The following is a 57,671-nucleotide window of genomic DNA, read 5'->3' on the forward strand; positions in this document are numbered from 1 at the left end:
TCACTTGGTTATTCCAAGCTATATTTTTAATCTTCTTTTGGCTATCGAAATAGAAGTCTATTCTTCCTAGTAATAAACCTGCCCACCCCACCTGATTTACTAAAACTTTGACTCCTTTTCTATTGATAAAAGACTGTGGTTCTAGTAAAAAAGTATGCGTATGTCCTCCCAAAATCAAATCTATATTATCTGTTTTTTGAGCCAATTCTACATCACATATTTTATTGGTATGCTCCCCTTTGTAAGAATAACCAATATGGGACAAGCAAATTACTAAATCACATTTCTTTTCATTTCTAAGCATATCGGCGTATTGCTGAGCAATCTCTACAGGGTGATGCCAAACAGTTTCTTTATACTGTTTTTTACCTACAAGTCCTTCTAACTCTATGCCTACTCCGAAAATCCCAATTCTGATTCCGTCTTTATTAAAAATTTTATACGGTTGCGTTTTTCCGTCTAATATGGTATTTTTAAAATCATAATTGGAGCATATAAATGGAAATTTAGCATTTGGTAAAGCCTTTAAAAATCCTTCTAAGCCATTATCAAAATCGTGATTCCCCATTGTAGCCGCATCATACCCCATCATAGACATCAGTTTAAACTCCAATTCTCCACCAAACATATTAAAGTAAGGTGTCCCTTGGAAAATATCGCCACTATCCAATAGCAATACATTTCGTTCCTGTTGTCTAATTTCTTTTACCAAATGAGCTCGTCTTGCAAAACCTCCCTGATTAGGATTTCTTGTATAATTAGCATCAAAAGGTTCTATTCTACTATGTTGGTCGTTAGTATGAAGAATTGTAATTTTCTTATCTGAACTATTGAGTAGTGTGGTATTAGCCAAGAAAGTATTAGGCACTAATGATAATGCTAAAGTCCCACCTCCTATTGTTTTTATAAAATCTTTGCGATTCATATTTTTTTAATTATTAAAAATTAACCTCACATCATTTGGAGCATTCACTTCGGGATTCTGTTTAAATTTTTCAATGAATAAATCTCTAAGCTTAATACCTGTTGAAATCATTTCTCCTTTGCTGAAAAACCACATATTATCTCCTCCTAACGCCAGATAATCTGATGTAGCGATATAATAATCTTTCCCTAAATCCAACTCCTTACCGTTTACAAGACCTTTGGTGATTTTCTTATTATTGGTTTCTAAAAACAAATGTGACACTGGGTTGTTCTTTTGAGTTTCAGCATAATAATCAAACATACCTAGTAAATCTTTTCCTTGCATTTTAACAATTACAACCTCGTTTTCAAAAGGCATTACCTCAAAAATATGTTTTAGTAAAATATCGCCCTTACCTATGGTAGACCTAATACCTCCTATATTGATGACCGCAGCATCTACATTTTGTTTCAAATTTTGCTTTGCCCAAACATCGGCTCCTTCATAAGTGTAATCTGCCAACAATCCTCCCAAATTACTATTATCCCCAGTTTTTGTAAGCTCCACAGAGGTATAAGATATTTTGGTATTCATCTGTCGCTCCATTTCCGTTTTGTAAGGCTGGATTAACTTATCCATCTCTCCATCAGAAGGAATAGATGAGGCTATACTGATATTTTCGTAGGGTTTAACCTCCGAAACAGGCATTGCTGTTTTACAACTTGTTAACCACAACAGAGGGATTAAAACTAAGTGCGAGTATTTTATTCTTTTCATTAAATTGAACTCTTAATTTAAAGTGAATTGCAAATATAAAAAAAGTACTATCAAGTTCTCCAGAATTATGACAGAAACTTACGTATAGTTAATAGTCATTCTTTAAAATAGTATCAATACAATATTCAGACAAAGCCGTTATTGTAACATAAGGATTTACACCTAAACTTCCTGGTACTAGAGAGCCATCTGTAACATATAGATTGTCATACCCATACACTCTACCGTGTAAATCCGTTGCTTTACCTAGAACACACCCTCCCAACGGATGATAACATATTGTTTCATCTACACCATTCTTTGGCAACAATACTGTGTTATTAACATATTTATTATTAAACCAACCTGTAGAACCGTTTTGATTCATTTTAGATAAAAAATATTCTGCATTTTTTCTCATATGAGTATTATGAGTAGCCCCCCAATCCAAAACTATTTTTTGTTTATCCAAATCGTAAGTCATAGAACCAAACTTATTGACTTTACTTACTACTAAATACAACGCCGTATAAGTACCAAATACAGGCATTGGTGCTATTTCTGCAAAAAAAGGATAATTGACATCATTAAAATTATCCAGTCCTCTCACAGGCATCGTTGACTGATGATTTCCTCTAGAATGATGCCCCAAAACAAAAGCCGTATATCTACTCGCCATAGTATTACCATTATTCCCCCAATATTTACCAACCTCATCGTTGATATTTGGAAGTTTGTTGAGTGCTTTAGATTTCAAAAGTAGTTCTGTAGTTCCTAGACTTCCTGCACCAAGATATAATTTATCACAAGTAAACTTTTTGCCCCCAACCTCTCTATTAAGCGTATCTATTTGTTTTACTACTAGGGAGTATCCACTATTTGGTAAAGCCTCTATATAATCTACCTTATGCTGTGGTATAATAGTAACATTACCCGTATCTAAAGCCCTTTTAAGATAGGTTTTTGTAAGATCTCTTTTGCCATAATTGTTACCATAAATAACTTCAACATTAGTAGCTGATCTTGGTACTTTACCTGCTATTTCGTCCCTCATATAGTTAAAATCGTACAAATTAGGAACATTTACTGGTGTGAAACCTGAGTTAACCCCTTCCTCTATCCCCATTCTAGAAAAAGTATACCATTCTGAATTATAAACATCATCTGGAACTAAATTTTTCCCCAATGAATGGTTAGCCAAAGGAAAATACGTATTATAAAGCTCATCTACTGGTAATGAAACTCCCACCTTGTCGTAGACTTCTTTTAGATATTCTTTTTTGGGTGTAACCGTCATTCCTCCATTAACTAGTGAACCTCCTCCAACACCCTTTCCTAAATAAATTTTAATATTAGCAAAGTCTTTCCTCTCCAAAATTCCCGTGAACTTATTAAAACTATTCATATTTCCGAGTCCAATAGGCGCTTGAGTAGAAGTATTCATCCAAGTAGATTCTTTACCTGGTGAGGTCATTTTATAAAATTTAAAATGTGGATTTTTAAGTTTATAACCCTCCCAGTCTAGCCCCATTTCAATCATCAAAACTTGATGCCCAGCCTTAGCCAATCTCTCTGCTACAACCGCATTACCATAGCCTGTACCTACGAGTATATTTGCAAAATGTCCTCCATTTGTATAGGTAGACAACAATAGTTGTTTGCCTATCATAGACCTCCCTATAAGCAACCCAAAAGAGGTTAATCCTAGTTTTGTTAAAAATTCTTTTCTATTCATCAGACTTATTTTGCTTATGTAAAGGTAAGTAAAACTGATTTAAAGTCTACTAAATCTTTATACCAATAATGGTGATGACAGAATTTTCCATTCAATTTATTATGTTAAAATTTTGATATAAATATAAAAATCATCAACTTTGGTAAAAGTTTAATCAAAAAATGCTCTATTCAAAAACTATAAATACTCCTCTCGGAGAAATGATTGCCGTTGCAAATAATCACGGAATATATCTGCTAGAGTTTGTGGATAAAAAACATTTAGACACAGAACTAAAAAAACTATGTTCTACTCTAAATAGTAATATCAAAGAGGCTTCAAATTCACATCTAAAAAACCTAGAGAAAGAATTAAATCTCTACTTTAATCAAAGTTTAAAAAAATTTTCTGTTCCTATACAACTATTGGGAACACCTTTCCAAAAACAAGTGTGGCACACTCTACTCAAAATACCTTATGGAACTACCGAAAGCTACCTACAACAAGCTATAATGATGGGTAATCCAAAAGCGGTGAGAGCTGTAGCTAACGCCAACAGCCTCAATAAGATTGCTATTATAGTGCCTTGCCACCGCGTTATCGGGAGTAATGGCTCACTAACAGGCTATGCTGGTGGACTTTGGCGTAAGGAAAAATTATTACTTTTGGAAAAAATTTAATAATCTCACCACCAAGTTATGCCAGATTTTAGACTGAAAGTTTTTGCAACTGTTACAAAACACCTTAGTTTTACCAAAGCCTCAGAGGAGTTGTTTATATCTCAACCCGCTGTTACAAAAAACATCAAAGAACTAGAAAAGCACTTAGGTAGTACCCTTTTCTTAAGAAAGGGAACAAAAATAAAACTCACTCCAGCAGGAGAAATATACCATAGTTATGTTTTGGATATCTTGAAAAAACATCAAGAGGCACAGTTTAAAATCAATGAATTGAAAGGGAAATTTACAGGAGATTTAAAATTGGGAGCCAGCACCACTTTTGGGCAATACATCTTCCCAAAGATATTAGCACAGTTCTTAGATAAGTATCCCGAGATAAATATTTCTATGCTTAATGAAAATACAGAAGACATAGAAAAAAAACTGATTGCAGGAACTTTGGATTTGGGCGTTATTGAAGGAAGGTCTAAACGCCCTCAGCTCAAATATATCCCTATAATGAATGATGAAATTGTAGCTGTGGTAGCAACTCACCATAACCTCTCTAAAAAGATTGAAATTACTAAAAAAGAGATTGAAAAATATCCTCTGGCATTAAGAGAATCAGGATCGGGAAGTTTGGAAGTACTTCTAGAATACCTTTCTAAAAATGGGGTCGATATTAAAAACTTAAATGTAGAAATAAAACTTGGCAGTACTGAAAGTATCAAAAATTATCTTATACATTCTAACTGTATCGCTTTTCTTTCAGTATCATCTATAAGAGAGGAGGTTTTGAAAGGTCATTTTAAAATATTGGATATTAAAGGGCTTTCCTTAGAGAGAAAATTCTACGCTATCCACCCTCACGGCTCACTATCAGAAATAACCGAAAAGTTTTTAGAATTTCTAGTTCATAACCATAAGTTATAGCGGATAACTTTTATTCATTTGATTTTTTGAGGGCAAAATATCACCTTTGCTTAGTCCAAAAAGGTATGAAAGTATGTTAAAAGTTGCCCCCATTGTTACCAAATCACTTTTCATTATTCTAGCTCTACTTTGCTTTTCACCTTTAATAGATCCTCCTAAAGCTCTATTTATAGGGATACTTTTTAGTATTCTATTGGGGCATCCTTTTCTAAAATACAATTCTAAAATTACCAAAAAACTACTCCAATATTCCGTTGTGGGTTTAGGTTTCGGTCTAAATGCTACAGAAGCCTTGGAGGCAGGTCAAAAGGGCTTTGTGTTTACCCTATTTTCCATTGTATTAACTCTTGTTTTAGGTTGGCTAATTGGTAAATGGTTCAATATTTCTAAAAACACTAGCACTCTTATCTCCTCTGGAACAGCTATTTGTGGCGGTAGTGCTATTGCTGCTGTTTCTCCCATTATTAAAGCCAAAGAAAATGAAATCTCGGTAGCACTTGCAAGTGTGTTTATACTGAACTCTTTAGCATTATTTATATTTCCCGTAATAGGGCATTGGTTTCATATGAGCCAAGCCGATTTTGGACTATGGGCTGCCATTGCCATACACGATACTAGTTCGGTAGTAGGAGCAACCCAAAAATACGGAAACGAAGCTCTAAAAATAGCAACCATAATAAAACTCCAAAGAGCCTTATGGATTATACCGTTATCCCTATTTTTTGTATTGATGAACAGAAAAGAAAAGGTTAAAATACATATCCCTTATTTTATCTTTTTCTTCATTTTAGCTATGCTCATTAATACCTTTGTGCCTCAACTAGGAAGCCTCAATCATCACATTGTATTTTTAGCAAAAAAAGGACTCACACTTACCCTATTTCTCATAGGAGCAGGACTTAGCTTAAAAACTCTTAAATCCGTAGGTATAAAACCCTTATTACAAGCCGTTTTACTTTGGGTTTTTATCTCTATACTATCGCTGTGGGTAATATTAGAAGTTTAAACATTATAGCATACCGCCGCCACCTTCAAAGTCTTCTGAATAGTTGCCCTCTCTTTTTCGTTTAGGCTGTTCTACCTTTTCTCCTTGTTTGAAACGATAGGTTAAAGATAAATTGATTTGTCTCGGTTGCCATTGCATATAAGACTCTCTAGTGGTATTTTCGGTGAAAGTATGTACCGTTCTATTTCTGGTATTGAATATATCCTGAACATTAAATGCCAAAGTCCCACTACCATTCCAAATGGTTTTAGAAGCTCCGAAATTAAGAGCATACATTGCTTTTCTGTCTTGAAACTCGGTTTTAGTACCACCTCTGTAAAATCCTTGCAACTGAATGCTTAATGTTTTATCTATCCTAAATGTAGAGTTAAGTCTCATAATACTAGAAAAACCTTTCCCTACAAACGAGGCATTTCTCACCGCTGATGCTCCATTTTTATCCGTTACATTATATGAAGTTTGTCCGTCTAATTTATAAGCAAATAGATTAACACTCGCCATAATCTTCCACCAAGGATAAAGGTCTGCCGTACCGTTAAGGTCTAACCCATATCTGGTATCCGTACCTAAATTGATAGGCGTTACAAAAAAGATATTGGTTCTTTCGTCTTCCCTATAGACCAACATTTTATTGTCATCTGTCGTGCGTCTTAGATAAAGAGTTGGGTTAATGGTAAATTTTTTCTTCTGTATGCTATAACCTAGTTCGTATGAGTCCACATAAGACGGATTCAAATCCATATTTCCTCTAAAGACATTTTGGTCGTCTGTTAATGAAAAATATGGAACTAAGAAAAAGGCTCTAGGGCGGTCTATCCTCCTAGAATAATTAACCAACAACTGATTATTTTTAGCAATATCATAACTCAAATATACACTAGGGAAAAGATTGTTGTAATTTTTGATTTTGTTATCAATGATTTTACCTTCCGCTAAGTTTTGGTAATCTATTTTAATATTAGAAAGTTCGTCTCTCAATCCTACTTGGTAGCCTAATTTCCCTATTTTACTCTTAAACTGAACATACACCGCATTGAACAACTCATTATAAACCGTATTATTAGTAAATATACCCAATGGCGAAAACGCTCCACTAGCACCTAGCCTTCTATTTGCGGTATTATCATACTGATTATTATTACTATCCAAACGATAGCCCAATTCTAGTTTAGAATTTTCACCAATGTTAAGCTCATAATCTGCCTTAGCAATAATGGTTTTATTTTTTGAAGATTGAGAATTATCATTAGTTTGAAAACTAAGATGTGGATTAGCTAAGTCTGCCAAAAACAAGGCATCAAAAATATTATTAGACTCTTGACTGATGATAGTATAAGCATCGTTTTTACTTTTCTGGTAACTCAACGATAAGGAAAGGTTGTCTTTATCACTAAATTTATGGTCTAAACCTAAATCTCCTTGAAACGCCAAATTATCACTAGTCCCTTTACTATTTCTTACCGTGTAAGGTGTTGGCAAAGTAGTATTGTCGTAAAGATAGCGGAAATTGGTAAAGGCGTCTTCCGTACCTTTAAAAGTTCTTATCGCCCCCGAAGCATTTATAGAGGTATTTTTACCCAAATCATAAACCATACCTACAGTAGCATTGTAGGTATCCATTGCGGTATTTCGCTCTCCGTTTTGTCTAGACTCTAACAACTGATTAGCTTGGGCATCATTTTTCTTATAAAAGTTGTTGTTTCTGGTAGTTCCTTTAGATTCTCTATAACCTCCGCCACCATTGATAAACCAAGTAAAATTACCTTTTCTCCAGCTCAAATTAGCATTAAGGTTAGTCTGTGGCAGATAACCAATAGACCCAATAACACTACCATTAAATCCTGTTTTTTTATTTTTTTTCAGAATAATATTGAGAATCCCAGAAGTTCCCGAAGCTTCAAATTTAGAAGACGGATTGGTGATAACTTCAATTTTTTCTATTTGTTCCGCAGGGATTGATTGCAATGCATTAGCACCATCATCTATACCCAACATAGACGACGGCTTACCATTGATTAAAAACCTCACATTAGAACTTCCTCTCATAGAAACAGTTCCATCTGTATCCACATCTACCGAAGGTACATTTTGCAATACATCTTGTAAACTCCCTCCCTTACTTACCAAATCGGAAGAAACATCATAAGTTTTCTTATCCAATTCTACTTTATAAGGCTTTGGTGCATTTACAGTAATGGTAACCCCTTCTATACTTTTGGTTTTAGAATGTGTGATAGTTGCCTCTTTTTCTATTTTAAAATTGCCTATACTTCCACCTGAAAGAATTTCTTTGGTGATGATTTTTTGTTTAAAATCTATAGCTTCGATAGTAATTTTATAAACTCCCGCGTTAAGTGGCAATTTGTAATTGCCCTTTTCATCTGTTAAAGTCGCATCGCTGTAAAGTTTGTTAGTCTGATGTTCAAAACTTACAGAAGCATAAGGTATTGGCTGATTATAGGCATCTACTACCCTACCCAAAACCATATTTTTCTGTTGAGCAAAAGCGAAACTCGCCACACCTGCTGTAAAGGTAAGAGCCAAAGTTTTCTTTCTAATTATACTAACGACTTCTATATTATGAGTATTCATTTTCTAAAATTTAATTATGATTAAAACTTAACTTACTTTATCTGTTTTTCGTTAAGCCAATTCTGATACGCTTTTGCATTTTGAGCGTGTTCTGCATCACTACTTGTAAACTTATGAAAACCTATTCTTTGTGGGTCTGCACACATATAAATATACTCATGTTTTTCAGCATTTAGCACTGCATCTACCGAGTTTTTATCTGTTACACAAATAGGTCCAGGAGGAATACCAACATTAGCATAAGTATTGTATGGCGAAGGCGTTTTTAAATCTTTGTAATACACCCTTTTAATAACTTGATTAAAACCACTTGATTGGTTAATAGCATAAATCACTGTAGGGTCAGATTGTAGTTTCATACCCTTTCTATAACGGTTGAGGTATAGCCCTGCAATGGTTTTCTGTTCATCTACCCTACCTCCAGATTCTTTATACACAATAGAAGCCAAAGCATAAATTTGATTTCTATCTAAACCTAATTTCTTTTCTTTCTCTAGGCGTTCAGCGTTCCAAAAATCATTGTATTGTTTCTCAAAAACACCAAAGAACTCCTTCGGACTTACTGTCCAAAAAAACTGATAAGTATCTATAAAGAAATACTTTTTTAAGTCTTCCGCTTCCGACAAACCTTTAGACTGAGCAATTTGATTAAACTCTTTTATAAAGGCTAATGAGTCCACCTCCGTTTTTTTTGCTACACGCCCCATCATTTGGTAAACATTATCAAAAGCAATAATTCTAAAATTATCAGGCGACTGATTTCCTGCCTTTATCATATTTACCAAAGCGGTATTATCCATACCTTCGGTAATTTTATAGCGTCCCATATGGAAAAAACGATTCATATTTTTGCTCAATGCTACCTGCTTAAAACTTTCTTTATCTTTAAGATAAGGAGCAACAGAATCTAATATTTGTTCAAAATGAGCCTCTTTAGGGATATAGAAAACACCTTCTTTTGAAACATTATTTCCGTAGTATTTCTTATAAAAACGGTACCCGAAATAACCACCCACCACAAGGACAACAGCAAATATAAATCCGATTATTTTTTTCATTTTATGACTTCTAAATAGTTCCTTTAAAAACCTGCACCGCAGGACCTTCTAACCACACATTACAAAAGCCTACATCTTTCTTTTCAGCATAAACTTTGAGATTACCTCCCAGAGTTTTAATATTTACAGAATTTCTATTCTTATCCTGAATAAAAGACAATGCAGATGCCGTTACTCCTGTGCCACAGCTATAAGTCTCATCTTCCACACCTCGTTCATAAGTACGCACAAAAAGAGTTTCATCATCTATTTTTTCAACAAAATTAACATTGATACCTTCCTTCTGATATTTTTCAGAATATCTCACTTGTTTACCTTCTTTATAAACATCTAACTTCTCTACCTCCGAAACAAATCTCACGTAATGAGGTGAGCCCGTATTAAGCACAAAATCAGACGCATCTCTACTGATATTAGAAACATCTATCATCTTAAGTTTTACCACATTTCCATTTACTTCAGCTTCGTGCAATCCGTCTATCGCATTGAAGGTACATTTATTTTCAAAAACACCTAAAAAATGTGCAAAAGCCACCAAACAACGCCCGCCATTACCACACATCGTGCTTTCTGCTCCATCAGCATTATAATAGACCATTCTAAAATCAGTATCAGGACAATTTTCTAGCAAAATAAGACCGTCTGCTCCCACCCCAAAACGTCTATGGCAAAGATGTGCTATATTTTCTTTGCTTTTATTAAAATTCATTTGGCGGTTATCCACCATAATAAAATCATTACCAGTCCCTTGATATTTATAAAAAGTAAGCATAAAGATATTTTAGTGTTGCAAATGTAGCCTTTTTATACCAATCAACATAAAAATAAGATAAAACTAATGCTCACAAATTATAGCATTATTAAAATATGATATTATACTCATTTTCACAGACCTTGACACCAAACTAAATCAGAAAATAGTTCGTATGTGGAAAAACAATACTCTACCAAAGTGATATTAAAGGGGTAGAACTACCTAAAAACATAATTCTATTACCAATATCCTTTATTGTCTAAACTAAATTCTATTGAAGATTTTTTGGTAACGTAGGAATTGATGCTCCTATTCGCCACCAAACACTTCTTTCCCATTAGTTCAGAACCCAAATACTCCCAATTTAACCTAGTGGACTTGGTCTAGAACCTAGAACTCTTGGTTCAGAACGTCATTTACTTCCTAACGAACCTAGACGACTTGGTCTTTAGCTTAAATCACTTCCTATTTAACCTAGACGACTTAGTCTAGAACCCAAAACACTTCCAACTTAACCTAGACGACTTTATATCTAACCCCAACCTCTTCCCAACGAACCTAGGCGACTTAGCCTAGAACCCTAAATTCCCTCCTCGCTCTATTAAACAAAAAACTTTGCTAAGAGATTCAGCAAAGTTTTTGTGATAGTGGTTATTTTTCTGTTTCGTTTTCTTCTTCTTTCACGAAGCTATTTGGTGTAATGTAGCCCGCCTTCTGCAGAAGGTTGTACCATTGTGCTAATTTTCTAATGTCGGACACATACACTCGCTCTGTATCATAGGTCGGTAGAGATTTTAGCATAAATGCTCTAAGCTCTTCGTCCGAAGATTTATGGTTGATAGTTTGCTCGTAATTTTCGTTTTTAGCGATATTTTCAAACACTTCGAACAATGGCACTTCTCTATCAAAACTGAACATTGCGATGTTATCCAAAAGACTTACCTGACTTGAGTTAGAAATGCTTAGCTTCTTCTTAGTGGTAATATCCTCTACAATGAACCCATTTCTAAGTTGAGAAACTAATTTATAAAGCCCTGGTTTTCCTGAAATTGAAATAATTTTTTCTAAAAGCATATCTTCGTTTTTTATCTTTATTTTAATCTATTTAGGGAATCTCATTTTGTAGCTTACGCTTACCTCTCCTGCCGATATTTTGTTGAGTTTCCCTTTCACTAATTTCTTTTTGAGCGCACTTAGTTTATCGGTAAACAGAATGCCCTCTATGTGGTCGTACTCGTGCTGTATAACTCTTGCTCTAATATCGGAGTAAGTTTCTGTATGTTTTTTGAAATCCTCATCGTAATACTCTATCGTGATGGTGTCTTTCCTTTTAACATCTTCTCTTACTTCTGGTATAGAGAGGCAGCCTTCGTTAAACTTCCACTCCTCCCCTGTTTCTTCTAATATCTTGGCATTGATGAATACTTTTCTGAAATCTTTAAGCTCATTCGCAATATCTAAGTAGTCTTCGTCTTCTGCCAGTGGTCTTACATCTACAATAAAAAGTCTAATATCTAACCCTATTTGCGGTGCTGCAAGCCCTATCCCGTGAGCTCCTTCCATAGTTTCAAACATATTTTGGATAAGCTCCTTCAGATTAGGATAATCTGGGGTAATGTCTTGTCCTTTCTTCCTAAGTACAGGGTCGCCGTAGGCTCTTATTGGTAGTATCATCTCTTTTGGTCTAAAAAATTTTGTAAAATTATGGTGGCACTTATTTTATCTATAAGTCCTTTTTCTTGTCTTTGTTTTTTGTTTTTCCCGCTTTGACTGATGAAAAAAGAAGCCATCTTGGAGGTAAATCTTTCATCTAAACGGCGGACTTCTATCTCTGGAAATTGAGTTTTGAACTTTTCTATAAATTCTAAGATAGAAGTTTCTACTTCAGAGACATTGCCCTTTAAATCCACGGGGTAGCCTACAACCACAGCTTCTACAACATTACTGCGGATATATTCGGATAAGAATAACAAAAGTTCTCCCGTTGGCACTGTGGCAAGCCCACTAGCGATGAGCTTCATATCATCTGTTGCCGCTATACCCGTGCGTGCTTTACCGTAATCTATGGCTAATATCTGTCCCATAAAGAGGTGCAAATTTAATGATTTTTTAAACATATTTAAACATCGATGGTATTTTTAAGCATATAAATCAAAACCCACCTGCCTATTCTCGGTAAAGTAAGACAAAATTTACTAACTTTGCGTTCGGCAACGCTTTAGAATAAAACTCTAGAGCGTTATCTTTGTTTTTAGCATACCTTTGTTATTATAGATTGAGTAATATGATTTTGTCCCCAATCCACGAAAGCCTTTTGCCTTTCCTTCTGAAACATCAATTTGGAAGCTCCATTTTGGAAGCCTTGCCCCAGCATCAGCACATTTCAGTGAAGGGAATGGCGGGTTCTAGCCCAAGTTTAATCTGTGCCGAACTATTCCTCACCCGAAACCAACCTATCCTCCTTATAGTAGATGATAAAGAAGATGCCCACTACACCACTACAGAACTGGAAGAACTACTCGGCGAAGATAAGGTACTCTATTTCCCTGCCACCCACCTAGAGCCTTACCAAACCGAAAAAACACAAAATGCCAATTTGGTATTAAGAACCGAAGTGCTTAATCAGCTCAACGCCAATACAGAGCCAAAAGTTATTGTAGCCCACTACGCTGCCCTTTGTGAAAAGGTGCTTAAAAAGGAAGATTTTAAAGCCATTTCTCACCATATTAAGGTGGGCGACCAGCTAGATTTTGATTTTACAGGCGAACTATTGGAGCAATTTAATTTTCACTTAACCGATTTTGTTTCCGAACCAGGAGAGTTTGCCGTAAGAGGCGGTATTGTAGATATATTCTCCTATGCCAATGATAAGCCTTATCGTATCACTTTTTTTGGCAACGAGGTAGAAAGCATCAAAACTTTTGATATTGAAACTCAACTATCCATAAGTAAGGTAGAAAGTCTGCAATTGGTTTCTAATATGAATTTTGCAGTGCAAGGCACCAAAGTTCCGTTCCTAGACTTACTGCCAAAAGATAGCTTTATTGTTACTAAAAATGCCTATCTAGGACTTAACTACATCAGAGATTTTTACACAAAAGCAGAGGAAAAATATACCCAACTCAACTCCGACATCAAACATCAAAAACCCAACGAACTATTTATATCAGACGAGGTATTTTTTAAAACCTATCAAAAGTTTAGAACAGTAGATTTTACCTCGCAATCGTTACAACTTCCTCAAGCTCCTTTTATTGAACTCAAACAAAACCCACAACCGAGTTTTAATAAGAATTTTGAACTCCTCATAGAAGACCTAGAAGAAAAACAAAAGCAAGGCTTTAATTTATGGATTTCATTTTCCTCCGAAAAACAAAAAGAACGACTGAAAAGTATTTTTGAAGATTTGGGAAGCGCCATTTCTTTTCAGTTTTTCAAATCGGAGCTGCATCAAGGGTTTATAGACCACCAGCACCAAATCCTTGTCTATACCGACCATCAAATTTTTGATAGATACCAACGCTACCGAGCTAAGAACACTTTTGCAAAGTCGGAACAACTCACGCTTAAAGATTTAATGTCTTTAAAAGTAGGCGACTACATTGCCCATATTGACCACGGCATCGGGAAGTTTATGGGACTGGTAAAGGTAAACAATGGTGGTAAAACTCAAGAATGCTTTAAATTAACTTACAAAAACGGAGATTTACTCTATGTAAGCATACACGCCCTGCATAAAATTTCTAAATATAATGGTGCCGAAGGTAAAGAAATTACACTTTCCAAAATAGGCTCTCCTTCGTGGAAGAACCTCAAAAATAAAACGAAAGCCAAGGTTAAACAAATTGCATTTGACCTTATAAAACTTTACGCTAAAAGGAAAACCGCCAAAGGCTTCGCCTATACACCAGACACTTACCTCCAAAATGAATTAGAGGCTAGTTTTCTCTACGAAGATACTCCAGACCAAGAAAAGGCAACGCTAGATGTTAAACGAGATATGGAAGCCGATACCATTATGGATAGGCTCGTCTGTGGTGATGTAGGATTTGGTAAAACCGAAGTGGCTATAAGAGCCGCCTTTAAAGCCGCTACAGATGGTAAACAAGTCGCTGTTCTTGTACCGACAACCATTTTGGCGTTTCAGCACTACCGAAGTTTTGCTGAAAGGCTTAAAGATTTCCCTGTTAATATTTCGTACCTCAATCGTTTTCGTACAGCAAAACAAAAACGAGAAACCTTAGAGAAACTCGCCGAAGGTAAAATTGACATCATCATCGGTACCCACCAACTCGCCTCCGATAAAGTCAAGTTTAAAGATTTAGGGCTTCTCATTATAGACGAAGAACATAAGTTTGGAGTTTCTGTAAAAGATAAACTTAAAACTTTAAAAGCAAATATAGATACTCTCACGCTTACCGCTACGCCTATCCCTAGAACACTACAATTTTCGCTAATGGCAGCGAGAGATTTATCCGTAATTAAAACACCTCCACCCAACAGACAACCTGTGGAAACTCAACTCATAGGTTTTGATGAGGAAATTATCAGAGATGCCATTTCTTACGAATTACAAAGAGATGGGCAGGTCTATTTCATCAATAATAGAATTGATAATTTAAAAGACATTGCGGGAATGATACAACGCCTCGTCCCCGATGCTAGAGTGATTACAGGACACGGACAAATGGACGGTAAGCAGCTAGAAGAAAACATATTAGACTTTATGGAAGGAAGGTATGATGTACTGGTTTCCACCACGATTGTGGAAAGTGGTGTAGATGTACCTAACGCCAATACTATCTTTATTAACGATGCCCAAAGGTTTGGTATGGCAGATGTCCACCAAATGCGTGGGCGAGTAGGAAGAAGCAACCGAAAAGCCTTTTGTTACCTCATTACACCACCTTTTGATATGGTAACTTCTGATGCCAGAAAACGCCTTGAAGCCATAGAGCAGTTTTCCGATTTAGGCAGTGGTTTCCAAATCGCAATGAAAGACCTTGAAATTCGTGGTGCGGGTGATTTGCTTGGTGCAGAACAAAGTGGATTTATCAACGAGATGGGTTTTGAAACTTATCAAAAAATAATGCAAGAAGCACTAGAAGAACTACAAAACGATGCCGAGTTTGAAAGTCTTTTTGAAAACGAAGCAGACCGCAAAAAACTGTTCAAGTCTTCCAAAGATGTTAATATTGATACCGATTTGGAACTGATGCTACCCGACTCCTATGTAAGTAGCACAGAGGAGCGACTAAGCCTCTACCAAAAACTTTCAGAAATAAATAATAAAGAGGAGCTAAAACGCTTTGAGGCAGAACTAGAAGACCGTTTTGGTCCATTGCCAGAAGAAGCCATTAACCTACTAAAATCAGTGGAATTAAAATGGCTAGCTGCAGCTATTGGTTTTGAAAAGATTATAATGAAAAATGGCATCTTCTTAGGCTATTTCCCTAGTAATCCGCAAGACAAATTTTACCAAACCGAAAAGTTTAAAAAGATTATTCAGTATCTAAGCCAAAATCCTCAAAAGGCAAGTCTTAAAGAAAAACATTCGGCAGAGGGCAACCAGCTTATGATGAGAAAAGAGCATATTAACGATGTAGATGAAGTGAATGAACTCCTACAAGCTATACTCAATTAAATGAAAATGCCTCAGAATATTCTGAGGCATCTTTTTAACCTTTAAAAAAGTAATATTTATTTTAATTGAGAAGCATCTATACTCACATGTACAGTTACTTCGTTTTTAATAACTCCATTAGCCACAGGCATTTGGAATTTAACTCCAAAATCTTCTCTCTTAATATCGGTAGGTTCAGTTTTAATGCTTACTTTGCCTTCCTCCACCTTTACATTAGCTTTAAATTGTACCGGTTTTGTAATTCCTTTAATGGTAAGATTACCATCTAAAAGAGTGTTATAATCTCCTTCGGTAGCTTCTGTAACCTTAGTGATTTCAAAAGATGATGTTGGGAATTTTTCTACCTCAAAGAAATCCTCATTCTTAAGATGACCATCTAATTTAGCTGATTTCTCTGCATCATCTGTAATATCTCTATTGGCTAAAGTATTCATATTCGCCACGAATTTCCCACTCTCTAGCTTTCCGTCTTTTACAGTAATTTCTCCACTTTCAAATTTAATATCTCCAAAGTGACTGGTATTATCAGATTTCACCACCTTATAGCCTTTCCACTCTATCTTACTGGTTGCTGTATCTAAGACATATGCTTGTCCTTCGTTGGTAGTAGTAACTTCATTAGACTCACTAGTAAGAGGTTTATCTTTTCCACAAGAGTTTAATGTTAACAACCCTACGCTTGCAGCCACTAATAAACTTAAAATGTTTTTCTTCATTGTGCTTTGTATTTATGATATTAGAATAGGGCTAATGTAAGACTTTTTGCTCAAACCTGCAAACAAACGGTTCTTATGCTAAGCCTTATCTAAGGTAAAAATAAAGCTGGCTCCATTCAAATAGACGCTTTTAGCCTCTATACTTTGCCCGTGTGCTTCTAAAATATGCTTTACAATGGCTAATCCCAAACCAGAACCTCCTTCCCTTCTGTTTCGACTACTCTCTACACGGTAAAAACGTTCAAAAACACGAGGAAGTATCTCTGGTTTTATCCCCATACCGTTGTCTTTGACCTCTACCACCGCCTTATCTCTATGAACCGAAGTAACGACTTCTACCACCGCTTTCTCTCTATTAGCATAATGTATTGCATTAGAAACTAAATTGAGTAAAACTTGTGATATTTTTTGTTTATCTGCCAAAACCCATATAGCTCCACTACTTTTAAGGCTTAGTTGTGTCCCTTTCTTTTGAGCTTCTATATCTAAAAAATCAAAGATTTCTTTCACCAAAGTATTGATGTCAAATCTCACAAATTCAAGGGTTATTTCGCCACTTTCAAAGCGGTTAATCATATCCAAATCTTTAACGATATTCATCAATCTATCTAAAGATTTATCTATACGATGCAGATATTTATCTCTTATCTCTAAGTCCTCTACACCGCCATCTATCAGAGTTCCCACATAACTCTGTATAGAAAATAGTGGCGTTTTGAGTTCGTGTGATATATTGCCTATGTACTCTTTACGGTAACGTTCCATCTCCTTCATCATATCAATTTCTGAACTTGCCTTTTCGCTAAGTCCAGAAATTCGTTCGCCTAGTTCTTTAAAATTGATATTCTCGTCTTCGGTAGCAATTTCATCTGGTAGAATAGTAGAGATTTGCCTTATCTTTTCTTTACCATAAAACCTAAATAAAAAACTAACAATAGCATAATTGATAAAGAATATAACCGACAACACAAAAAACAATACAATAATAAAATTGGTATTATAAAACCAATCTTTGGTCTTTACATATTCAAACGCAAAAACCACCAACCCCATAGCCCCTGTAAGGCATAAAGATGCTATAATACTAAGCGAATTAGGCTTCATTTTCACCCTAGATAATTAATTTATAACCAATCCCCTTAAGTGTTTGAATGCTTTTGGAGCCTAATTTTTCTCTTAATCTTCGGATATGAACATCTATTGTGCGTTCTCCTACCACCACATCGTTCCCCCATACCTTTTCTAAGATTTCCTCTCTCTTAAATACCTTTTCTGTATTAGACGCCAAAAGATTCAACAAATCAAACTCTTTTTTAGGTAAAATAAAACTTTCATCGCCTTTAGTTACTTTAAAATTATCTCTATCAATAATTAGCTGCCCTACTTTTAAGATTTTATTTTTCTCTTCTACTTGTTGCGTAAGACTCATTAGAGCATTTACCTTAGAAATAAGCACCTTAGGTTTAATGAGCTTTACGATATAATCGTTTGCTCCTGCTTGATACCCCGCCAACTGTGAAAACTCCTCACCTCTTGCAGATAGGAATACAATGAGGCAACCGTCCAATATATTTATTTTTCTAATCTCTTGACAAGTTTCTATACCATCTTTATCAGGCATCATAACATCAAGAAGAATAAGGTGTGGGAGTATCTCTTTAGCTTTCTCTATACCTTCATTTCCGTTATTGGCAGTGTGTACTTCATATCCTTCTTTCTTTAGGTTGTAGGAAATAATTTCCAAAATATCAGGCTCATCATCTATTAGGAGTATCCTTTTACCTTTCATTTTTAGTTTTTATTAGTTAGGGATTCAAATTTAGTTATTTTTTAACTTAAAATTAACACACTTCCAGTTCTTAACATAAAGTTAATATACACCATCATTTGTTAAATATTATTTAATACAAAATTAAACTTTCCGAAACTCTATTTAAGATTACAATGTAATTTCTTTGCACCAGAAAAACGAATATCTAATAAGTTTAAAAATGAAGTATAACAGGCTTAGTCTTGCTGTTTTGTTCTTGTGTTCCTCCACTACATTCGTCTTGGGACAGGAAGCTAAAAAAGACAGTATTAAAAATGAAAAGAAAATAGATGGTGTCCAACTGAAAGCCACTATTAACAAAAAAACTGAAACTGCAGTATTGCAGGCTGTTAAAAAATCTAGCGTTCAGGTACAAGCCATGGGTTCTGAAGAAATTTCTAGGAAGGGTATTTCTAATGTAGAACAAAGTTTAACCAAAATCACTGGAGTGAATACCGTGGAAGGTAAAGGGTTATTTGTAAGAGGGTTAGAAGAAAGATACAACACTCTACTTATAAACGGATTAGGCTCCCCATCTAACAACCCATTCCAAAAAATTATTGCTCTAAAACAGTTCCCAACCGATGTCGTAGGGAAGCTAAATATCTATAAAACCTTTAATAGTGATCTTTACGCCGACTTTGCTGGGGCTACTTTTGATATAGAAACATTAACTTATGATAAACCTTTTACAAAAGTAGAGTTTAGTGTGGGATTTAACAGCCAAACTACTTTTAGAGACAAATTTAAAATCAATGAAAATGCCAATACTATCAATGGTTATCTAGGTCTTAATTCTAAAAATAGGCAACTACCTAACGAAGTGAGAGGCTTCCGCCCATCTAATTATATTTTCAATGGGCAACAGTCTGTTTCTTCTTTTAAAGATTCTTGGAATGTAGATAATATAAAGGCATTACCCAATACAGGGCTCTCTTTCACTACCGCACAGCGTTTTAAGGCTGGTTCTGGTAGAATAGGGTTGCTTTTATCCTTAAATCAGTCCAATAAATATCAATACCAAGAAGGGCATAATAACCTATTCTTATTTTCGGGGTCTAACATTACCTATAACAACAAACTCTACCAAAAAGAATATGAATATGAAACCGAGTCTTCTGTATTAGTGGGATTAGGCTACAAGAACAAAGGTACAGATGTAATGTTGAATGCGATATTCTTACAAAATTCCACCAACATTATACAAGATAATATTGGGTACGTGGACCAAGGAAACTCTGGGGAAGGTCTGTTCCGTGTGAACCAACAGGATATTTCTAGATTTACAGATATACAACTTATCGCTTCCCAAAAATTAGGCAAAAGACACCTTATAAAAGCTGGTGGTAGCTGGGTAAACAACATTTACCAACAGCCTGATAGAAAGATATTTTCAGGAATTCCTGAAACTCCTCATGACTATGATAGAATAAGGCTAAGTTACGGAGGAAATAACCTTATCCGCCAATACCTAGATGTGAATGGTAAAAATTATCTTTCCGCTTTCGCAGAGTATAAATTGAGTTTAGGTGAAAAAAATGATAGAAAATCTTACCCTATAGAACTAAGTTTGGGATATAATGGTTTTATGGATAGAAGAAGTACTTCGTACAGATTTATCTATTCTGTATTTAATAATAATGTTTCACCGAGTGGAAGAACAGTTATTATAAACCCAGATACACCACAAGATACCTTTAACCAATCTACGCTCAACGGATTCTTTAATTACAGAGAAGGCTCTAATGTAGTGTACAGAAACAATATTTATCAGTTTGTAAATGCAGGATATACTAGCATCAACTATAAACCAAACGATACTTGGGACATTATTTTAGGTGGTAGAATAGAAAACAATATGAATATCACGAGGTACAAAGAACTTTCCAACTCCATCAATGGACCTTTTCTAAACCTTACTAGAAATCAGTACTATCTATTACCTTCAGTATCAGTTAAAAAAGAGCTAAACTCTAAAACTAACTTAAGATTTGCTTTCAGTAAAACTATTACTAGACCTATCTTAATAGAGTATATGCCAATTACCTATATCAACCCTAACAACGAAAATATACTAGGTAACCCCAAACTTACCAATAGTGAAAACTATAACTTTGACCTTAAGTATGAGCTATTTCCTACGAAAGACGAAATGTTTGCTTTTGGTATCTTCGGAAAGAAAATCGTAAATGCTATAGAAAAATCCTACACTGCATCGGCAAATTCTAATGGACAAACCATTACCTTTTTCAATGCCACCGAAGCCAATCTAGCAGGTATAGAGTTAGAAGGAATCATCAATCTAAAAAGAATTTCAGAAAGCCTTTCTCCTTTCTCACTAGGCACAAACGCTACCTTAATGTACTCTGATGTTAAGCGTAGTAGCCTACAAAAAGAACAAGAATCCGACAGACAAAAAGGATTAAAAAGAGGTTTACAAGGTGCCGCACCGTGGACTCTAAATGCAGATTTGAAATACGAGACAAAGAATGCAAAGAATTTAACTCAAACAGCATCTTTGGTGTATAATGTTTCTGGTTCTAAAATCCATACACTAGGATCAATCGGAGTAGATCATATTTATGAAAGACCTTTCCATAAGTTAGATTTTGTTTACCAAAAAGAACTTTCTAAACAATGGAAGACTAAATTCAGTATCATCAATATACTCAATACTCAATACAGATTGGAGTATGGTAATAACAGCGATGTAGAAGTAAGAGCAGATAGCTTCGTACATACAGACTATAGAAGAGGAACTAACTTTAATCTTTCAGTAGAATATACTTTTTAATTTGAATCAAAAAAATCAATAATTTAATCTAATAAAAATGAAAAAACATCTTTTATCATTATGCTCTTTAGCACTTGTACTATCCGTAACTTCTTGTACTATAGACATTCGTGAGGACAACGATGCTTCCACAAGTACCAAAATAGAAAATACTACTGGAAGTGTAATGGAAGGTTCTGGAAGCCTTAACGGTACTATTACTAAAGACCTCCTAATCAAAAAAGGTAACTATACTCTAGACGGTGTGGTAAAAGTAGCTAGCGGAGTTACACTTACCATAGAACCAGGAGCTGTATTTACTGCCAATTCTTCTAACGATACTAGCTTAGTAATTCTGCAGGGTGCTAAAATCAATGCACAAGGTACTGCTGATAACCCTATCGTATTTACTTCTAATACCAAAATCCCTGGAGACTGGGGTGGAATTTCAATCTATGGTAAAGCCCCCATAATTGCCGCAAATGGTAACAAAACTGCTATTTCTGAAGACGGTAATAATTTGCAGTATGGAGGTGATGATGCCAACGACAATTCTGGTGTAATGAAATTTGTAAGAGTAGAATATGGAGGTAAAAAAATCGGAGACGGAAAATCTGAAAACAACTCTATGACTTTCTATTCTGTTGGAGCGGGTACTATACTAGAGAATCTAGTCGCTTATAAAGGAACAGACGACGGATTTGAGTTCTTCGGAGGTACAGTAAGTGCTACTAACCTTGTTTCTTATGGAAACTTTGATGACTCTTTCGACTGGCAAGATGGCTGGTCTGGACAAAACAATTCTAATTGGTTTGCGTACCAAACGAAAGTAGGTAACTTTGGTATGGAGATAGAAGCCTCTTCTAATAAAAATAATACAGCTCCTAAAATTAATGGTATCACACTTATTAGAGAAGCTGGTACTAAACCTGAAGTAGAAGGCTCTACAGAAATCTCTGCTATCCAGTTCAAAAAACAAGGCTCTGGAATATTCAAAAATGTTTATATAGACGGATACAAGGATAACAATGGGAAGAAAGCCTATGCGGTACTTATCCAAGATAAAGATACCCAAAACGATCAAGTGGCTACCAACAATATTAAAGTAACACCTATCAACTATCTAAACTCATCTAATCCTGCTGTGTGGGGCTATGGTTACGCCAATGATAACCCAGCAAGTTTCACTTCTGATTCTTCGGTTAAGAAGGTAAATCTAGTTTCTGGAGCGTGGGCAAATGTAGATGGAGTGGACTTATTAAAGGCTTTAAAGTAAAATATACTACTAAGTACTAAAATTAAGTTTTTCATTGTAAAAAAGTTAGCTACCCCAAATTGGGATAGCTAACTTTTATTTAGCTAAAAAACGTAAACCATTAACTTCCTTAGGCAATTCTATTTGAGTTTGAGTAAAATCGTATAATATTTTAGAAAAATAGCTACCATTGAGAATCCCCCTTGCCCCTAATCCATTAAAAACATACAAATTAGAATATACCTCGTGAGCTCCCAAAATAGGTCTTCTATCCTTAACTGTAGGTCTAAAACCATAACAAACCTCTTGTATTTCAAAATCAAACGGATAAAATTCTCTAAGCCCGTTTTTGAGTTGTTCTACGGCCTTAGTGTCTATTTTCTCATCAGTATTATCTCTATCATAGGTTCCTCCATAGTAGAAAGAGTTAGTATCTTCTAAAGGAAATAAAAAATGTTTTTTCTTAATAGTAACATCAGAGTATAGCTCTTTAGAAAGTTTTACTTTAAGATGATGCCCTTTATTTGGATTTACCATAATATCCCTAAAAAAAGGATTATTTTTAACGCCTATCCCCTCCGCAAAAACAACCTTTTTATAAATCCAATCTTTATATTTATTATTTTCCACATCAATTTGATTATAATCAAATCGTTCCTTTATCAATTTATTTTGACGCTCCAAATAGTGTAAATAATCACTAAAAAACAAAGGTACATTTAGCCTTGAAGACCTCAATACTTTACCTGTCTCAAAAGGATTTTCTACATTTTCTAATGTATAGAAATCATCACTCAAAAAAGGCTTCAAATCTTCCTTCTCTAGCCTTTTTTTCTTCCACAATTCTCTCTCAGATTCGTCATGAAATATCCTATGTATAGGGGCTTCTATTAAATAATTTGTACCTGTATAAGCTTCTATTTCCTTTATTGTATCTGTAAGAAATTCTATCTGCTCATTAGCCTTCCAAAAAGTGGTAAACTTCTTAAGAACTACAGGGTTTACAATGCCAGCCGATACTTGAGAAGCTCCTTTTTCACCATCTGAAAATAAAACAAAAGAGTGATTATTTTTCAATAATTGATGAGCAAAAAATAATCCAGCATAGCCATCTCCTACAATAATATATTCTACATTTTTCATAAAATCTTTTTCGTTTTAAACACAAAACCTGAGCTTATGAACTCAGGTTTTATTATGATACAAAAACATACACGGAACGTTTAAAATCTAGTAATTCCACATATCATTTTCCATTTCTAATATTTGGTTTTTAATTCTTTCACTTTCTTCCAACTGAGCCTCTGCATCATTGGGAATGTAATCCTTAATTACCCCACTTCCTAATCCATTTTCAGACTTGTAAATGATAGAAGAGAACCTTCTCGCATTAAGAATATCATCAAAACTAATATCAGAAGACAAATTTTTATTATTAAAAACTCTAGCATTTGCCGTAATCTGCCTAGCATCTGGATAAAACACCCAAAAAAGATCTATAAACTCCTCCTTATCAGCAAATTGTTGTCCCATAGTTTGTGGATCTGGTCCCATAGCTGCTATTCCAAGAAGACGATATTTCATTTGTCCATCTCTTCTATCAATATACCACATACCTTTTATTTTCAACAACTTAACCTGTTCAGACTTCGTTTCATAAACATCTGTGCCTGCTTTCTTATCTTCCTCAGATACTTTTTCTCCACTGTTAATCTTATCAATGAGCCAGTCTGAAGTTACCACTCTACTCATCCTTTGTTGTATTTCTTCAGGTTTTAGTCTAGTCGTAAACATCTCATCATCATAGACCTCCTTTATTTTACCGCTATTAATACCATCTAACAATAGCTGATAGAGAGATTTATTCTGCGAAACCAAACCATCAGAATTATGGTAGAAAGGCTGATTGATTTTTTCATTCATATCAATAATTTCCCACACTACCATACTTCTAAGGATATCCTTATCTTCTATGTAACCATAATCTAAAGGTTTAACCTCCGTAGACACTATTTCATCTCCTTTCTGAGCTTGATTCCCCTCTCTTAATTTGCGAAATTCTTCTGGAGATTTTGCATTAAGAATATTCTGCCCCCAAGCAAAACTAGAAGCTAATATGAAAGTACTAAAAATGATTTTTTTCATTGATACTATTATTTTATTTTTCCTTAATAAAAATAAGGAATACTCAATCTTATAAATTTATTGAACATTTATTACCACCGGAGAAATGTTCTTAAGCATTTGTCCACCCAAACCACTAGCCGTAGCTTGTATATCATAAACATAAACTACATCGCCAGAACGCAAGTTAGCTGTCTGTGCTGCTACCGAACTCAAACTATTACCGCTGATAAAACTAGCTGCCTTACCTGGTATTTTCACTCTAAATCCAGTTACTGTAAAACTTACAGGAAATTCAAAATCTGGAATTGCGGCAGATATAGTTTGATTTTTAATAGAACTTGCAGGCATAGAAACCACATTCTGTCCTCTAATTTCCCCTTGCGGAGCAGGAACACTTTTCACTCTGAACGGGAATGAAGCTGTAGTAGCTTTACCATTAGGCAAAGTACCCGTAACTGTAATATTTACCAAATTACCAGCTCCTGGACGGATAATCCATTTGCCTTTACCTCCAGATACAGAAGCTCCAGCAGCAGATAATTTTACTGACGCATTATCAACACCTAGCATAGATGCAGAAATAGGATTATCTACTCCCCTATAAAGTACATTCATCTTGTCAGCAGAAACTACAGCTCCGCTTTGCAATGCTACTTCCTTAGCACCAGCAATAACGCGATAAGAATGTGAAAAAGGTAATCTTATTGGCTTCTGATTAGCATCTAAAAATGTAATTTCTCCATTAAATTTAAAGTCACCTACACTCGCTGTATTAAGACTTTTAAAACCTTGACCATTAGCCATTCTATCTACACCAGATATAGACATACCAGGAACAGAACTTGCATAAGTACCAACAACAATCTTAGCCTCTGCTTTATCTCCTTGCAAAACAACCGTCGGTGCAGCAACAATAGCTTCAAATGCATTAAACTTAATATCCGCATCTACTTTCTCTTTAAGCATATTAGCCAAAGCATCTGATTGTAGATTTCTAGCTTCAGACTGCAACACCTCCAAGTTAGCTAATGCAGCTACCAATGGCTGATTATAAAATTTAGAAACTAACCAATCCTTTTTAATACTATTCGTACCAATACTAGCATTAAAAGAACTGTTAGCTCTTTCTATAATAGCTTCATTCTGGGAGTTTTTAGGAAAAATTTTCAAAACCAAATCTCTAACCTCCCCCATCAAAGTCTTCAACTTCTCTGCATTTTTACTTGGACTAGCTTCATTTGCCTTATCGAAAAAGTAAAGCGTAGAAGCATCAGTATTATTTAAAGCATTAAAATTAAATTCTTTAGAAGCCATATCTTGACCTGCAAACTTCTGCATTTCTGTTTTAGAAGCCTCTATAAACTTTACCAAAGCATCTATCTTTTCCTTCAATAATTTGTATTGTTCATAAGGTTGAGAAAAAGACTCTGGAGAATTTTCCGCCTTTTGGCGAAGAGTTTCTTCAAATATTTTATTCTTGGATTGAGTTAATAGCGTTGCTTGACTCAAAGTATCTTTTGTGTCATTATAAGAGCGTATAATCTCTTGATCTATCTGCATTGCAAGCATCGCAATAAAAACTAGATACATCAAGGTGATCATCTTCTGACGCGGTGATAATTTTTCCTTTGCCATTTTAGTTTTTTAGTGTTAAAAATAGATTAAAACTTTGAAAAAGAAAATCTTATCCTTTCATTGCATTCAGCATACCTCCATAAACTCTATTAAGATTATTAAGGTTAGCTGTAAGCCCGTCTAATTCTTGATTAAATTTCTCCGACTGCTCTACTGATTTTTGTAAATCAGAAACATATTTTTGATGATATTCTGATTGAGCTTTGCCATGCTCTAACTGTAGTGCATAAAGTGCATTCATACTTTCCAAATGACTTGCCGCCAATGTAAGCTGATCATTATATTTCTGAGTAGAAGAGGACACATCTACAGTCTGATTAATCTGATCTACAGATGCAGAAAATTTATCTATCCCTGTTCTAAGTCTTTCAAATAATTGAACATCTAAATTAGCTTCCTTCAGCATCTTATCCAATTTCTCAGAAAGAGACACTTCTAATTGCTTTATTTCTTGTGTCTGTTCTACTACATTTTTTCTCGGTTTAGGCTGAGCATTAGCGTCTAATAATTCTGGATATACATTCTCCCAAGCATACTTAGATTCTTCAGTAGGCGGATTAAAAGCATATAGTAGAAATATAAGAGCCTCGGTAATCAACCCTGCCCCTAAAATCCATGTGGGATTTATTAAGCCACCAAAAGTAGTGTGAGTCATTTTAAAAAACGCCCCTAAAATTACCACAGAAGCACCTACCGAGTAGATGAAATTTAAAGTTTTATCACTTAGTTTCATGATGTAAAAAAAATATTATTGTCTTTATTTATTATTTAGTTCTTCTTTTAAATTTAGCTGAACCTTCTGGTATATCCTGTACAGTTCTAAATCCAATATAACTTCTAGCAGAGTCCTTTCTCTCCCAATCTCTATAACCAGTCATCAATAGATAGCCTACATCTTTCCAAGAACCTCCTCTTACTGATTTTTTGGTATCTCTATAAACTTGATTAGACAGATATGGATTCAGAGTCGAAGAAAACTGGTAAGTTGTATTATTATAAGGAGACTCAGTCCATTCAGATACATTTCCCGCCATATCGTAAAGACCAAAATCATTCTTAGGAAAAGATTTTACTGGAGCTGTATAGGTATAGTTACCTTTTTTCTCATTTTCTATATAGTTACCTCTTTTGGGCTTAAAATTTGCCATATAACATCCTCTATCATCCATCAAATAAGGTCCCCCCCAAGGATAAGTAGCATTTTCCCTACCTCCCCTAGCAGCATACTCCCATTCTGCTTCTGTAGGCAAACGGAACGCCATCGGAGGTTCTTTTCTCTTCTTAGATTTTTTATTATCGTCTCTCTTAGCTTTTGTTTTAAAATCACAATAGGCTCTAGCTTGATCCCAAGTTACCCCTACCACTGGATAGTTTTTATAAGCCTTATGCCAAAAATAACCATCGTACAATGGTGTATTATAGGCATAATTAAAATCTTTAATCCAAACTGTCGTATCAGGATAAACAGCGATACTCTCCTTTTTAAGATAGTTTGAACTTCTTTTACCATCTTTTACAGCAGACTCTATATCTTCCCATTGATAAGCATACCTCAACTTTCTAGTATCAATAACTCTCTCCCCATTTATTCTTTCTGCTGGAGGAAGATACATAGACTCTATAATTTCCGCATATTGAACATCTGGATAATCGGAAGTATTCCATTTTAACGGAACTCCCCAGTCTAATCTTTTAGATTCATCGTAGCCATCTCTGCCTCCTTTTGACTCCAAATATTCTTGATACGGCGTAGCATTTCCTGTTTTTTTAGAGAGATAAGCATAATCTGATATACCTGTACCATTACCTCCACCTGAAGTAACATCACCAGCAGCTTCTGCAAGTAAAGTTCTTGCGACAGAATCCCTTACATAGTCTATAAATACTCTATACTGCGCATTGGTAACTTCTGTCTCATCCATAAAAAAAGATGATACAGTAACCGTTTTTAACGGGGCTTTTTCTGGCATATTAGTATAATCTACATCCGCCATACCCATTACAAAAGATCCTCCAGGAATAGCCACCATACCATACGGTCTTTCCGCTATAAATGACTGCGATTTTCCTTTTGGTATAAGTTCTCCTTTAGTAGTAGGCTTACCAGAAGACTTGCTCCCCCTAGAACACGACACAACCAAAGAGGCTGATAAGAGTACAAAAAATATTTTCTTCATCTGATGATGTTTAATTTAATTTTCTAATTTCTAGTTTAAAACTTGCTAACAAAAACTTCAAACACTGAAAATTTGATGTGCAAAGATAATTATTTTTTTGAATTATTATACAAATGTTAATAACTCAACGAACTTTTCCTACAATTATTTTGTAGATATATCAAATAATTCATTATTCTACAGTAACAGATTTTGCTAAGTTTCTAGGCTGATCTACATTAGCTCCTCTATAAACAGCAATATAATAAGCCAATAACTGTAATGGCACTGACGCTATAATTGGAGAGAAACATTCTGATGTTTCGGGGATTTCAATTACATAATCCGACATAGAAGCCACCTGTTCATCACCATTAGTTACTACAGCTAGTACTTTACCTTTTCTGGCTTTAATTTCCTGTACATTACTCACCACTTTATCGTAATGTTTATTTTTAGGCGCAATTACAACAATAGGCATATTCTCATCAATGAGTGCAATAGGACCATGCTTCATTTCTGCTGCAGGGTAACCCTCCGCATGAATGTAAGAAATTTCCTTTAACTTCAATGCTCCCTCTAGAGCTGCAGGAAAATTGTATCCTCTACCAAGATATAAGAAATTTGTTGATTCTACAAAATCGTGTGCTATCTTCTTCACATAATCGTGAGTAGAAGCCAACACTTCCTCTACTTTTTTAGGAATAGTATCTAATTCTGTAATCAGTTTCATAAATTCTTGATTACTTAGATTTCCATTGTGTTTACCTAATTTGAGCGCCATCATTGTTAAAATGGTAAGTTGTGCAGTAAACGCCTTAGTGGAAGCCACTCCTATCTCTGGTCCAGCGTGAGTATAAGACCCTGCATCTGAAAAACGAGCAATAGAAGAATCTACCACATTACAAATACCATAAACAAATGCTCCTTTTTCTCTCGCCATTTTGATAGCTGCCATTGTATCAGCTGTTTCTCCTGACTGAGAAATCGCAATAACTACATCTTTATCTGTTATAATTGGATTTCTATATCTAAATTCAGAGGCATATTCTACTTCTACAGGTACTCTTGCAAATTCTTCAATTAGGTACTCTCCTATCAATCCTGCATGCCAAGAAGTACCGCACGCAATGATAATGATACGATTAGCATTATTTAACTTCTCTAAATGATCCCAAATACCAGCCATTTTGATAATGCCTTCATCTACCAAAAGACGACCTCTCATAGTATCGTGAATAGATTTAGGTTGCTCAAAAATTTCTTTAAGCATAAAGTGCTCATAACCTCCTTTCTCTATCTGTTCTAGATTGAGCTTAAGCTCTTGAATAGCAGGAATTATCTTGGAATTATCCTCTATTTTTCTAATATCGACACCATTTTCTAAAGATATAGTTGCCATATGACCTTCCTCTAGGTAGATAGCCTCTTTAGTAAACTCTACAAATGGAGAGGCATCTGATGCAATAAAATATTCTTTATCTCCTATCCCTATCGCAAGAGGAGAACCCAACCTTGCTACTACTAAAAGACTTGGGTAATCTTTATGCATTACTGTAATTGCATACGCCCCATAAACCTCATTAAGAGCATAACGAACAGCTTCTGGAAAATCCAATTCTTTATTTTCATCCATAAAATACTGAATAAGATTAACCAAAACTTCAGTATCTGTTTCTGAATGAAAAACATAACCTTTAGCTATCAACATAGTTTTAATGGTATCATAGTTTTCTATAATCCCATTATGTACTATAACCACCTTACCATTATTAGAAACATGAGGATGTGAATTTTTATCACTAGGCACACCATGAGTCGCCCATCTTGTATGCCCCATACCTATGTGTGATGTATTCTCAAGATTCTTCGATATACTTACTAAATCGGAAACTTTACCTTTAGTTTTTTTAACATCATAAGAGACACCCGAATTTTCTAGCACTATCCCAGCACTGTCGTAACCGCGATATTCTAATCTTTTTAGACCGTTAATAACTACTTCATAAGCATCTCTATGCCCTGTATATCCTACTATTCCACACATAATACTTTATTTTTTAGCGTAAATAATATTTAATTTCACTTTATTTTGATCGGTTGTTTTAGAACCAACTAATACTATTCTTTGAGGAGCATAAGCTCTAGTATTATAATTTTGACCTAACAAAACTCCTTGTGTACTTTTTAAATAATCTCCTACATTAATTTCTAAGTCTCTATTTTCAGTCTCTTTTTCTATGATATTTTTAAGAGTTTGAGTAATCGTAATATCATAATAAGCTGGGTTATTTGTCAAATCGTTACCTTTAATAAAATAAAATGACGGCGACAAAGACAATGCTGAAACATCAACTAAAAAATCATTTAGATTAGCATACTTAACCAAGAAACTTGATGGTTTAGCGTAAGATTTATTCCAAACACTACTATCTGTATATAATCTAATCTTGGCGGAGAGAATACCTATATTCTCATTTTTGTAAAGATTTTTAATTTTCTGTATTTCCGTTGAAGGTATTTTTAAAACTGCACCAGCACCTCCCATACCTTGCAGATAAAGTCTTTCATCTCCATTAGTTTTATCAACATTAGTCATCGCTGTACTATAAGCAGAAGGTCTATTATAATCTATCTGATTAAAATGAACATTACTTGAACCTAAATCAAACTGATATACTGAGGAAGTTTTTGTAGTAGTTCCATTAGAGGTCGTATCATAGGTATAATACATCTTAATACTGACATCATTAGGATAAAATTTCAAAATATAACCGTCATTTTCTACTACAGAAAGTTTTATCCCTTTAATGTGACGGATAAAACTGGCCGCATCTTTCAGTTCTGTAGAGCCTTGTTTATTTACTATTTTATCTTGAAAATACTGTGCATCAAGAGGTATCCTTATTCCTACAGTTCTAGACAATAATTCTTTATTATCAGCATCGCTTGTAATACTAACTGAAGATACCTTACCATCAAGTGATACTGTTGCTAAATTAACCCCTAGCGCTACTTTTTGATTAGAGTAATATTTCTTCTCTGTAGAATATAAAAAATCATCTACCTCATCCACCTTAAGCGTTAGTGGTTTATTATTACCATACTTCTGTATAGGATAAGTTGTTACTACCTTTTTAGCGGCTACATTACCCATAAAAACATAGTTCTCATCTGTTGATGTAGTTGCAGAGTCTGAAGCATAAATAGGTTTTAACTCTAAAACAACCGAATCTACCTTAGCATTAGTACCAAAGTCTGGATTATAGCTAAGTAAACGCAACTGTGTTACATAAGAAGATTTTTGCATTCCGAAGTTATCTTCTGTAAAAGCTCCCAAAGTTGCCTGAGAAATACGAGATGCGTCAGACTGTATGGTATCATTATTATTGAGGTTATAAGCTATCACATCATAACTTTGTGTTTCACCCGTTGCTGCTCCACTAGCAAAAAACTGTTCACCAAGATTATTTGCTTCTGACTCACAACTTTGTATCCCCAAACTCCCTAATCCTGCTATAACAAACAGCTTAAAGATTTTTTTTGTTTCTATTATCATTGAATGTATTAAATAAAATCTATTTCTTAATATATATCACCTACAGACTCAGGAGTAACATACTCCTTCTTGTCTGAACAAGCTCTAGAAAATATCTTGTCTAAATCTTGCTCTAAAAATTCATCTCCTTTCACTACCACATCTACAAGATTCATACCTTCTTCCAAAAAACTATAGAAGCTAGGCTCATCAAACGCTTTAATTCCTTTTATATTATCAAATTTAAACTTATTTACCACTGTTTTCTTGTCAAAAGCCAAATTTTCCTCATTGTATACAGACAAAATAAACTTAGTATCATCAAAATAAGAGTCTTTTTTGTAGTAATGCTTAAGGTATACTGGGATAAATGCTGACATCCAACCATTAAGATGAACCACATCGGGCACCCAGTTGAGTTTTTTAATGGTTTCTATAACGCCTCTTGCGAAAAACATTGCTCTCTCATCATTATCTTCAAAAGGAAGTCCTTCCTCATCTTTATACGCAAATTTTCTTTTAAAATAATCTTCGTTATCTATAAAGTAGACCTGCAACCTTTCACCTGGTAAAGATGCTACTTTAATGATTAAAGGTTGGTCTAAATCATTGATAATAATATTCATACCTGAAAGCCTAATCACTTCGTGTAACTGGAACTTTCTTTCACTAATATATCCAAAACGAGGCATAAAAACACGCACATCATTCCCCTCTCCATACATTTTAAGCGCCATCCTATTTACCGCATCAGACATTGCACTTTCTTCTTGGTAAGGAAACATCTCTGTAGTAACATATAAAATCTTTTTGTCTGGCATAATTCTTATTTTTATCTTCAACTTAAAAGACAGTTGTTTATGCAAAAATACAACTTTTTAAACTAATAACAGTGTATTAACAATTTTTTATAATTTTGGAGAAATTTTTCAAATGAAACTATTAGACAGTAGAAAGGAATTAGAAACCTATATCAAGAATATAAAACTAGAGAATAAAACCATTGGATTCGCTCCTACTATGGGGGCTTTACACAAAGGGCATCTCTCGCTCTACGAAGCTGCTAGACCTGATAACGACATTGTGATTTCTTCTATTTTTGTTAATCCTACGCAGTTTAACAACCCTGACGACCTAGAGAAGTACCCAAGAACTTTAGAAGCCGATTTAGAAAAACTTAGAAAATCAAAATTAGTAGATGCTGTATATACACCAAGTATAGAAGATATCTACCCCGAAAAATCCGTAGCAAAAAACTACGATTTTGATGGGTTAGAAAATGAAATGGAAGGCAAAATGAGACCAGGTCATTTTGATGGTGTAGGCACAGTGGTAGAAGAGCTTTTCCGACAGGTACAGCCAAACAACGCTTACTTCGGAGAGAAAGATTTCCAGCAACTTGCCATTATCAGAAAGTTAGTGGAAAAGAAAAACTTTCCAATCAATATACACGGAGTGCCTATTTACAGAGAAGAAAACGGCTTAGCGATGAGCTCTAGAAATATGCGATTATCCGAAGCTGAAAGAGAAGATGCCAAAATTATTTACAAAACCCTTTTAAAGGTAAATGATTGGTTTAGAGTTGTTAGTATTCCTGAAATAAAAGAGAGAGTACATTCCATTTTTGAAAAAGAAAAAAACTTTGATTTAGAATACTTTGTAATTGCTGATGAAAACACTTTAAAAGAAACCGATTTCTTCTATAAAGATTGTTCTTACAGAGCTTTTATTGTTGTTCATGTAAATCAAGTAAGGCTTATAGACAATATGCATCTAGCCTAATTACCAAACAATCAAGCTATGTATAAAAAGATTTTGTTTACCATTTCTATTTTTATCACTATTATTTCCTATGCACAGGAGACGCTTCCGTATTACCAACAATATTTATTAGACGGTAAATATCTCTTTAATCCCGCTCATTTTGGAGAAACAGACGACATTATAATCAATAGCCATTATCAAAAACAATTCGCCAAGCTAGAACATTCTCCCAACACACAATCTATAGGTGCACGCGCTAATGTTACTGATAGACTTGGTGTAGGTGCTTATTTTTTCAGAGACCAAAACGGACCAACCTCTGCCAATGGAATTAGCGTGGGAGCCGCTTATTTTATCCCAATAAATGATAATAAAAGAAAAAACCAATTTTCATTTGGTACTAGCATCAATCTTTATAATTCCAATATAGATTTGGCTCTTCTTAATCCAAAAGATTCTAGCGACCCCTTGATACAAAGCGGTACCAATAGTGTATTTTTAACCTATGCTAACCTTGGTTTACAAGCTACTTATAATGGCTTTTTCGGTAGTTTTTCAGTAGTGGATATTCCTCTAAGTAAAACCACCTACATTGTTAATGGAATAGAACCTTCTCCCACCAAATTTTTCATCAATACTGGCTATGATTGGGATTTTTCTGAAAATCTTTCGTTAGAACCCTCAGTTTTAATCAATTTAAACACCAACTCATCTAGAATTATTGACGCTAATTTGTTAGCAAAAATTAAAGACGAAGACAATTATTTCGCAGGAGGCATTAGCTACAGAACAGCCAAATCAACATTTGGAAACCAACAACTTAGTTTCTCCCCTCTTATCAAACTTAAATTTAACCAATTTAGTTTCGGAGCAGCTTATAACATTAACCTCTCTCCTATTGCAGATTATGGTGGCAACAGCTTTATGATTAACTTAGGCTACGCTTTTGAAAATTTTATCAACACTAGAGGCTTCCGATATTAAACATTAAAAATCATCTATCTTTGATATACTTACACATTCCGTTTTGCAAGCAAAAATGCAGTTATTGTAACTTTCACTTTTCCACTTCGTTGAAATTGAAAGACGATATGCTTTTAGCTCTAAAAAAAGAGTTATACCTAAGACAACACGAGTTAGAAAACAAAAATCTACCATCATTATATTTTGGTGGCGGCACACCTTCTATCCTTAGCGTAGATGAAATACAAAGACTTATAGACGAGGTATTGAGATATTTTACATTTAATTCTGACATAGAAATCACCTTAGAAGCAAACCCCGATGATTTAAACCAATCCTTCTTAAAGGCTCTTTCTAACACGCCTATCAACAGGTTAAGCATTGGCACTCAAAGTTTTTTTGAAGAAGATTTAAAACTTATGAACAGAGCCCATAGTGCTTCCGAAGCGGAAGGCTCTATAAAAAGAGCCCAAGACACAGGTTTTGAAAACATTAGTATAGATTTAATCTATGGCTCGCCAGCTTCCAACCATTCTCTTTGGAAAGAAAGTTTACAAAAAAGTATAGAACTTCAAGTGCCACATATCTCATCTTATGCCCTTACCGTAGAACCCAAAACTGCTCTACAAAAGTGGATTGAACAGAAAAAAATCAATGCTCCAAAGGAAGAAGAACAGCTTATTGCTTTTCAATACCTTGCAGAAACACTTAAAGCAAATGGATTTGAACATTACGAAATTTCTAATTTCTCCAAACCAAACTATCACTCTAGGCATAATACCGCTTATTGGAAAGGCTTACCTTATTTAGGTATAGGACCATCAGCTCACTCCTACGACGGACAAAAACAACGCAGTTGGAATATCGCTAATAATAGTTTATATATCAAAAGTTTAGTAGAAAACTCACTCCCAAAAGAAACGGAAATTTTATCAGAAAAAGAACAATTTAACGAACTCATTATGATAGGTCTTCGTACCAAATGGGGTGTTGAGTACAATATCATCAGTCAATTTTCGGAAGAAATACTAAAGCCATTCCAAAAAAGCCTAGGAACCAAACTAAGTTTAAGAGTATTAAAATTAGAAGAAAATCAGCTTTTTATACCAGAAGAACATTGGTTTATGGCAGATGGCATTATTTCTGATTTGTTTGTTGTCTGATTTATCTATTTTTGTTTTTAAAAACCCAAACACAATGAAAAGAGTTATTATATTACTACTAACAGGACTTTCCCTTATCTCTTGCCAAACTCAATACGGCATAAACGAAGATAAAGTACAAAGTTACATGGATAAAAATGAGTTTACCATAATGGCAAAAAGGGCACTTCCTAATAATTACGATGTTATCAATATAGCACAATCGTTCCCTACCGTTGGAAGCCGAATGTTTGAGCTAGATTATGGCTATGCTGTTACTCTAAAAAAAGACAGCCTATCCGTTAATCTCCCTTACTTTGGCAGAATGTTTAATGCTAGTCTAAACCCTTCTAAAAACAGTTTCAATACAGAAACAAAAGATTTCAAATTCTCCAAAAATAAAACTAAAAAAGGATATACCTATCATTTTAGTCTTTCTCACCCTGAAAATGTAAGTGATATATACATTGATATTTTTAAAAACGGAAAAGCCTACATTTCTATCAATAGTAGAGACAGGCAGCCTATTTCCTACGACGGCTACCTAGTGGAATAACCTTGAAACAATTATAATTGAACCATTATACAAGCTAATCTTTTAAGTTTAGTAGGAAAACCTTATTTTTGCACCCAAATTAGAAAACGAAGAATGTTAGAACACATCGAAGCATATTTACAAGAGGTAAAGCAATTTCAGTCTTCAAATAAAGATGAAATAGAACAGTTCAGGATAAAATTTAACGGTAAAAAAGGAATTTTAAACGCCATCTTTGATGAGTTTAAACAAGTTCCGAACGAACAAAAAAAAGCTTTTGGACAGAAAATAAATGTTCTAAAACAAGCCGTTGCCGAAAAGCTAGAAGAACTTAAAAATGCAACAGCCTCTAACATTGTAATAGAAAAAGAAGATTTAACTCGCCCTGGGTATCCTTTGGAACTAGGAAGCAGACACCCTATCAACTTAGTAAAGAATAGGATTATTGAGATATTTAAGTCCATAGGATTTGCGGTATCAGACGGTCCTGAAATAGAGGACGACTGGCACAACTTTACTGCCCTTAATCTGCCTGAATACCACCCTGCTAGAGATATGCAGGACACCTTTTTTATAGAGCAAAATCCTGATATTCTTCTTAGAACACATACCTCATCTGTACAGATAAGACATATGGAGCAAAATGAACCTCCTATGCGTATTCTATCACCAGGTAGAGTATTTAGAAATGAGGCTATTTCTTCTCGTTCACATTGTATTTTCCACCAGATAGAAGGTCTTTATATCGATGAAAAGGTGAGTTTTGCGGATTTAAAGCAAACTATACAGTTTTTCACTACGGAGCTTTTTGGAAAGTCTAAAATTAGAATGAGACCGTCTTATTTCCCATTCACTGAGCCAAGTGCGGAAGTTGATGTTTATTGGGGGCTTAACTCCGAAACAGACTACCGAATTACTAAAGGTACAGGTTGGCTAGAGATTATGGGCTGTGGTATGGTAGATCCTGCCGTACTTAAAAATGTAAATATAGACCCTGACAAATACAGTGGCTATGCTTTTGGTATGGGAATAGAGCGAATCGTAATGCTCCTCTACCAAATGAGCGACATTCGTATGTTCTTTGAAAACGATGTAAGAATGTTAGAACAGTTTAAAACGCTATAAGTAACAAAAAAGGAAACTTAAAATTTTAAGTTTCCTTTTTTATTTTTAATGGGTATATGCTGCAAAGGCTTCTTCTAAGGAAGCATATTTGCCTTTGAACTCCTCTATTGGAGAATCTTGCATAATGTTGCCCTTGTGTATCAGTATCACTCTACTGCACAACGCCTCCACCTCCTGCATAATATGTGTAGATAAGATAACCGTTTTTTTACGCCCAATCTCTTTAATCACTTCTCGTATCTCTAAAATTTGGTTTGGATCTAGTCCGTTTGTTGGCTCGTCTAAAATTAGCAAATCTGGCTGATGGATAATGGCTTGAGCTAAACCTACCCTCTGTTTATATCCTTTGGATAATTGCCCTATTTTCTTAGATTTTTCTGGTGTTATCCCTACCAAATCTATCACTTCATCTATCCTCTGTTTAGATATGTGATGAATATCTGCCACCAACTCTAAATACTCTCGCACATACATTTCCGTATAAAGCGGATTATTTTCTGGTAAAAAGCCTATCTTTTTCTTAGCATCTAATGTTCCTACTAACGAAGATCCATTGAAAGAAATTTCCCCTTCTTCTATATCCAAAACACCAGAAATAGTCTTCATTAAAGTAGATTTACCTGCCCCATTAGGTCCTAACAAACCTATAATTTCATTTTTTTGTATGGTAAGGTTAATTTGGTTTAATGCAACCTGCTCCCCAAACTTTTTAGTAAGATTTACAATATCTAAAATCATATATCAATAATATCAGTAACAAATGTATAAAAATAACTATTCTTTCTTCGTCCCAAGTTGAGATTGATACAGCAAGGCATAATAACCATTGAGTGCCAGCAATTCCTGATGTGTCCCCTCTTCTACTATTTTACCTTTATCCATCACCAGAATTTTATCCGCCTTCTCTATGGTAGAAAGCCTGTGAGCAATGATGATAGAAGTTCTATTTCTAGTAATTTTCTCCGTAGCCTTTTGAATCAATTTTTCGCTTTCGTGGTCTATGGAAGAAGTGGCTTCATCAAGAATAAGAATTTTAGGATTAGAAAGATATGCCCTCAAAAAAGAAAGCAATTGGCGCTGCCCCAAAGAAATAGAAGCCCCTCGTTCACTTACCACATAATGATAGCCATTAGGCAAACTTTCTATAAAATCGTCCACCTCTATTTCTTTTGCTATGGTTTTAATTTGCTCTAGAGTGATGGTTTCATCGCCGAACGTTAAATTTTCGTAAATGCTTCCGTGAAATAAGAAAACATCTTGCAATACCACTCCTATATGTTGCCTTAAACTATACAAATCATAATCTCTAAGGTCTTTACCATCTAGTAAAATTTGCCCAGAACTCACATCATAAAAACGAGTAATAAGATTGATGATAGTAGATTTACCCGCTCCTGTAGCTCCTACAATCGCCACAGTTTCTCCTTGGTTTACTTTAAAATCAATCCCTTTAAGCACTTCCTGTTTATCATCATAAGAGAAATGCACCGCCTTAAAGTCTATCTCTCCTTTAATATCTGTAATAATTTCTTTCCCTTCATTAGGCATCGCTTCTTCTTGGTCCATAATACCCAAAACTCGCTCTGCTCCTACTAAACCTCTTTGGATATTATTAAAACGGTCAGCAATTTGGCGTAGCGGTCTTATCAGCATATTTACAAACTGTATAAACGCTATCACTTCCCCAGGCGTAGCATTTTGATTATACAAAGCATTATAACCCGCATAGAACAAAATAAGCCCAATGAATAAAGAAGTAATAAGCTCCACCACAGGGAAAAACAAGGAGAAATAAAACACTGTTTTTAGCAACGCTTTTTTAAGACTTGCATTGATGGATTCAAACTTTTCAAATTCTGCATCTTGCCTATTAAATACTTGAATGATAGACATACCCGAGAGCCTTTCCTGTACGAATGAATTTTGTGTTGCCGTCCATTGCCTTTCATCACCAAAAGATTGTTTAAGTTTCTTTTGAAAAAAACGAGTGATGAGTACCATAATTGGCAATATCGCTAACGCCACGAAACTCAACTGAACATTCACATTAAACATCGCTACAAGCACCATCACTATCCTTAGCACATCTCCAAAGACCATTAGAAAGCCATCTGTATAGACCGTAGCTATGGTTTCTACATCTCCAACGGCACGAGTAACCAATTGTCCAATAGCCGTTTTATCAAAAAATGAAGTCTTGAAGTAAATCAGTTTGTGGTAGAGCTTTTCTCTTATATCTCTCATTACATTTTGAGAAATATAGTTGGATAAAAACACCAACAAAAAATTAAGAATAGTCTCCGCAATCACCAAACCAACTAACCAATAGATACTCTGCATCAAAAGCGTAGTACTTTTCAGTTGCATAATATCGTGGTCAACAATATTTTTGGTAAGAATTGGACGATAAGTAGAAACCACCGCCAAGATAATGGATACCAATAACGCCAACAGAAACCATCGCCTAAAATTCATTCCGATGAAAAATAAGCGTTTAATAAGTATTCCTGTAGTTTGTTTCTTCATACCGTCTTAGTTTCTAAAAATCTGCTCCCAATTATACCCTACATCTACCAAAAATAACCCTTGTGCAGGAGCCGAAGTCCCTGCTGCATTTCTTTCTTTGGCTTCTATTACCTTTCTTAAATCTTGTGGTGCTATTTTGCCACTCCCTATATCCACCATCGTCCCCACGATAGCCCTTACCATATTTCGCAAAAATCTATTGGCAGAAATGGTAAACTTAAGTTCTGCACCCTCTTGTACCCAAAAAGCCTTATAAATTTCGCAGAGGTTAGTTTTGGTATCGGTGTTTAGTTTAGAGAAACTTGTAAAATCGGTATATTCAAAAAGGATTTTGCAAGCCTCGTTCATCGCTTCTAAGTTTAGCGGACGCCTCCAATAGCCCCACGCCGAGTTTTGCGTAAACGGATTTTTCTCTAACGAAATATAATATTCGTAGGTTCTGTAAGTAGCATCAAACCTTGCGTGAAAATCACTAGATACTCTAAACAATCGTTTCACCGAAATATCTGGTGGCAAAAAACTATTGAGCCTTTTAGGCAATAGCTCTTCCTCTAAAATTAAATCTGTATCAAAATGAGCAAACATTTTCTTCGCGTGTACGCCCGTATCGGTACGCCCTGCTCCTGTGGTTTTTATTTCTTCTCTTAAAATGGTAGAAAGTGCCTGCTCTAAGGTTTCTTGCACAGAAATCTGCTTAGGTTGTATCTGATAACCAAAATATTTTTCGCCGTTGTAAGAAAATTCTATGCAATATCTTGACACTTGTATCTTATTTTTAGACTACAAAAATCGGAAAATATATTGACTTATAATCCCTATAATTAAAAGAAATCTTATAAATTAGCCCCGTGAAACAGATATTACTTCTTTCGGATACACATTCTTACCTTGACCAGCGTATTTTAGACTATGCTAAAAATGCAGACGAAATTTGGCATTGTGGCGATTTTGGAAATATGGAAGTGGTGGAAACTCTAGAAAAAATAAAACCTCTAAAGGGCGTTTATGGCAACATAGATGGTACCGAAATAAGAAAGATTTTCCCTGAAGTATTAAGATTTAAATGTGAAGAAGTAGAAGTTCTAATGATTCACATTGGTGGTTACCCCAACAAATATAGCCCTCTAGCAAGAAAAGAAATTCTAGAAAAAACACCTCAACTGTTCATTAGTGGGCACTCACATATTCTAAAAGCAATGTACGACCAAAAGCATCAACTCCTACACCTCAACCCTGGAGCAGCAGGTACTCAAGGGTGGCACCAAGTGCGAACGATGATGCGTTTTAAGATTGATGGAGCAGAAATCAAAGATTTGGAAGTGATAGAACTCGGTAAAAGATGAAAATAGGAGATAGCATTTCTGTAATTGATGATGACTTGTGGGGCATCGTTACTTCTATACACGGCAACGAGGTGGTTTTCCGTGACGAATACCATTTTACTCACCGCTATCCCAAACATCTACTCACTTTAAGAGATGCTTCTCTGTATGAACAAACACCCATCGTACGAAAACCAGAAGCCAATCACACCTCTAAACTACCTAGAAAGAAAAATCAGCACTTGATATTAGACCTTCATTTTGACCAGTTGGTAAATAACCCTGACCATTACGATAGTTTTGAACGGCTATTTATTCAAAAACAAAAATTGGAGGAAACACTTGATTTTTGTAAATTTAATAAAATAAAAAAGCTAGAAATAATCCACGGCATTGGAGATGGAGTTTTGCAAAAGCTAGTCTTTGATACCCTTAAAAGCAAAACCAATATTGAATTTGAAGAAAGTGATTTTTTCTATCATCAATCGGGGTCGGTTATGGTTAATTTCATTTAGAGTTTGTATTTTTACGCTTTAAATCAAAGTAAATGAAAACTATCAACCCAAAAGAACTTCCTCCATTTGAGGTTCAGATGCTACTGCAACACGCCATTGCTCCTAGACCTATTGCTTTAGCTTCTACCATAGACCAAGAAGGCAATATTAACCTCTCACCTTTCAGTTTCTTTAATCTTTTTAGCTGTAATCCGCCCATTGTGATTTTTTCTCCTTCTAGAAGGATGAGAGATAACAGCACTAAAGATACTTTGGAGAATGTGTTACAAGTTCCTGAAGTTAATATCGGTATCGTAAACTACCCCATCGTTCAACAGATGTCTCTTTCTTCTACGGAATACGATAAAAGCATCAATGAATTTGTGAAAGCGGGATTTACAATGAAAGATGCCGACCTAATTGCTCCCAAACTTATAGAAGAATGCCCCGTAAACCTAGAATGTAAGGTCTTAGAAGTAAAACCTCTAGGCACAGAAGGTGGTGCGGGGAACTTGGTGATTTCGGAAGTGGTTAAAATACATATCCGAGAGGAATATCTGAACGAAAACGGCACTCTAGACCAAGCCAAACTGGACCTAGTGGCGAGATTAGGAGGTAACTGGTATTCTAGAAACAATGCGGACAACCTGTTTGAAGTCCCTAAACCCCTAGTAACTAAAGGGATTGGCATAGACCAACTGCCTTGTGAAATAAAAAACAGTAAAGTATTTACAGGGAATGATTTGGGAATGCTCGCTAACGTGGAACGACTGCCCAAAGGCAGCTATACCGATGATGAAGCCACTCATCTAAAGGCTCAATGCCTACTTACCGAGGCAAAAATAGAAGAAGCGTGGCAGTGTTTAGTCTCTATTAAGGTAAAAAAACTATAATACTCAATAAAATCATTGTATTTTGAGAAAATAAAAAGCCACTTATCTATTAAAGTGGCTTTTTAATACAATTAAACTGATTGCTCAATCCTAATTGCTCTGTTTATTTTTTTAACTTCGTATTACAACATCAGCTAAAATAAGCCTTCAACAGACCAATAACGCTCTCCTGTATCATAATTAAAGGTTAATATTCTACTTTCTTTAGGAACTGACTTAAGTAGTTGTGCAACAGCTGCCAAAGACGCCCCTGTAGATATACCTCCTAATATTCCTTCTAATTTTGCTAACTGCTGGGCATAATGAAATGCTTCTTCTTTAGAAATTTTTAGAACTTCATCTACATATTGCCCTTGATAAGTATCTGGCACAAATCCAGCACCAATGCCTTGTATAGGGTGCGGTCCTGGCTGCCCTCCACTAAGTACAGGAGATGCTTCGGGTTCTACAGCATATACTTTTAGGCTAGGGAAATGCTCTTTTAATACTTTTGACACACCTGATATATGCCCTCCAGTACCCACTCCTGTAACTAAGAAATCTAGTCCTTCTGGAAAAGATTTTAGTATCTCTTGAGCTGTTGTTTTGGTATGAACTAATGGATTTGCTGGGTTTTGGAATTGCTGTGGTATCCAATAATTGGTATTCTCGTCTGCCAATTCTTTCGCCTTTGCAATAGCTCCAGACATTCCTTTTTCTTTAGGGGTTAACACTAGCTCTGCCCCGTATGCCGCCATTAGACGACGACGCTCAATACTCATAGATTCAGGCATTACTAATATCAGTTTATAGCCTTTTACTGCAGCTACCAACGCCAGCCCTACCCCTGTATTCCCAGAGGTTGGTTCTACGATAATGGTGTCTTTGGTAATGATACCTTTACTCTCTGCATCTTCAATCATCGCTAGAGCGATACGGTCTTTGATGCTTCCTCCAGGATTATTTCGCTCCAGTTTGATGTAGACACTTGAGTGTTCCCCGAATAAACGGTTGATTTTGACTTCGGGTGTATTCCCAATCGTCTGAAGAATGTTTGTGTACGCCATAATTGTATTTATTTTAAGGTGATTTATTAGTATTTATATTACATAGTTAATGATAGGGATTTCTACTACCTCAATGCCTTTTACGATAATTTGGCTTTTATGAAAGACTTTGGTGTAGGGTTCAATACTGTGGGTAAGCCATACGTTGCCTCCCACAATACTATGATGCCCCACAACAGTATCGCCACCGAGTATGGTAGCCCCCGAATAGATGACTACTTCATCTTCAATCGTGGGGTGCCTTTTGGTGTTCGCCTTATCAAGGGAAACGGAAAGCGCCCCCAATGTTACGCCTTGGTATATCTTAACCCTGTTCCCTATGATGGTGGTTTCTCCTATTACGATTCCTGTGCCGTGGTCAATCATAAAATTCTCTCCTATTTGGGCTCCAGGGTGAATGTCTATCCCCGTACGGCTGTGCGCATATTCGGTTAAGATACGAGGTAGTAATGGGACTCCTTGCAGCCACAGCTCACGAGCCAAACGGTATATTGCTATGGCAAAAAAACCAGGATAGGTAACCTGTACTTCTCTAACGGAAGTCGCTGCGGGGTCGTTAGAAGCAAAATAATGGGCATCTTTCATCAATTTTTGGTAAACCTCTGGTAATGTTTCTTCAAAAAAATGTTCTACCTCTATATTCCTTTCTTTTTCTCCACAAAAGGCTGTAATAATGGCTTCAAATTCGTTTTTTAATTGCCCATAATGGGCTTCAAGGCTAAGCCTTGAGAAACATATATCTTCTTCCGTAAGAAATAAAAAGCGAAATATACGCTCGGCAAAATCTTCGATACGCTGTTTGTTTACGTAATGTTTTATCTGCCTACTTTGTGAGTAGAGTATCTCCACCAACCGACTATTGCTAGTATCCATAATTTTTATTTTTCTATTAAAAAAAAAGCCACTACCTATTTTGGCAGTGACTTTCTAATAATTCTATGTTATATCTTACTCAACTATACAACGAAACGCACACACTGCCTATCTAAACTTGCAGTGTAGCACATACTTTTCGCTATTTGGTTTGTTAAAATCATACTTTCTCTAATGATGGGACAAATATAGAATTTTAATTTCGTAAAAAAAATTTTGGAGTGTATTTTTTTGAATATTATAGTGAGAAAAAGCTAAAATTGATATAGAATCTTATGTTTTAAAACTTTTTTGGAACGACGATAGCCCTTTTTATTTTCTGTTTTTTCTACTTATACGAGTGGTTTTTATCTTCCTACAAATTATTTTTTTGAATTATTATCAATTTTATAGACAAAAACTGTTCATTCTTCTATTCCTCAAAGCCGTTTTTGTATTCCTACAAGCCATTTTTGTGTTCCTCACTGCCATTCTTCTATTCCTCACCGTCGTTTTTGTATTCCTACAAGCCATTTTTGTGTTCCTCACTGCCATTCTTCTATTCCTCAAAGCCGTTTTTGTATTCCTACAGACCATTTTTGTGTTCCTACACGACTTTTTTCTATCCCTACCGATATTTTTTCTATCGCCTAAGGTACTTTTAGGTTAAAAATTGAAGCATTATTTTTTATTAACGCCCAAAGGTTGGCGTTTTGGGATTGAAAAAGGGCTCTTATAAGGCTTTTTATGCTTTTTTAGAAGCGATTGAGGGATTTTCGGGATTTTTTTAATTATTGTAAATGGCTTACTCTCTCAAGACTTTTATTCTGTTGTCTTTCCATATTCTAATGACCGAAGACCCTGCCCATTGGGATACTTTATCCTTTTGTTCTTCTACTACAAAGTCTACGGCGTTTATGAGTTTGGGACTAATATCCGAAAATTGCTTGGGACTTTTGTCGCCACTAAAGTTGGCAGATGTGGAAACCAGCGGGGCGTTGAGCTTACCAATGAGTTTTTGACAAAAAGCGTCTTTTACGAGCCTAATTCCTATGCTGCCGTCCTCTGCCAAGAGTTCTTTGGGTAAGCCTTTGGGAGCATCGTAGATTATCGTAACGGGTTTTTCGCTAAGGTCTATAATTTCCCACGCCATTTCTGGTACTTCTACTAAATCTTGCAGCCTTTTTTCGGTATCTACCAAAATAATGAGGGATTTATGTGGCTCTCTTTTTTTGATTTTGTAAATCTTTTGTATGGCTTCTGGGTTTGTGGCGTCGCAACCTAGCCCCCAAATGGTGTCCGTAGGGTAAAGCACTGTTCCCCCAGACTTTAAAACTTCTACTATCTCTTGCATTGGGTTAATTTTTTAAAACGCTACAATTTAATGGCTGATTTTACGGCAAATTCTTCTGCTTTCTCTTCTAGCCATTGGGCAACATCGTCTTCCCCTGTAGCCCTCTGGTAAGTGTGCCCCAAAGAAACTAATATCTGGTGGAAAAAACGTTTCATATGGTCTACAGGCATATCTTTAGTCCAGAGGTCTATTCTAAGTGCTTCCATCGTTTTGTCGTCCCAAACAGAAATCATTGTGGCTTTGGTTTCTTGAGCTTCTATCCCGCCATCTTGGGCGTGCCAAGTCATTTTCTCTGGAATATGGTTTTCGTCTAGCTCTACATTTACTGTTATCTGTGTTTTTCTCATAATCTATCTTTAATTTTTTTTAATTGTATGCTACTTACCTTGATATTTGGATTGGTTAAAAATCTCCTCGCCCTTCATACTCAAAAATTGAGGAAGTGGTGTTTCTGGCTTTTCTTTAAAGAACTTTCTGCCAATCTCCCACCCTGTATAAACGCCTACTCTAGGCGAAGACTCGTTATCTACTTCTGTATAAAACTTAGAGAATGGTGCGGGTGCTAAAAATCTCCCCGAAAGCTGCATATCGTCGCTAAACAACAAATCGTTTTCTACAAAAAAGTTCCAAATGTTACTTTTGTTTTGAGTCGCCCACTCGTATTGTTTAGGTGTGTAGCCTATCTTTAAATAATCGGCTGTGTTGGGTAACAGAGCGTCTTGTAAAAGCATTAGTTTTCCTTCGTACATCATTTTGTCTATGAATTTTTGTTCGCTCCTATCCATCGGCACGATGTGTTCCGACAACGCTAAAGCTGCTTTAGGTAATAAGTTTTGAGGGTTCATAGAAACTTGTAAATACTGATTAACCCCTCTATAATAGCGGTTGCCCTCCCCCATAAAGGCGGCAATATCTATAAAGAGCCAATTTTTTTCGGCGTGATAAAAGACGGGAACTTCCACGTCTTGCACAGCAGAAGAATAAAGGTAAACTACAGGCGTTTTGAATTGAGGAAAATAGTGCTGCACACGTGCAAAGAGTTCGCTCAAACCTTTTTCTAACTCTGGCACATTCACTTTTTTGAGGGCTTCTTTGTAGATGTTTATCTCCAAGGTGTCTTTTCTTCTTAGCATAAAATCTTCATCAGAAACCGTCCCTTGAAACCAAGGGTATTCCTTCTTAAAATCTTCCAAAGAGTAATTTTCATCGTAAAACTGATGAGAAATATCTACGGTTTTTACCTTAGGTAAAGGTGCTTTGAGGTCTATATTCCAGCCTTTGTCTTCCTTTTGGCAAGAAACTAGCACTCCAAGTAATAGGATTAACCAACTAATGTGTTTCATCATTGTTCTAAAGATTTTTCTAAGTCGCAAAAGTAATCATTTTTAAACGCTTATTTTAGTCCATAATCCAAAAACTTCTGTATTTTTACGCTTCTAATTTTAAATATCACAAAAAGCTATGCAAACAGATAAAGTAATTCAGCACATTGTAAATTGGTTAAAAGATTACGCCCAAAAAGCTAATGCAAAAGGCTATGTGGTAGGAGTTTCTGGCGGTGTAGATTCTGGAGTAGTTTCTACACTATGTGCGATGACGGGACTTAAAACCCTACTACTAGAAATGCCCATTAGACAACAGCAAGACCAAGTGAGCCGTGCGTGGGAACATATAGAAGACCTCAAAAAACGCTTTCCTGATAATGTGGAAGCAATGAGCGTAAACCTCACTCCTGCTTTTGAGGAACTTTATAAGACCTTTAATGTCCAAGATGACCTCTACCCTAACGAAAAATTGGCTTTTGCTAATACCAGAAGTAGATTAAGAATGCTTACGCTCTACTATTACGGACAAATTAACGGACTCCTCGTGTGTGGTACAGGTAACAAGGTGGAAGATTTTGGAATTGGTTTCTACACCAAATATGGCGATGGTGGCGTAGATGTTTCTCCAATCGCTGACCTTTACAAAACGGAGGTTTACCAACTTTCTAAAGCCTTGAATCTCGTGAAAAGTATCCAAGAGGCAATTCCTACCGATGGGCTTTGGGATACAGACAGAACCGATGAGCAACAAATAGGAGCTACCTACCCAGAACTTGAAAAAATACAGAAAGAATACCCTACCAAAACCCTAGAAGATTACACAGGAAGAGACCGTGAAGTCTATACCATCTTTGACCGAATGCACAAAGCAGCCCAGCACAAAATGAACCCAATCCCTGTATGTGATATTCCTGAAGAATGGAGGTAATATCGTAAAAATAATGATAAAGAATACCATATTTTCATAAAATGTTTACAACTCATAGATTAAATTTTACGGAGAACAAACTAATTTTTTCATATAGTTCTAAAAAACTGAATTTGCTTATCGCTATTCTGTTTTCTGTATTATGTTTTGCACAAAATGATAGTTTAAAAATCGTACAGCCTCACAGAAAAAATACCGAATGGGCAATGAAACAGCCTTATGTTATTTTGATTTCTGCCGATGGGTTTCGCCACGACTATCCCGAAAAATATAATGCCGAAAATATCATCACCCTTGGTAAAAGTGGCGTTCGTGCCAAAGCTATGATACCCTCTTATCCTTCTATTACAGGTCCCAACCACTATACTTTAGTTACGGGATTGTATCCTTCGCACCACGGTATGGTGGATAATCATTTCTATGATGAAAAAAGAAAAGAGGCTTTCTATTTTGGTAATCCCAAAAATATTCGTGACGGCTCTTGGTTAGGAGGTTATCCTATTTGGGGTTTAGCGGAACGAAGTGGTATGCTTTCTGCCGCAATGATGTGGGTTGCAAGTGATGGCGATGCTGGTGGCATAAGACCTACCTACGCTTACAAATATAGCGGAAAAGTAACACCCAAAGAAAAAGTAACCCAAATTATAGATTGGCTAAAACTACCTGAAGAAACTCGTCCGCATTTTATCACACTATACTATCCCGAAGTTGACCACGCAGGGCACATCTACGGAACAGAAACTCCTGAAACACGAGATGCCGTACAACTAGTAGATAAAAGCATTGGCGAACTGGTACAACGTGTAAAAGAGCTAAATCTACCAAATGTGAATTTCGTATTTGTATCGGACCACGGAATGACGAATGTAGATATTAAAAACCCTTTAGAAATACCCTCTTTTTTGAAGGATAAAAATCAATACCGATATGTTAATTCTCAAACATTAGTCAGAATTTCTGTTTTAGACAAACATAATATTAACGCAACTTATAAGAAACTAAAACAAGAGGCTACTCCAGAGTACAAGGTGGTTTTAGCCAAACGACTACCCCAAAAATTGCATTATGCTACTCGTGATGACCGTTTTAGCAGAATGGGAGATATTTACCTTCTGCCCAAAGCTCCAAAAATATTTTTAGAACAAGGACAAAAAACCACTTTAGGAAAACACGGCTACAATCCTTATTGGGTAAAGGATATGAATGCGATGTTCATTGCTAATGGAGTTCAGTTTCAATCAAACAAAGAGATTTCGGAATTTAGAAATGTAGATGTTTACCCTTTTATTTTAGAAATTTTGGGCTTAAAACCTTTAGAGCAAATTGATGGTAAAAAAACTTTGATTAGAAAAGTGCTGAAGTAATTGAGAGCGTGAAGATTGTTATTTTTTAGAAATCTATATACAATTTGATACTAAATTATAACTCAGATTTTATACTTCTACACTTTTCAACTCACACAGTTAGTTAAATGTTACCCAATACCTTTCTCAAAAATCTATTTTAAATCAGCTTTTTCAATACTAATCTTTTATTTTCATAACTTCAGAACCTGTAATTTTTAACATCATTTCTGCATATTCTTTTTCGGCTTTTTCAAACTTTGGTAATTCAAATAAAGAGTCGTCTATTTTAACTTCCTCTATAGTTAGTAAAGTCATTCTTATTGAAATAAAGTCACTTACTTTTTTTACTATTTCTAATGGATAAGACTTTGAAATATCAACAATTGCATTAAAATATTCGTAGTTATGATTTTTGAAATTTCCCGAATCTAACTTTGCAATCTCTGAATTATAAAAGTAATACTCTTCACCAAGTTTGCCCCAGGTTAACTTAATTAAGTTACAATTATTACCATTGATAACTTTTAAAGAATCAATTTTCTCAATTTTAGGTTCTTTCAAGTTTAGATTCATCCCATGATAATTTTTAGCATCTGTTATGACAACATGATCAAAATCTTTTTGAAAAGTATATATTTTATTTAAATCAGCTTTGTAAACAATTCTTTTTCTATTATTTGAATTATCCTCTTTTATATAGTTTCCATTTTTTATAGTTACTGTAAATAAATCAAAGTAATCATCATCTTTTTTCATTTTTTCAATTACTTGTTCCTTTTTAATTTCAATATTTCCAAATTTTTCCGTTTGAATATCAAGTTCAACTTTGTATACTAATCTTCCCTCAAATGATTGTGCAAATGGCATTAAATAAATTAGAATCATACAAATTCCCAATAATATTTTTTTCATTATTAACTAGTTTCTATGTTATTTTTATTCTCCAATATCCTGTCAACTTATGATTGTTTCCAATGATTGAATATTTCCAAAATGCAACCTTAACAAAGGTTTTGCGACTATATCAAATCAAACAAATTTGTGAATGTAAAAAACATTTTGCAAATACTATATTTACTGAAAGTTTTCTTATTATCAATAAACTCTTTTCATAGTTTTTGTGTTAGCTGGCAAATCAAAAATAGTGTTATCAACTTTCATTTCTTTTACTTCTATTGCTACACTTTCTAATGTAAATTGTCCGTTGTCTATTATAGATTTTAATGGTAATGAATTTGATTTTGAAAGAAAGTCATACCAATTTCCAAACTTATGATTTTCATACAATTTTGTATTAACCGAAAATTTTGTATTGAAGTAGTATTTCTGTATTCCACTTTTACAAGTCAGAACAAGTTCATCACACTTATAACCTAAAACCTCTGCCATCCCCTTATTAACTTCCGCTTTTAAAACTTTGTCTGAATTTGCAGCTCCATCGTTCCATAATAAAATTTCAGAATTTGCCATTTTACTATAAAGTTTATTTTCCTTATTTACATAAAGCTGCCATTGAAAAAATGAGCCGTTTGCGACAGACTTATAGTTACCATTTTTAATAAAATATTCTTGTACCGACCCCATCATTGTTGTGAATTGTTCGTCTGCTACATTGGGGATCTTACTTCTGTACGTGTTTTTATAAACTATCTTTCCTTCAAATGTTTGCCCAAAAGAAGTGATGGCAAAAAGCGTCACAAGTAAAAAAATAAATATTCTTGTCATATTATTTTAATTTTAAAGAATCTTAATAATGTTTTTTTCAATTCTGTGAAATTAAACAAAATTCTGAAAGTAAAAGCATCCTGCAATTAAGTTTTCTATCACTCCCTAAATTCCACCTTTTGCAAATACTATATTTTATTTTTCAATCTCTCTTATTAAATCATTTACCTCATTGATATTCTTCAATCTACACCATTTCATTTTTATTAAATAGGGTTCTGAATAAGCCATTCCTTCTTCATCAATTTTTGTAATTCCAATAAGATTATTATTTTCGTCAAAATACTTAAAATAATAGTGAACTTCCAAAGTTCCTAATTCTCCCCACTCATATTTTGTACTATCATTGAGAATTTTTAAAAGTCTGAAACTTTCCTCTGGTTTGAGTTCGTATTTATTTTTCAATAGATTATGGTTTGAATAGAGAACTATTTTCTTTGGTTTCCATCTAGGAAAGGTTATTTTTTTTGAATTTTCAATTTCAACAAGAGAAGAATAAGTTTTAGGATTAGCGATTTCGGGAAAGTAATTTCTATAAAATTTATTTTCAATTTCAAAATTTGCAAATTTTGGATTAAAATTTATTTTCACTGAAATAATGATAATTGAAACTATTAAAATAGAAAAAAACAGAAATTTCTTCATCATATTTTAGAATGGTTATAGTAGGGTTCCCACGCTTGGCAAACGGTTTTATTTTCCACGCAATATTTTCCTTAATTTTTCATAATCTCCACTCATACCAAACTCTTCTGTATTAGATTTTGTTCCAGCAATTACATTTGCATCACAACCAAAACAAATTTTTGCGATTCCAATTATCTTAGATTTTCTTTTAAATATTAAAATGTCTCTGTAAATGTAAATACAAGCAGTCTCATAAGATTCTGAATGCTTTTTTTCTATAAAAATTTCGTTTATTTTGTTGAACTTATTTGGATCAATTTTTGATTTTGTATAACCAAAAGATTTTAAGTTGTCTACAAAATTTGTATCTGAAATTGATTTAGGAGTTTCTCCTAAAATCACTTCCTTTTTTAAAGAATCTTTTACAGACTTTTTTTGATTATCATATAATTCCCCAATTTGGTCTTCTTCAATTTCGTTTTTATAATATTCAATTTCATCGTATTCAAAATATTTTTCACCTGTAATTTTTGGTTCTCTTATTACAATTTCAATATTATGCTTTTCAACATTTTCTACTTTTGTTTCAGTTTTTGAGTTACAGCTAAAAATTAAAATTGTTGTTAGGAAAATTATATTTTTCATTTGAGTAAATTTCATTATTCGTTCCAAACTATCTGCCAACTGGAAAAGTAAATAGCACAAAATCCCCTATCATTTATTTATTTTGCAAATACTATGTTAGCTACAGGTGTTTTTTATTTTCTGAAGATTCTTTTTAGCAAATTAAATTTTGGCTTTTTAACTTCAATATAAGGATCAAATTCTAATTTCTCAATATCTATAGAAATATCTAAAGGTTCTTTATATTGATTTTCTGCAGAGTCAACTTTGCCTATTATTTTACCTCCTTTTTGATATTCTAGATAAATTCCGTCCACCATTATATCAGGTTCAATTTCCTTGATTAGTCCATTTTTGCCTAAAATATAAACACTACAAAAACTCCCAAAGAAATAGTATTCTGATGTTTGTACCAAACTTTGTACAATTGGATACTCATCCGTTTCAAACATTAAGTTTTTATTTTCAAAGTTTAGTAGATAACATTTTCCTCCAGCAATTACACAACAAGTCTTATCATTATCATTGTATAAAACTTTATCTAATCCATTTTCATATTCCCTTGAAAAGCAACCTACCCAATGGTTTCCTTTAGAAATATTAAAATCAACCCATAAAGAATAATTAAAATTTTCACCAAAATGAACCTCTTCAAATTGACCAGAAGTTGGTGTTATAGTAAGGATCTCAATATTCATATTTTGAAGAAATATTTGGAGTATTTGTAGCTAACGGTTAAGCATTTGCGAAAGACGAAACTGAATTGAACTTTAGATTCATTTCTGTTCAACCGTAGCAAACACTTAACCGTTAGCTACAAATATACACAAACTCTAGCAAATCTTAAAGACCAAATCTTATGATTTTTAGAGTTTTACTGCGTGAGGGCAGAGGGCATTGTTGGAGCTCCTTTTTTTCGGAAATGGAGAAAGGCTAGGCTCAGTTATTAGAGAGCTTCGGCTAAAAAAGAGCGACTGCCCGCAGACCGACCCATAAGCGTAGGGAATAGCCTCGGATTGGGGCACGCCCAAATATTTATAAAACTTATACGCCTAATGCTATAATGGTTCTTCGTCTAAGGTTTCTAGTATAATTTGACACCCTTTCTGTATTTCCTCTTTTGTTAGAGTAAGCGGTGGCGAGATTCTTAGATATTCGTTTCGGTACAGTTGCCAAAATACAATAAGCCCTTTATCCATACATTTTTTAGCTACTTTTAGGGTATATTCTGGTGAGCCTAGATTGACAGCGAGCATTAGCCCTTTACCATTGATATTTTTAATTTTTGGGTGTACTAATAGTTGTCTAAAAAGAGTTTCTTTTTCTTCTACTTCTTCCATTAACCCACTTTCTAGGATTTCTTTTAAGGTTGCATAACTGGCTGCAGCTATCAAAGGATTACCTCCAAAAGTGGTAATATGCCCCAATTTAGGCGAATGAGAAAGGCTTTGCATAATTTCCCTAGAGCTCATAAATGCTCCCACTGGAACGCCTCCGCCCATACCTTTGCCCATTACTAAAATGTCTGGCACAATGCCAAAATGTTCAAATGCGAACAGTTTGCCTGTTCGTCCAAAACCTGGCTGTATTTCGTCTAGTATGAGTAAAGCACCTACTTCTTCGCATCTTTTTTTTAGTTGGATAAGATAGTTTGGACTAGGCACTAGAAAACCTGCCGCTCCTTGTATGGTTTCTACAATAACACCTGCGGTTTTTTCTGTGATTTGGTCTAAATCTTTCTCATTATCAAACTCTATGAACGAAACCATAGGCAACAATGGACGAAACTCTCTTTTATGCACCTCATTACCAGAAACACTCAATGCTCCGTGGGTATTACCGTGATAAGAATTTTTGAAAGCTACAATTTCCTCTCTCCCTGTGTATCTTTTAGCGAGTTTCAACGCTCCGTCTATAGCTTCAGCTCCACTATTAACCAAATAGGTTACCTCTAATGGAGCAGGAGTTGCCTCTGCTAACAGTTTGCAAAGTGCCACAGGCTTCTCTTGTGCATACTCTCCATAGACCATTATATGAAGATATTTATCTGCCTGCTCCTTAATAGCGTTAATGATTTTTGGATGCGAATGCCCTAAAGTATTGGCAGATACTCCTGCTACAAAGTCTAGATAGGCTTTACCATCTTTTCCGTAAATATAGTTTCCTTCTGCTCTTTCGGCTTCAAATCCTGAAGCAAAAGGGGTAGTTTGAGCTTGATATTTAAAGAAATCTTGTTGCATGGTCTAATTAAAAAGTAAATATTAGTTTCGTTTTTTTCTTTTGGGTTCGTTTTTCCTTTTTGCTTCTTCTTGCTTTTGTTTCAGCTCTTGAGCTTTTTGGTAAAGGCTATCATCAGAAATATATTCTGTCTCAGGATAGTTAGGCGTGTCTAGGAAAATGTCTTTCCAATGTTTCAGTCGGTCTTTGGTATTCCAATTGAAATCTGGGAAAAATCGTTTTTCTTTGTTTACCATACTCATGGGATACACATCGGTATTTGCACCAATATTACACGAGATGATTTGCACCTTTTTTTCTTCAAACAAAGCTTCTATCGCTCCACAAGTAGAAAACGAGATGCCAATACGGTCAACTTGTTTTGTTTTTTCGTCTTGAGAATCGGCATAGGTAATGGCTTGTGCATTGCCCACCACTTTGGTAAGTTTTAGTTCTCCATCTACAAAAAACGCCGTCATAAAATTGCCCTTTACTTGGTTGAACTCATCTTTGTTATTGAGTGAATCGGCTTTGCTAATAGCAAAAGCATTCCCTATTACTTTGATGGAATCTAATTCTTCCTTTTGGGTATTCATATACACCTCTATTTTATCTCCTGAGATTTGTTTTTGTCCTGTCCAAAATATCGGTTTTCCCATGAGATGTAAAATACCGTCAGTTTCGTTGAAACTTAGAGAATCGGCTCTACCTTGGAAGTTAGATTTGAAAATTCTAGCTTTATGAAAGGCTCTAAGGTAGCTTTTTTTTATGCCTGTGCTATCTGGCTTTTGGAAGGCTAATATTTTTTCTGCTCCGAAGTATATTGAATCTTCCTTCATTATCTTCACCGCATAAGGTTTTTCTGTTACCATAGCTGAATCTCTGAACTCATAAATTTCTCCGTAACCTCCTTTGATAAATCGGTTCTCTTTTGGGTCGTCTAAATAGACATTTCCCTTAGCTGTACCGTAGCCTGTATTTTGGTTATAATACATGGTTTCTCCCGTGAGGACTTTCCCATTGTAATGTATTCTAGAGTTTTTATTGAGATACACCTCTTTGGAAGTCATAAGGTAACGCCCCTTTTCTGTATAAACATAATTTCTAGGATTTTGTTTATTGATGACTTTTGTTGCTCCTAAAAATTCTGCTACATTGGTTTTTTGATTTTGAATGATTTTAGAACCTTCTACACGATATTTATCATTGTCAATACTTACATTGCCTGAAACATCTACCGTCTGTGTGTTGATGTTATAGGTGGCTACCTGCGTCCAAATGGTATTTCTGCCATTGTAAATAGTTCCTCCCGAATTAAAATAAGCCGTATTGGGTAAACGGTCGTAATAGAGCGTTTCTGTTTTTATGGTTTGTTGTGGGTCTGTAAGTACTACATTCTTTCTTGCGATACCTCTTTGAGTTTTGCCATCATATTCCATTTCTTGGGAAGTAATGCGGTTGCCTTCGGCAGTGGTAAGTACCACATTGCCTATTGCTTTCACAAAGTTGTCATTTTGATAAAATACAACCTTATCTGCCTTTAAAACTGAGCCTTGATGTTGAAACTCTACATTACCAATAAATACAGGATTACCTTCATATAAGTCAGGGCGTCTAACCAAAGAGTCTGAGTGAATATGTTTTAACTTTTCTTCATTTCCTGCAACAGTACCTTTGGTATTAGGGTTTGGTTTAAAATACGCATCTTTTACCAATGGTGTTGTAGAGGTTTTCTCTTTCTGCTGTGCCAATGCAGAAAACCCTAAGCACATTAGTACGAGTATAATTAACCTCATTATGCCTTTTTATGACCGTAGAAATAAAGTGAATGACTTTCTATTTTCACTCCAAATATTTCTTCTATAGAATCTTTAATTCCTTGGATACGAGGGTCGCAAAATTCTATAATTTCTGCAATTTCTTTGCTACCTTCCTTTTTATAGATTACCAAATGGTCGTGCTGTTTATCAAAGAAAGATTTTTCGTAAGAAGCCGAAGTCATAGATTTTTCGCCAAACTGGTGCTTACGAATAAGCCCTGCATCTAGAAAAATTTCTATACTATTGTAGATGGTGGCTTTACTCACATGATACTTCTTATTGAGCATAATGAGGTAGAGGTCATCTACATTAAAGTGTTCATCAAGTTTATAGATTTCCTCCAATATAGTGTATCGCTCAGGCGTGTTTCTAAACCCATTTTCTTGTAAATACTGTTTTAGAGCGTCTTTTATTATTTCTATATCTTTTTCTTGATGTTCCATCAGGTACTATTATTTTCTAGATTTATTTAGTTACTTGTTTTAAAATTTTCCATTTGTATACGCTTGTCTCCAGCTGCTGAATACAAAAGTGGAGCAGATTCTACCACCACATTATGAGTGGCAAGCCCAAAGGCTTTAAAATCGTTGCTACCTAATTTTTTTACAAAGTTATAAATATTCATCGTAATTTTTTCCTTTATGGTGAAAAGATTGTCATTTATATAGACATTATCTATAATCACATACTTCATATCTGGAGGTATATTATGGCTTCTAAGCGATGGATAGTTACTCTTATCGGAGATAATTCCAGAATTCATCATATCCTCTAATACATCTTGGAAATAATCATTTATCCTTCTATCTATTTTAAAACCTAGTAAGAAATTGATTTTATAAATCGTTCCAGGTAATACTTCATCTATTTCATATTTGAAAGTATAAGGGTTTTCTTGATTGATAATGTTCAGTATAAAATAATGATCAGCTCTCTTGGGTTGAGCTCTAATTATAGAATAAATAATTTTAGACTCTATTTCATCTTCCCTTTTAGCACGGCTAAAGAAG

Annotated in this window: 53 protein-coding genes (2 of these 53 running past the window's edge); 16 read left to right on the forward strand and 37 right to left on the reverse strand. The window is 34.9% G+C overall.

Annotated features, from left to right (window positions below; genetic code table 11):
• The 3 genes from D1003_RS05000 to D1003_RS05010 all read right to left on the reverse strand — a co-directional run.
• Positions 1-925, reverse strand: partial view of a bifunctional UDP-sugar hydrolase/5'-nucleotidase gene (locus D1003_RS05000; protein ID WP_153935978.1) — the 5' portion only. Its footprint begins 23 nt before the window's first position; only the first 925 of its 948 coding nucleotides appear in the window; the start codon lies at positions 923-925; the stop codon falls past the left edge of the window.
• Positions 926-931: 6 nt separating this feature from the next.
• Positions 932-1,684: a 5'-nucleotidase C-terminal domain-containing protein gene (locus D1003_RS05005; protein WP_153935979.1), complete on the reverse strand. Its 753-nt coding sequence runs from the start codon at positions 1,682-1,684 to the stop codon at positions 932-934.
• Positions 1,685-1,772: 88 nt separating this feature from the next.
• The gene (locus D1003_RS05010; RefSeq protein WP_153935980.1) at positions 1,773-3,398 is read right to left on the reverse strand and encodes a GMC oxidoreductase; all 1,626 of its coding nucleotides are present in this window, start codon (positions 3,396-3,398) and stop codon (positions 1,773-1,775) included.
• A gap of 161 nt (positions 3,399-3,559) precedes the next feature.
• Between D1003_RS05010 and D1003_RS05015 the strand changes: the two genes are divergently transcribed.
• The 3 genes from D1003_RS05015 to D1003_RS05025 all read left to right on the forward strand — a co-directional run bounded on the left by D1003_RS05015 (position 3,560) and on the right by D1003_RS05025 (position 5,975).
• The gene (locus tag D1003_RS05015) at positions 3,560-4,057 is read left to right on the forward strand and encodes a methylated-DNA--[protein]-cysteine S-methyltransferase (protein WP_153935981.1); all 498 of its coding nucleotides are present in this window, start codon (positions 3,560-3,562) and stop codon (positions 4,055-4,057) included.
• An 18-nt stretch (positions 4,058-4,075) separates the two neighbouring features.
• Complete coding sequence (locus tag D1003_RS05020; protein ID WP_153935982.1) at positions 4,076-4,969, forward strand: LysR family transcriptional regulator; 894 nt, start codon at positions 4,076-4,078, stop codon at positions 4,967-4,969.
• A 73-nt stretch (positions 4,970-5,042) separates the two neighbouring features.
• Positions 5,043-5,975 carry a YeiH family protein gene (locus D1003_RS05025; protein WP_153935983.1) on the forward strand — a complete coding sequence of 311 codons (933 nt, stop codon included), beginning with the start codon at positions 5,043-5,045 and terminating at the stop codon, positions 5,973-5,975.
• Positions 5,976-5,978: 3 nt separating this feature from the next.
• Here D1003_RS05025 and D1003_RS05030 read toward each other — a convergent pair whose 3' ends face one another.
• The 6 genes from D1003_RS05030 to ruvX all read right to left on the reverse strand — a co-directional run bounded on the left by D1003_RS05030 (position 5,979) and on the right by ruvX (position 12,463).
• Positions 5,979-8,567, reverse strand: a complete 2,589-nt coding sequence (locus D1003_RS05030; RefSeq protein ID WP_153935984.1) for a TonB-dependent receptor domain-containing protein — start codon at positions 8,565-8,567, stop codon at positions 5,979-5,981.
• A gap of 32 nt (positions 8,568-8,599) precedes the next feature.
• The gene (gene mltG / locus D1003_RS05035; protein WP_153935985.1) at positions 8,600-9,625 is read right to left on the reverse strand and encodes an endolytic transglycosylase MltG; all 1,026 of its coding nucleotides are present in this window, start codon (positions 9,623-9,625) and stop codon (positions 8,600-8,602) included.
• 10 nt (positions 9,626-9,635) lie between these two features.
• Positions 9,636-10,397, reverse strand: coding sequence for a diaminopimelate epimerase (dapF, locus tag D1003_RS05040; RefSeq protein WP_153935986.1), 762 nt, complete (start codon positions 10,395-10,397; stop codon positions 9,636-9,638).
• A 633-nt stretch (positions 10,398-11,030) separates the two neighbouring features.
• On the reverse strand, positions 11,031-11,453 hold the full coding sequence (locus D1003_RS05045; protein WP_014937288.1) for a DUF5606 domain-containing protein: 423 nt from the start codon (positions 11,451-11,453) through the stop codon (positions 11,031-11,033).
• 27 nt (positions 11,454-11,480) lie between these two features.
• A complete protein-coding gene (gene def / locus D1003_RS05050; protein ID WP_014937289.1) occupies positions 11,481-12,053 on the reverse strand; it encodes a peptide deformylase in 573 nt (190 codons plus the stop codon).
• Positions 12,050-12,463: a Holliday junction resolvase RuvX gene (ruvX, locus tag D1003_RS05055; protein ID WP_153935987.1), complete on the reverse strand. Its 414-nt coding sequence runs from the start codon at positions 12,461-12,463 to the stop codon at positions 12,050-12,052. Before ruvX ends, def begins: the two co-directional genes overlap by 4 nt.
• Positions 12,464-12,663: 200 nt before the next feature.
• On the opposite strand from ruvX, the gene mfd reads away from it, so the two are divergent.
• A complete protein-coding gene (gene mfd, locus D1003_RS05060; RefSeq protein ID WP_153935988.1) occupies positions 12,664-16,023 on the forward strand; it encodes a transcription-repair coupling factor in 3,360 nt (1,119 codons plus the stop codon).
• Positions 16,024-16,079: 56 nt separating this feature from the next.
• Here the strand turns inward: mfd and D1003_RS05065 are convergent, their stop codons facing one another.
• The 3 genes from D1003_RS05065 to D1003_RS05075 all read right to left on the reverse strand — a co-directional run bounded on the left by D1003_RS05065 (position 16,080) and on the right by D1003_RS05075 (position 18,528).
• On the reverse strand, positions 16,080-16,739 hold the full coding sequence (locus D1003_RS05065) for a YceI family protein (protein ID WP_079207682.1): 660 nt from the start codon (positions 16,737-16,739) through the stop codon (positions 16,080-16,082).
• Between the two features lie 78 nt (positions 16,740-16,817).
• Entirely contained in the window at positions 16,818-17,843 is a 1,026-nt protein-coding gene (locus D1003_RS05070; protein ID WP_153935989.1) for a cell wall metabolism sensor histidine kinase WalK, read from the reverse strand.
• A 7-nt stretch (positions 17,844-17,850) separates the two neighbouring features.
• The gene (locus D1003_RS05075) at positions 17,851-18,528 is read right to left on the reverse strand and encodes a response regulator transcription factor (protein ID WP_153935990.1); all 678 of its coding nucleotides are present in this window, start codon (positions 18,526-18,528) and stop codon (positions 17,851-17,853) included.
• Between the two features lie 202 nt (positions 18,529-18,730).
• Between D1003_RS05075 and D1003_RS05080 the strand changes: the two genes are divergently transcribed.
• On the forward strand, positions 18,731-21,343 hold the full coding sequence (locus tag D1003_RS05080) for a TonB-dependent receptor plug domain-containing protein (RefSeq protein ID WP_260393331.1): 2,613 nt from the start codon (positions 18,731-18,733) through the stop codon (positions 21,341-21,343).
• 37 nt (positions 21,344-21,380) lie between these two features.
• Positions 21,381-22,598 carry a hypothetical protein gene (locus tag D1003_RS05085; protein ID WP_014937297.1) on the forward strand — a complete coding sequence of 406 codons (1,218 nt, stop codon included), beginning with the start codon at positions 21,381-21,383 and terminating at the stop codon, positions 22,596-22,598.
• A 75-nt stretch (positions 22,599-22,673) separates the two neighbouring features.
• On the opposite strand, the gene D1003_RS05090 is transcribed toward D1003_RS05085, so the two are convergent.
• The 8 genes from D1003_RS05090 to D1003_RS05125 all read right to left on the reverse strand — a co-directional run bounded on the left by D1003_RS05090 (position 22,674) and on the right by D1003_RS05125 (position 32,854).
• Complete coding sequence (locus D1003_RS05090; RefSeq protein ID WP_153935991.1) at positions 22,674-23,720, reverse strand: FAD-binding oxidoreductase; 1,047 nt, start codon at positions 23,718-23,720, stop codon at positions 22,674-22,676.
• 87 nt (positions 23,721-23,807) lie between these two features.
• Positions 23,808-24,722, reverse strand: coding sequence for a gliding motility protein GldN (gene gldN / locus D1003_RS05095; protein WP_153935992.1), 915 nt, complete (start codon positions 24,720-24,722; stop codon positions 23,808-23,810).
• Positions 24,723-24,779: 57 nt separating this feature from the next.
• Positions 24,780-26,339, reverse strand: a complete 1,560-nt coding sequence (gldM, locus tag D1003_RS05100) for a gliding motility protein GldM (RefSeq protein ID WP_153935993.1) — start codon at positions 26,337-26,339, stop codon at positions 24,780-24,782.
• Between the two features lie 49 nt (positions 26,340-26,388).
• Positions 26,389-27,072, reverse strand: a complete 684-nt coding sequence (gene gldL / locus D1003_RS05105; RefSeq protein WP_014937301.1) for a gliding motility protein GldL — start codon at positions 27,070-27,072, stop codon at positions 26,389-26,391.
• A 31-nt stretch (positions 27,073-27,103) separates the two neighbouring features.
• Positions 27,104-28,516, reverse strand: coding sequence for a gliding motility lipoprotein GldK (gldK, locus tag D1003_RS05110; protein ID WP_153935994.1), 1,413 nt, complete (start codon positions 28,514-28,516; stop codon positions 27,104-27,106).
• Positions 28,517-28,688: 172 nt separating this feature from the next.
• Positions 28,689-30,542: a glutamine--fructose-6-phosphate transaminase (isomerizing) gene (gene glmS, locus D1003_RS05115; RefSeq protein ID WP_153935995.1), complete on the reverse strand. Its 1,854-nt coding sequence runs from the start codon at positions 30,540-30,542 to the stop codon at positions 28,689-28,691.
• Between the two features lie 6 nt (positions 30,543-30,548).
• Positions 30,549-32,054: a DUF4270 domain-containing protein gene (locus tag D1003_RS05120; RefSeq protein ID WP_153935996.1), complete on the reverse strand. Its 1,506-nt coding sequence runs from the start codon at positions 32,052-32,054 to the stop codon at positions 30,549-30,551.
• Between the two features lie 26 nt (positions 32,055-32,080).
• Positions 32,081-32,854, reverse strand: a complete 774-nt coding sequence (locus tag D1003_RS05125; protein WP_153935997.1) for a glycogen/starch synthase — start codon at positions 32,852-32,854, stop codon at positions 32,081-32,083.
• A 112-nt stretch (positions 32,855-32,966) separates the two neighbouring features.
• On the opposite strand from D1003_RS05125, the gene panC reads away from it, so the two are divergent.
• The 5 genes from panC (at position 32,967) to pheS (ending at position 37,562) form a co-directional block, all read left to right on the forward strand.
• Positions 32,967-33,815 carry a pantoate--beta-alanine ligase gene (panC, locus tag D1003_RS05130; RefSeq protein ID WP_153935998.1) on the forward strand — a complete coding sequence of 283 codons (849 nt, stop codon included), beginning with the start codon at positions 32,967-32,969 and terminating at the stop codon, positions 33,813-33,815.
• Positions 33,816-33,833: 18 nt separating this feature from the next.
• Positions 33,834-34,781 (forward strand): PorP/SprF family type IX secretion system membrane protein, encoded by a 948-nt coding sequence (locus D1003_RS05135; RefSeq protein WP_153935999.1) that lies wholly within the window; start codon positions 33,834-33,836, stop codon positions 34,779-34,781.
• Between the two features lie 35 nt (positions 34,782-34,816).
• The gene (gene hemW, locus D1003_RS05140) at positions 34,817-35,923 is read left to right on the forward strand and encodes a radical SAM family heme chaperone HemW (RefSeq protein ID WP_311709869.1); all 1,107 of its coding nucleotides are present in this window, start codon (positions 34,817-34,819) and stop codon (positions 35,921-35,923) included.
• Positions 35,924-35,957: 34 nt separating this feature from the next.
• A complete protein-coding gene (locus D1003_RS05145; protein ID WP_153936001.1) occupies positions 35,958-36,458 on the forward strand; it encodes a DUF4251 domain-containing protein in 501 nt (166 codons plus the stop codon).
• A 93-nt stretch (positions 36,459-36,551) separates the two neighbouring features.
• Positions 36,552-37,562 (forward strand): phenylalanine--tRNA ligase subunit alpha, encoded by a 1,011-nt coding sequence (gene pheS, locus D1003_RS05150; protein WP_153936002.1) that lies wholly within the window; start codon positions 36,552-36,554, stop codon positions 37,560-37,562.
• 45 nt (positions 37,563-37,607) lie between these two features.
• Here the strand turns inward: pheS and D1003_RS05155 are convergent, their stop codons facing one another.
• From D1003_RS05155 to truA, 3 genes are read right to left on the reverse strand one after another with little or no spacing between them, the layout of a single operon-like run.
• Positions 37,608-38,300 carry an ABC transporter ATP-binding protein gene (locus tag D1003_RS05155; protein ID WP_153936003.1) on the reverse strand — a complete coding sequence of 231 codons (693 nt, stop codon included), beginning with the start codon at positions 38,298-38,300 and terminating at the stop codon, positions 37,608-37,610.
• Positions 38,301-38,336: 36 nt separating this feature from the next.
• A complete protein-coding gene (locus tag D1003_RS05160) occupies positions 38,337-40,088 on the reverse strand; it encodes an ABC transporter ATP-binding protein (protein WP_153936004.1) in 1,752 nt (583 codons plus the stop codon).
• 6 nt (positions 40,089-40,094) lie between these two features.
• A complete protein-coding gene (truA, locus tag D1003_RS05165; RefSeq protein ID WP_311709825.1) occupies positions 40,095-40,850 on the reverse strand; it encodes a tRNA pseudouridine(38-40) synthase TruA in 756 nt (251 codons plus the stop codon).
• 86 nt (positions 40,851-40,936) lie between these two features.
• On the opposite strand from truA, the gene D1003_RS05170 reads away from it, so the two are divergent.
• The 3 genes from D1003_RS05170 to D1003_RS05180 are packed head-to-tail and all read left to right on the forward strand — an operon-like array spanning position 40,937 to position 42,797.
• Positions 40,937-41,431 (forward strand): metallophosphoesterase, encoded by a 495-nt coding sequence (locus D1003_RS05170; RefSeq protein WP_014937314.1) that lies wholly within the window; start codon positions 40,937-40,939, stop codon positions 41,429-41,431.
• Positions 41,428-41,925, forward strand: coding sequence for a Smr/MutS family protein (locus tag D1003_RS05175; protein ID WP_153936005.1), 498 nt, complete (start codon positions 41,428-41,430; stop codon positions 41,923-41,925). Before D1003_RS05170 ends, D1003_RS05175 begins: the two co-directional genes overlap by 4 nt.
• A 32-nt stretch (positions 41,926-41,957) precedes the next feature.
• A complete protein-coding gene (locus D1003_RS05180; protein WP_153936006.1) occupies positions 41,958-42,797 on the forward strand; it encodes a flavin reductase family protein in 840 nt (279 codons plus the stop codon).
• Between the two features lie 134 nt (positions 42,798-42,931).
• Here the strand turns inward: D1003_RS05180 and cysK are convergent, their stop codons facing one another.
• From cysK to D1003_RS05205, 5 genes are all read right to left on the reverse strand, one after another.
• Positions 42,932-43,843, reverse strand: coding sequence for a cysteine synthase A (gene cysK / locus D1003_RS05185; protein WP_052910253.1), 912 nt, complete (start codon positions 43,841-43,843; stop codon positions 42,932-42,934).
• Between the two features lie 33 nt (positions 43,844-43,876).
• Complete coding sequence (locus D1003_RS05190) at positions 43,877-44,716, reverse strand: serine O-acetyltransferase (protein ID WP_153936007.1); 840 nt, start codon at positions 44,714-44,716, stop codon at positions 43,877-43,879.
• Positions 44,717-45,500: 784 nt separating this feature from the next.
• Positions 45,501-46,049, reverse strand: coding sequence for an L-threonylcarbamoyladenylate synthase (locus tag D1003_RS05195; RefSeq protein WP_153936008.1), 549 nt, complete (start codon positions 46,047-46,049; stop codon positions 45,501-45,503).
• Between the two features lie 20 nt (positions 46,050-46,069).
• Positions 46,070-46,396: a gliding motility protein GldC gene (gene gldC / locus D1003_RS05200; RefSeq protein WP_153936009.1), complete on the reverse strand. Its 327-nt coding sequence runs from the start codon at positions 46,394-46,396 to the stop codon at positions 46,070-46,072.
• Positions 46,397-46,426: 30 nt separating this feature from the next.
• Positions 46,427-47,395, reverse strand: coding sequence for a gliding motility protein GldB (locus D1003_RS05205; RefSeq protein ID WP_153936010.1), 969 nt, complete (start codon positions 47,393-47,395; stop codon positions 46,427-46,429).
• Between the two features lie 115 nt (positions 47,396-47,510).
• Between D1003_RS05205 and nadE the strand changes: the two genes are divergently transcribed.
• Entirely contained in the window at positions 47,511-48,302 is a 792-nt protein-coding gene (nadE, locus tag D1003_RS05210) for an NAD(+) synthase (RefSeq protein WP_153936011.1), read from the forward strand.
• A gap of 41 nt (positions 48,303-48,343) precedes the next feature.
• Positions 48,344-49,666 (forward strand): ectonucleotide pyrophosphatase/phosphodiesterase, encoded by a 1,323-nt coding sequence (locus D1003_RS05215; protein ID WP_260393334.1) that lies wholly within the window; start codon positions 48,344-48,346, stop codon positions 49,664-49,666.
• A gap of 159 nt (positions 49,667-49,825) precedes the next feature.
• Here the strand turns inward: D1003_RS05215 and D1003_RS05220 are convergent, their stop codons facing one another.
• The 9 genes from D1003_RS05220 to D1003_RS05260 all read right to left on the reverse strand — a co-directional run.
• Complete coding sequence (locus D1003_RS05220; protein ID WP_153936012.1) at positions 49,826-50,560, reverse strand: hypothetical protein; 735 nt, start codon at positions 50,558-50,560, stop codon at positions 49,826-49,828.
• Positions 50,561-50,743: 183 nt separating this feature from the next.
• Positions 50,744-51,373: a hypothetical protein gene (locus D1003_RS05225; protein ID WP_153936013.1), complete on the reverse strand. Its 630-nt coding sequence runs from the start codon at positions 51,371-51,373 to the stop codon at positions 50,744-50,746.
• A 135-nt stretch (positions 51,374-51,508) separates the two neighbouring features.
• Positions 51,509-52,021, reverse strand: coding sequence for a hypothetical protein (locus D1003_RS05230; RefSeq protein ID WP_153936014.1), 513 nt, complete (start codon positions 52,019-52,021; stop codon positions 51,509-51,511).
• A 45-nt stretch (positions 52,022-52,066) separates the two neighbouring features.
• A complete protein-coding gene (locus tag D1003_RS05235) occupies positions 52,067-52,645 on the reverse strand; it encodes a hypothetical protein (protein ID WP_153936015.1) in 579 nt (192 codons plus the stop codon).
• A 113-nt stretch (positions 52,646-52,758) separates the two neighbouring features.
• Positions 52,759-53,322 (reverse strand): hypothetical protein, encoded by a 564-nt coding sequence (locus D1003_RS05240; RefSeq protein ID WP_153936016.1) that lies wholly within the window; start codon positions 53,320-53,322, stop codon positions 52,759-52,761.
• 360 nt (positions 53,323-53,682) lie between these two features.
• Positions 53,683-54,864 carry an aspartate aminotransferase family protein gene (locus D1003_RS05245; protein ID WP_153936017.1) on the reverse strand — a complete coding sequence of 394 codons (1,182 nt, stop codon included), beginning with the start codon at positions 54,862-54,864 and terminating at the stop codon, positions 53,683-53,685.
• A gap of 21 nt (positions 54,865-54,885) precedes the next feature.
• On the reverse strand, positions 54,886-56,637 hold the full coding sequence (locus tag D1003_RS05250; protein ID WP_153936018.1) for an OstA-like protein: 1,752 nt from the start codon (positions 56,635-56,637) through the stop codon (positions 54,886-54,888).
• A complete protein-coding gene (locus D1003_RS05255) occupies positions 56,637-57,104 on the reverse strand; it encodes a Fur family transcriptional regulator (RefSeq protein ID WP_107046348.1) in 468 nt (155 codons plus the stop codon). Before D1003_RS05255 ends, D1003_RS05250 begins: the two co-directional genes overlap by 1 nt.
• Before the next feature lie 26 nt (positions 57,105-57,130).
• Positions 57,131-57,671, reverse strand: partial view of a KUP/HAK/KT family potassium transporter gene (locus tag D1003_RS05260; RefSeq protein WP_153936019.1) — the end only. Its footprint extends 1,445 nt past the window's final position; the window shows 541 of its 1,986 coding nt (coding positions 1,446-1,986); the start codon falls outside the window, past its right edge; the stop codon is at positions 57,131-57,133.

The organism is Riemerella anatipestifer, assembly GCF_009663465.1.
GTDB lineage: Bacteria > Bacteroidota > Bacteroidia > Flavobacteriales > Weeksellaceae > Riemerella > Riemerella anatipestifer_C.

Coding starts and splice junctions, on each gene's coding strand:
- D1003_RS05005 (WP_153935979.1), bottom strand. CDS start 1,684: ATGAAAAGAATAAAATACTCGCACTTAGTTTTAATCCCTCTGTTGTGG.
- D1003_RS05010 (WP_153935980.1), bottom strand. CDS start 3,398: ATGAATAGAAAAGAATTTTTAACAAAACTAGGATTAACCTCTTTTGGG.
- D1003_RS05015 (WP_153935981.1), top strand. CDS start 3,560: ATGCTCTATTCAAAAACTATAAATACTCCTCTCGGAGAAATGATTGCC.
- D1003_RS05020 (WP_153935982.1), top strand. CDS start 4,076: ATGCCAGATTTTAGACTGAAAGTTTTTGCAACTGTTACAAAACACCTT.
- D1003_RS05025 (WP_153935983.1), top strand. CDS start 5,043: ATGTTAAAAGTTGCCCCCATTGTTACCAAATCACTTTTCATTATTCTA.
- D1003_RS05030 (WP_153935984.1), bottom strand. CDS start 8,567: ATGAATACTCATAATATAGAAGTCGTTAGTATAATTAGAAAGAAAACT.
- mltG (WP_153935985.1), bottom strand. CDS start 9,625: ATGAAAAAAATAATCGGATTTATATTTGCTGTTGTCCTTGTGGTGGGT.
- dapF (WP_153935986.1), bottom strand. CDS start 10,397: ATGCTTACTTTTTATAAATATCAAGGGACTGGTAATGATTTTATTATG.
- D1003_RS05045 (WP_014937288.1), bottom strand. CDS start 11,453: ATGCTTTTAGAAAAAATTATTTCAATTTCAGGAAAACCAGGGCTTTAT.
- def (WP_014937289.1), bottom strand. CDS start 12,053: ATGATACTACCAATAAGAGCCTACGGCGACCCTGTACTTAGGAAGAAA.
- ruvX (WP_153935987.1), bottom strand. CDS start 12,463: ATGGGACAGATATTAGCCATAGATTACGGTAAAGCACGCACGGGTATA.
- mfd (WP_153935988.1), top strand. CDS start 12,664: ATGATTTTGTCCCCAATCCACGAAAGCCTTTTGCCTTTCCTTCTGAAA.
- D1003_RS05065 (WP_079207682.1), bottom strand. CDS start 16,739: ATGAAGAAAAACATTTTAAGTTTATTAGTGGCTGCAAGCGTAGGGTTG.
- D1003_RS05070 (WP_153935989.1), bottom strand. CDS start 17,843: ATGAAGCCTAATTCGCTTAGTATTATAGCATCTTTATGCCTTACAGGG.
- D1003_RS05075 (WP_153935990.1), bottom strand. CDS start 18,528: ATGAAAGGTAAAAGGATACTCCTAATAGATGATGAGCCTGATATTTTG.
- D1003_RS05080 (WP_260393331.1), top strand. CDS start 18,731: ATGAAGTATAACAGGCTTAGTCTTGCTGTTTTGTTCTTGTGTTCCTCC.
- D1003_RS05085 (WP_014937297.1), top strand. CDS start 21,381: ATGAAAAAACATCTTTTATCATTATGCTCTTTAGCACTTGTACTATCC.
- D1003_RS05090 (WP_153935991.1), bottom strand. CDS start 23,720: ATGAAAAATGTAGAATATATTATTGTAGGAGATGGCTATGCTGGATTA.
- gldN (WP_153935992.1), bottom strand. CDS start 24,722: ATGAAAAAAATCATTTTTAGTACTTTCATATTAGCTTCTAGTTTTGCT.
- gldM (WP_153935993.1), bottom strand. CDS start 26,339: ATGGCAAAGGAAAAATTATCACCGCGTCAGAAGATGATCACCTTGATG.
- gldL (WP_014937301.1), bottom strand. CDS start 27,072: ATGAAACTAAGTGATAAAACTTTAAATTTCATCTACTCGGTAGGTGCT.
- gldK (WP_153935994.1), bottom strand. CDS start 28,516: ATGAAGAAAATATTTTTTGTACTCTTATCAGCCTCTTTGGTTGTGTCG.
- glmS (WP_153935995.1), bottom strand. CDS start 30,542: ATGTGTGGAATAGTAGGATATACAGGGCATAGAGATGCTTATGAAGTA.
- D1003_RS05120 (WP_153935996.1), bottom strand. CDS start 32,054: ATGATAATAGAAACAAAAAAAATCTTTAAGCTGTTTGTTATAGCAGGA.
- D1003_RS05125 (WP_153935997.1), bottom strand. CDS start 32,854: ATGCCAGACAAAAAGATTTTATATGTTACTACAGAGATGTTTCCTTAC.
- panC (WP_153935998.1), top strand. CDS start 32,967: ATGAAACTATTAGACAGTAGAAAGGAATTAGAAACCTATATCAAGAAT.
- D1003_RS05135 (WP_153935999.1), top strand. CDS start 33,834: ATGTATAAAAAGATTTTGTTTACCATTTCTATTTTTATCACTATTATT.
- D1003_RS05145 (WP_153936001.1), top strand. CDS start 35,958: ATGAAAAGAGTTATTATATTACTACTAACAGGACTTTCCCTTATCTCT.
- pheS (WP_153936002.1), top strand. CDS start 36,552: ATGTTAGAACACATCGAAGCATATTTACAAGAGGTAAAGCAATTTCAG.
- D1003_RS05155 (WP_153936003.1), bottom strand. CDS start 38,300: ATGATTTTAGATATTGTAAATCTTACTAAAAAGTTTGGGGAGCAGGTT.
- D1003_RS05160 (WP_153936004.1), bottom strand. CDS start 40,088: ATGAAGAAACAAACTACAGGAATACTTATTAAACGCTTATTTTTCATC.
- D1003_RS05175 (WP_153936005.1), top strand. CDS start 41,428: ATGAAAATAGGAGATAGCATTTCTGTAATTGATGATGACTTGTGGGGC.
- D1003_RS05180 (WP_153936006.1), top strand. CDS start 41,958: ATGAAAACTATCAACCCAAAAGAACTTCCTCCATTTGAGGTTCAGATG.
- cysK (WP_052910253.1), bottom strand. CDS start 43,843: ATGGCGTACACAAACATTCTTCAGACGATTGGGAATACACCCGAAGTC.
- D1003_RS05190 (WP_153936007.1), bottom strand. CDS start 44,716: ATGGATACTAGCAATAGTCGGTTGGTGGAGATACTCTACTCACAAAGT.
- D1003_RS05195 (WP_153936008.1), bottom strand. CDS start 46,049: ATGCAAGAGATAGTAGAAGTTTTAAAGTCTGGGGGAACAGTGCTTTAC.
- gldC (WP_153936009.1), bottom strand. CDS start 46,396: ATGAGAAAAACACAGATAACAGTAAATGTAGAGCTAGACGAAAACCAT.
- D1003_RS05205 (WP_153936010.1), bottom strand. CDS start 47,395: ATGATGAAACACATTAGTTGGTTAATCCTATTACTTGGAGTGCTAGTT.
- nadE (WP_153936011.1), top strand. CDS start 47,511: ATGCAAACAGATAAAGTAATTCAGCACATTGTAAATTGGTTAAAAGAT.
- D1003_RS05215 (WP_260393334.1), top strand. CDS start 48,344: ATGTTTACAACTCATAGATTAAATTTTACGGAGAACAAACTAATTTTT.
- D1003_RS05220 (WP_153936012.1), bottom strand. CDS start 50,560: ATGAAAAAAATATTATTGGGAATTTGTATGATTCTAATTTATTTAATG.
- D1003_RS05225 (WP_153936013.1), bottom strand. CDS start 51,373: ATGACAAGAATATTTATTTTTTTACTTGTGACGCTTTTTGCCATCACT.
- D1003_RS05230 (WP_153936014.1), bottom strand. CDS start 52,021: ATGATGAAGAAATTTCTGTTTTTTTCTATTTTAATAGTTTCAATTATC.
- D1003_RS05235 (WP_153936015.1), bottom strand. CDS start 52,645: ATGAAAAATATAATTTTCCTAACAACAATTTTAATTTTTAGCTGTAAC.
- D1003_RS05240 (WP_153936016.1), bottom strand. CDS start 53,322: ATGAATATTGAGATCCTTACTATAACACCAACTTCTGGTCAATTTGAA.
- D1003_RS05245 (WP_153936017.1), bottom strand. CDS start 54,864: ATGCAACAAGATTTCTTTAAATATCAAGCTCAAACTACCCCTTTTGCT.
- D1003_RS05250 (WP_153936018.1), bottom strand. CDS start 56,637: ATGAGGTTAATTATACTCGTACTAATGTGCTTAGGGTTTTCTGCATTG.
- D1003_RS05255 (WP_107046348.1), bottom strand. CDS start 57,104: ATGGAACATCAAGAAAAAGATATAGAAATAATAAAAGACGCTCTAAAA.